The organism is Mycobacterium gastri (genome assembly GCF_002102175.1).
Lineage (GTDB): Bacteria > Actinomycetota > Actinomycetes > Mycobacteriales > Mycobacteriaceae > Mycobacterium > Mycobacterium gastri.
In genome coordinates, this window is record NZ_LQOX01000130.1 from 1 (window position 1) to 57671 (window position 57671).

Consider the following 57671-nt stretch of genomic DNA (forward strand, 5'->3'; position numbering starts at 1 on the left):
ACCGCCCTTGCCGGCGTCGCCGCCTTGACCGCCCGCCCCACCCTGGCCGCCGGCCTGACCCGCGATGGCCGGGTTGGCGCTATCGGTACCAGACCCACCGTGACCGCCGATACCGCCGACCCCGCCGGTACCCCCATGCCCACCGGCACCCTGGGCGGCGCCGGTTCCGCCGCCAACCCCTCCGGCACCGCCAGCACCGCCGGCAAACCCAGTACCGCCGATTGCGCCCGACCCCGGGGCTGCGTCGCCGCCAGCGGCGCCAGCCCCGCCATGGCCGCCGGCACCGCCCGCGCCGCCGATAGCGGCGCCGCCCGCCGCGCCACCGGAACTAAAGATGAGGCCAGCCGCGCCCCCGGCTCCGCCCTGACCGGGCGTGCCTCCTGTCCCGCCGACGCCGCCAGCACCGCCGACACCGGCGGCAGCGGCGTCGCCACCGCTGCCACCGGTGCCGCCGGTGCCGCCCTGGCCAGCCAGACCACCGTGTCCGCCTTGGCCGAAGACGAATGCACCTCGTCCGCCCACGCCGCCGTCGCCGCCGGCTCCTCCGGTGCCGCCAGCACCGCCGACAGCGCCACCATTCACACCTGTGCCGCCAGCCCCGCCGGCGCCACCGGCGCCGCCAGCACCGCCGCCGTAGAAGATCCCGCCGTTCCCGCCGGCACCGCCATGCCCTCCAGCCCCGCCGTTGCCGCCACCAGGACCGGCGTCGACACCTGCGCCGCCGGCACCCCCGGCACCAGCAGCGCCGAACAGCAGCGCGGCGCGACCGCCGGCCCCGCCGGCACCGCCGCCGGGGCCGCCAACGCCGCCGGCGCCGCCGCTACCCCACAACCAGGCGCCGTCACCGCCGGCACCGCCGTAGCCCCCACCCTCCCCGCCAACGCCGCCGGCGCCGCCGCCACCGATCAACAATTCGCCGGCGCCGCCGGCGCCGCCGGCGCCGCCGCCGATTCCGCCGGCGCCGCCGCCGCCGAACAAGAACCCGCCGTTGCCGCCCGCCCCACCGGCGCCGGCACCGGTCCCGCCGATGCCGCCTTGGCCGCCGAAGCCAAGCAGCCACCCTCCGTTGCCGCCGGCCCCGCCGTTGGCGCCAAAGCCACCGGCGCCACCCGTGCCGCCATTGCCCCACAGCCCCGCCGACCCACCGGCGCCACCGGCCTGCCCTGGTGCTCCAGCTGCACCATTACCGCCGCTGCCGAACAAGATGCCGCCGTCCCCGCCGGCGCCGCCGGGAACCGTCGCATCGGCACCGTTGCCGATCAGCGGTCGGCCCAGCAACAGCTGGGTCGGCGCGTTCAGGAGGTTGAGCACATCCTGCTCGAGGGTCTGCAACGGTGACGCGTTGGCGGCTTCCGCAAAGGCGTAAGCCCCCGCACCCGCATCCAAGGCCTGCAAAAACCGGGCGTGAAACGCCGCGGCCTGAGCACTGATCGCCTGGTATTCCCGGCCGTATGCGCCAAATAATTCCGCGATGCGCGCCGACACCTCATCGGTTGCCGCGGCAAGCACGTCCGTCGTCGACGTGGCCGCGGCTGCGTTGGCCGCACCGATAGTTGAACCCAGGTTGGTCAGATCGTCGGCGGCTGCGGCGATTATGTCCGGGGAGACGAGCACGTATGACATGACGGAGGCTCCAACCGTTTGGGGAAACGTCCGCAACGTCCGCCCCCCGCGCGGCGTAGCTAGGTCCGCATTTTATCTACCGAGCGTCCAGTATGTCCGCCGTTTTTCGTCTATTAGTATGATTACGATGGCCTCTAGCCGAGTATCAGTTTTCGGTGTATAAGCAGTCCGGTACTACACCCGTGATATTTCGGGAAATAGTGACGGTAAGAATCTGTCGCCGGGATCGAGATTCGCGCAGCCGGAGGCGGTCGAAGCCCGATCACGCCCCACGGGATCGCCGCGGGGGACAGCCCGCCGCCGCACGAAAACGTCGGCGGGGCGTCTACAGTTCGAAGCGCGATGACGATCGATGTGTGGATGCAGCACCCGACCCAGCGGTTCCTGCGCAGCGACATGTTGGCCTCGCTTCGGCGCTGGACCGGTGGGTCCATACCCGATACCGAAATCCCCATCGCGGCAACCCTTGCGGCGATGGACGCCGCCGGCGTCGATCTTGGCGTGCTCAGCGCGTGGCACGGGCCCAACGGCCAGGACCTGATCTCCAACGACGAGGTCGCCACTTGGGTCGCCGCGCACCCGGACAGGTTCGCCGGCCTGGCGACGGCCGATCTGGATCGTCCCATGGCGGCGGTTCGGGAACTGCGACGCCGAGTGCGCGACGACGGTTTCGTCGGTCTGCGAGTGGTGCCCTGGCTGTGGAACGCGCCGCCCACCGACCGTCGCTACTACCCGTTGTTCGCCGAGTGCGTCGAGTTGGCCGTGCCGTTCTGTACCCAGGTCGGTCACACCGGCCCGCTGCGGCCATCGGAAACCGGACGCCCGATTCCCTACATCGATCAGGTGGCGCTGGACTTTCCGGAGTTGGTGATCGTGTGCGGGCATGTCGGCTATCCGTGGACCGAGGAGATGGTCGCGGTGGCCCGCAAGCACGAAAACGTCTACATCGACACCTCCGCCTACACCATCAAGCGGCTGCCGCAGGAGTTGGTGAGCTTCATGAAAACCGGTACCGGACAACGCAAAGTCTTGTTCGGCACCAACTATCCGATGATCGCCCATTCGCACGCCCTGGCGGGCCTCGACGAACTCGGTCTCAGTGATGACGCGCGACGAGACTTCCTGCACTGCAACGCCGAACGCGTCTTCGGGGACCTGGCACGAGGAAAGGTGAATCCGTGAACGGTGCTCAAGCTCTGATCAGCACTCTGGTCGACGGCGGTGTCGAGGTGTGCTTCGCGAACCCCGGCACGTCGGAGATGCACTTCGTGGCCGCACTCGACACTGTTCCCCAAATGCGGGGCATACTAACGCTTTTCGAAGGTGTGGCCACCGGTGCGGCCGACGGCTATGCCCGCATCGCCGACCGGCCGGCGGCGGTGCTGCTGCACCTGGGTCCCGGACTGGGCAACGGTCTGGCAAACCTGCACAACGCGCGCCGCGCGCGGGTGCCTATGGTGGTCGTCGTCGGCGACCACGCGACCTATCACAAAAGGTACGACGCCCCATTGGAATCCGACATCGATGCGCTGGCCGGCACCGTGTCGGGATGGGTGCGCCGCACGCAGGCCGCCGCTGACGTCGGAACCGATACCGCCGACGCGGTCGCCGCAAGCCGGTTGGGTCCGCAGATCTCGACACTGATCCTGCCCGCCGATGCCTCCTGGTCGGAGGGCGCCGCGCCGGCTGCCCCGGTTCGAGAGCGGCCGGCGCCGACCGGTAAGGACCTGGGGTCGGTGGCCAACGTGTTGCGCTCCGGAGAACCGGTGATGTTGCTGATCGGCGGGGACGCCACCCGCGGCCCGGGACTGGCCGCGGCCGCGCGGATCGCCGAGGCCACCGGGGCGCGCTGGTTGTGCGAGACGTTTCCGACCCGGCTGGAGCGCGGCGCCGGCGTGCCCGCCGTGGAGCGCCTCGCGTACTTCGCGGAAGCCGCGACGGCACAGTTGAATGGGGCCAAGCATCTGGTGTTGGCCGGCGCCAAGTCGCCGGTGTCGTTTTTTGCCTACCCCGGCATGCCCAGCGATCTGGTGCCGGCCGGATGTGCGGTGCACGTGCTCGCCGAGCCCAGGGGAGCGGCGGACGCCTTGGTCGCGCTGGCCGACGAGTTGGCACCCGGCACCAGCGCGCCGGTGGCGGCCGCGTCGCGTCCGCAACTTCCGACGGGTGCGCTGACGTCGGCGTCGGCGGCCGAGGTGATCGGCGCGCTGATGCCCGATCGGGCGATCGTGGTCGACGAATCCACCACCTCGGGTCTGCTGCTGCCACAAGCCACCGCCGGGGCGCCGGCCCATGACTGGCTGACGCTGACCGGCGGGGCGATCGGCTACGGCATCCCGGCGGCGGTGGGCGCCGCGGTCGCCGCTCCCGATCGTCCGGTGCTGTGCCTGCAATCCGACGGGTCGGCGATGTACACGATTTCGGGATTGTGGACCCAGGCGCGGGAAAATCTCGACGTCACCACCGTCATCTACAACAACGGCGCCTACGACATCCTGCGGATCGAGTTGCAGCGCGTCGGCGCCGGATCCGCTCCCGGCCCCAAGGCGCTGAATCTACTCGACATATCGCCCCCCAGAATGGATTTCGTCAAGATGGCCGAGGGCATGGGTGTGCTGGCGCGGCGCGTCACCACCTGTGAGGAGTTCGCCGACGCCCTGCGCGCCGCCTTCGCCGAACCCGGACCGCACCTGATCGACGCGATGGTGCCGTCGTTGTTGGGATAACCCCCCGGGCGCGTCACTGCCCGGTCAGCTCGCGAAAATGGTTGACGAGCCAATCCGTCATCCGGTTGAGCACATCCACGCCGGTCTGGAACTTCGCTGTCTGGGCTGCCAACGCCACGCCCGCATACCCGGATTCGGTGGGGAAGAACCCGAATTGCCGAACCAGATAGTCGCCGGCATTGCCTGGGCCCCAACCGCCTTTTGCGGCAACACCTTTGGCGGCCAGCCCCCAACGATGATCGCTGCAGAGCTGGTGCATCAAATCGGTGACACCGACGGCGCCGGCGAGGCCCGGCAGGTGCGCCGCAAACCATGCTTGCCTGTCCAGGGGCCACCGTGTTTGCCCGAATGCCGTGAAACCCGGCCGAAGCCGCCGCGATTCGACCACGGTGTCCGCATCGCCGGCTTCTCGGAGCACGGTTTGCACCTGCCGCGCCGCGTCGGCGGGATCTCCCAGTTGCGACCACAGCACCTCCGCGGCGACATTGTCGGATTCGGTGATCGCATTGACCGCAAGGTCTTTGGCACGGCTGCGGTCGCGACGTAGCGCAGCGATCACCAACGGAACTTTGATGGTTGACCAAGCAACGCCGGTCGACCACCGGCCCAACGCAGATGCGTCGGTTCGACCCGGTGCGGCGACGGCAAGGCCGATGATCGCCGGCACCGTGGCCGAAAGTTCCTCGAAGCTCTGCTGCAGCGTCGGGTTCGGTTGGGTGCTCATGGCCACCTTGGCTGCAGCAGGCCCGAGAAAGCGCCTATCGCCGTATCGGCCATACCGGATCACCGCAGTCGATGCCGTCGGCCGAAAGTTGGCGCTTGAGCACCTTGAACGTCGGTGTCTTCGGCAAACCGGCGCTCACCCGGACGTACGACGGCCACTGCTTGGGCCCGAGGTCGGGTTGTTCGGCCAGAAAAGCCCGGAACGAGTCGGCGTCGAATTCGACGCCCGACGCCATCACCGTCGCCGCCATCACCTGGTCACCGACCACCGGATCGGGTACCGGATAGACCGCGACCTCGGCCACTCCGGGGTAGCGCAGCAGCACCCGTTCGATCGGTGCCGTGCCGAGATTCTCCCCGTCGACTCGCATCCAATCACCCAGCCGCCCAGCAAAATAGGCATAGCCTGCTTCGTCGCGGTAAGCCAGGTCACCGCTGTGGTAGACGCCACCGGCCATGCGCTCGGCGGAGGCGGCGTCGTCGTTGTAGTAGCCCTCGAAGCGACCCGGCCCGGCAATGTTGACCAACTCGCCGACGACGCCCGGTGGGCACTGGTCGCCGGTGTCGGGGTCGACGATCTGAATCCCGTCCGGCAACGGTCCCAGCGCCCCGGGCGGAGTGTCGGGTGTACGGCTGATCGCCACGCCGCCTTCGGTCGAACCGAACCCGTCGATGACCACACAGCCGAATCGGCGCGCGAAACGCTCGACGTCGCCGGGCACCCCTTCATTGCCGTACACCGCCCGCAGCGGGTTGTCGGCGTCAACGGGCTGCTCCGGGGTGGCAAGCACGTACGATAGCGGTTTGCCGACGTAGTTGGCGTAGGTCGCGCCGTAACGGCGCACGTCCGTCATGAATCCGGAGGCAGAAAACTTGCGCCGCAACGCCATTGAGCCCTGGCATGCCAGCGCCACCGCCCATCCGACCAGGACCGCGTTGGAATGGAACAACGGCATCGATACATAGCAGACGTCGTCGCGGCCCAGGCCGAAGCGCTGGGTCATGGTCACCCCGGCGATCGCGACCTTGCTGTGACTGCATTTGACCGCCTTCGGGTCACCGCTGGTGCCCGAGGTGTAGATCAACATGAACGTGTCTGCGGGTGAGGCGGATTGGAAACACACGTCGGCATCGTGTTGAGCGGCGACCTCGCCGGCCCATTCGGCGGAATCCACGTTGACGTGGTCGAGATCATCCAGCGGCGCAACCGATTCCGAGTCGGCGAGCACGAGCTGACAGTCGGCGTGCCGGATGTCGCGGGCCAGTGCCGCGCCGCGGCGCACCGGATTGAGGCCCACCGGAACGATGCCCGACATCCCGGCCGCGACCAGCATCGCCGAGAAGAACGGGGTGTTCTGCAGCAGCACCCCGACATGCGGCGGACACGCGGGGTCGAGCCGCTCACGCAGCGCTGCCGCGATGGCGGCGCCGTGCCGTAGGTGATCACGCCAACTGGTGAACGAGTCCTCGAAATAAACGCCCCGGTCGCCGATTTCGGCTAACGGCGCCAGCAGTTGGGTGACGGTCGGATCAGTGCTCACTGCGTCGGATTCCTTGTCTCGAGCGTGACGCCGCAGTCACATTCGCATCCGAGCGTGACGCTACTGTCACGCACGCCACTAGGCCCCCACTAGGCCGGGGTCTCCGCCAGTTCCCGGCCGATGCGGCGCAGCTGCCTGGTGGCGCCGCCCAGGGCGAACTCGGTCTCCTTGGCCGCCAGAAAGTATCGATGCACCGGGTGATCGGCGTCGACGCCGACACCGCCATGCACATGCACGATCGTGTGGGCCACCCGATGTCCGGCGTCGGCGGCCCAGAACGCGGCCGAGGCCACGTCGAGCTCGGCTGGCAGATCTTCGGCGACCTTCCAGGCCGCCTGGGTCAGCGTCAGCCGCAGTCCCTTGACGTCGATGTAGGCGTCGGCCAGCCGTTGCCCGACCGCCTGGAAACTCCCGATCGGGCGGTCGAATTGCTCTCGGGTACGCGCGTATTCGGCGGTCATCTGCAATCCGCGCTCCAGGACGCCAAGCTGGAATGCGCTGCGGCCCAAGGCATATATTGTGCGCAGCCAGGCGACCGTAGCACTGTCGCCCACCCGGCGCGAGCCGTCCACCGCAACACCATCGAGGGCCAGATGCCCGACGCTGCCCAGGCCGGTGGTCTGCAGGGTGGTCACGATCACCCCCGGGTCGTCGGCGGCGACCAGGAAAACCTCGGCGCCGGATTCGGTTTCGGCGGGAACCAGGAAGGCGTCCGCGACCGGGCCGTAGCCCACCTGGGTGCGCGTGCCGGTGAGCCGAAAGCCCTCGCCGGCGGCAACAGCCTGCACCGGACCCTCGCCCATCTCACCGTCGAGCGCGACGGTCAAGATCTTCGACCCGCGGACCGCCGGCGCCCCCCAGCCCTGCTGCAGTTCCTCCGAGCCGAACCGGGCCAACGCTCCGGCGGCCAGCACCACCGACTCGAGATAGGGCACCGCAGCCAGCTGGTGGCCCAGCGCGACCAGTATCGCAACCTGTTCGAGCACCCCGAATCCGTCGCCGCCCAGAGCCGACGGGGCAGCGCTGGTGAGGATGTCGGCGCCGGCCAGCTTGTCCCACAGCTCGCGGTCGAACCGTTGCTCCAGCCCATCCAGCTGCCGTTGATGCGCCGGGGTGCACACCGCGTCGACGATCGTGTCCACTAGACCGCCGAGATCGGCAGCGGCTTCGGTTGTCGAGAAATCCATTGCTGCTTCAGTCCTTTCAGCGGCTGGCCCGGGGCAGGCCCAAAGCCACCATGCCGATGATGTCGCGCTGCACTTCATTGGTGCCGCCACCGAAGGTCAGAATCAGGCAGGCCCGGTGCATCCGCTCCACCCGCCCGCGCAGCAGGGCGCCGGGCGAATCCTGGCGCAGCGTCGCCGCGGTACCGAGCACTTCCATCAGCAGCCGGTAGGCCTCGGTGGCCAGCTCGGTCCCGAACACCTTGGCAGCCGACGCATCGGCCGGGGACGGCGCCTCGGCCTGGGAAGACGCGAGCTCCCAGTTGATCAGCTTGAGCACCTCGGCTTTGGCGTGCACCCGGGCCAGGTTGAGCTGCACCCATTCCGAATCGATGAGCCGCGCTCCGCTGGAATCCTTGGTGTTCTGCGCCCATTCGCGAACCTCGCGCAGGCACAGGAAGATCGGAGCCGGCGACACCAGTGCCACCCGCTCGTGGTTGAGCTGGTTGGTCACCAGCTTCCAGCCGCCGTTCTCGTCGCCGACCCGATTGGTCACCGGCACCCGCACGTCGGTGTAGTAGGTGGCGCTGGTGTCCGGGCCGGCCATGGTGTGCACCGGCGTCCAGGAGAATCCCTCGGCGGTCGTCGGCACGATCAGCACCGAGATGCCCCGGTGCTTCTTGGCCCCAATAGACTCCGGGTTGGTGCGCACCGCCAGCCAGACGTAGTCGGCGTACTGGATCAGGCTGGTCCACATCTTCTGCCCGTTGATCACGTAGTCGTCGCCGTCGCGGACGGCGGTGGTGCGCAGGTTCGCCAGGTCGGTGCCGGCGCCCGGCTCGGAGTAGCCGATCGAGAAATGCAGGTCCCCCGCAGCGATGCGCGGCAGGAAGAATTTCTTCTGCTCGTCGGTGCCGTAGGCCATGATGGTCGGCGCGACGCTGTTGATCGTCAGGAACGGCACCGGCGCACCGGCCAGCGCCGCCTCGTCGGTGAAAATCAGCGAGTCCATCGGCGAGCGGTCCTGGCCGCCGTACTCCGTGGGCCAGTTCAGGGTGAGCCAGCCGTCCTTGCCCATCTGCGCGACCGTCTCCCGGTACACATTCCCAACGCCGTATTCGCCCTGGACTGAACTCAGCGCCGCGCGGCGCTCCGGGGTCATCAGCGTGGTGAAGTACGACCGCAGCTCGCGACGCAGCTCTTCCTGCTCAGGTGTGTAGCTGATGCGCATTCCTGCCGCCTCCGGTCAAACGTCCTGCAAATAGTGCCGTCACCGGCCGCCTCAACGAGCGCCCGAACGGGCGCCTGAATGGGCGCGAACGGCTACCCATCCGTTCTCCCGGTTGTAACACGTTCTAGTCTGGGAATCCAGCGACCGTTTCGCCGGAGGCGCCACAGTCCTATGGTGGTGCTACGGAGTGATCAGGTAAAGCGCCAGCTTCAGGGAGGATGCCGTGCGGGTAAAGGTGGACCGTGACCGGTGTGAAGGCAACGCGGTGTGCTTGGGAATTGCACCGGATATCTTCGACCTGGACGACGAGGACTATGCCGTCGTGAAGCTCGACCCCATTCCGCCGGACCGAGAGGCCCTGGCCGAGCAGGCGATCGCCGAATGTCCGCGGGCCGCCCTGCTCCGCGAGGACTAGGCGCCCAGAACCCCGAACTAGAGGTATTCATAAATTGACTAGGGCCAACGGCCCGGCTTCCGCTGCGACCCCCACGCGGTCAGCATCCTCGCCGGGCACCAGCACCAACGCAATCGATCTGTCCGGAAAGGTCGCGGTGGTCACCGGCGCGGCCGCGGGACTGGGCCGCGCCGAGGCGGTGGGGCTGGCCAGGCTCGGCGCGGTCGTCGTGGTCAACGACATCGGCGCCGCCCTGGACAACTCGGACGTCATCGACGAGATGAGCAGCGCCGGCGCCAAAGCGGTCGCGGTGGCCGGCGACATCAGCCAGCGCGCAACCGCCGACGAACTCGTCGCCACCGCCGACGGGCTGGGCGGGCTGGACATCGTGGTCAACAACGCCGGTATCACCCGCGACCGGATGTTGTTCAACATGTCCGACGAGGATTGGGACCAGGTCATCGCGGTGCACCTGCGCGGGCATTTCCTGCTCACCCGTAACGCGGCCACCTACTGGCGCGCGAAAGCCAAAGACACCCCGGACGGCTCGGTCTACGCCCGGCTGGTCAACACCTCCTCGGAGGCGGGGCTGGTCGGTCCCGCGGGGCAGGCCAACTACGGCGCGGCCAAGGCGGGCATCACCGCGCTCACCCTGTCCGCGGCGCGGGCGCTGGGCCGCTACGGCGTGCGCGCCAACGCGATCTGCCCGCGGGCCCGCACCGCAATGACCGCCGAGGTCTTCGGCGCCGAACCCGATATCGAAGGAGGCGGGATCGACCCGTTGTCGCCGGAGCACGTGGTCAGCCTGGTCCAGTTTCTGGCGTCGCCGGCGGCCGCGGAGGTCAACGGGCAACTGTTCATCGTCTACGGCCCGCAGGTGACGCTGGTGGCCGCGCCGACGGTGGAGCGGCGCTTCAGCGCGGACGGCTCGGCGTGGGAGCCCGCCCAGCTGAGTGACACATTGCGGGACTACTTTGCTGGCCGGGCTCCGGACCGCAGTTTTTCGGCTACCGGTCTGATGGCATAGTAGGGGCCCGACGACGGGCCGGGGGGCTTGTCGGGCCCCGCGGCCACAGCTAGAACCTGTGTCAGAATGACCGCTCGAGAAAGGGTTTAACCAGCCAAACTAACGCAGGTTATGCAAAGTGCTGTTCATTGACACGGCGAAGTCGTTCTGGGTTAATATGAGCCGGCTCACACGGAGTCGCGTCCGAACCCTGGTCGGGCTCAGGGGAACCACCGGCTTCGCCGCCTAGCAGACGGGGGGACCAGGTTGATTCAACAGCTTGCGGTTCCGGCCCGGGCCGTCGGCGGGTTCTTCGAAATGGCGATCGGTACCGCCCGCGCTGCTTTCCGGCGTCCGTTTCAGTTCCGCGAGTTCCTCGATCAGACCTGGATGATTGCCCGGGTATCACTGGTCCCCACCCTGCTGGTCTCCATCCCGTTCACGGTCCTGGTGGCCTTCACCCTCAACATCCTGCTGCGTGAGATCGGTGCGGCCGACCTCTCCGGCGCCGGAACGGCATTCGGCACCATCACCCAGCTGGGCCCGGTGGTGACGGTGCTGGTGGTCGCCGGCGCCGGCGCTACCGCAATCTGCGCCGACCTGGGCGCCCGCACCATCCGCGAGGAGATCGACGCGATGCGGGTGCTGGGCATCGACCCGATCCAACGCCTGGTCGTGCCAAGGGTTTTGGCGTCGACGCTGGTCGCGTTGCTGCTCAACGGACTGGTGTGCGCCATCGGTTTGTCCGGCGGCTACGTGTTCTCCGTCTTCCTGCAGGGGGTCAACCCCGGTGCTTTCATCAACGGGCTGACCGTGCTGACCGGTCTGCGCGAGTTGATCCTGGCCGAAGTCAAAGCGCTGCTGTTCGGCGTGATGGCCGGGCTGGTCGGCTGTTACCGTGGCCTGACCGTCAAGGGCGGGCCCAAGGGCGTCGGCAACGCGGTCAACGAAACCGTCGTCTACGCGTTCATCTGCCTGTTCGTGATCAACGTGGTGATGACGGCCATCGGCGTACGAATCTCGGCGAAGTAACACATGAAGGAAAGCAAGCGATGGTGATGAAGCGATGAGCTACGACGTCACTATCCGCTTCCGCCGATTAATGTCCCGGCTGCAGGAGCCGGTCGACAGTTTCGGCGAGCAGGCGCTGTTCTACGGCGAAACCGTGCGCTACATCCCCAACGCCATCACGCGATACCGCAAGGAGACCATTCGGCTGGTCGCCGAGATGACCCTGGGTGCCGGCGCGCTCGTCATGATCGGCGGCACGGTCGGGGTCGCGGCCTTCCTGACCCTGGCGTCCGGCGGCGTCATCGCGGTGCAGGGCTACTCGTCGCTGGGCGACATCGGGATCGAGGCGCTCACCGGATTCCTGTCGGCGTTTTTGAACGTGCGCGTCGTCGCGCCGGTGATCGCCGGCATCGCCCTGGCGGCCACCATCGGCGCCGGCGCCACCGCCCAGCTGGGCGCCATGCGGGTGTCCGAGGAGATTGACGCGGTCGAATGCATGGCCGTCCACTCGGTGTCGTACCTGGTGTCGACCCGGTTGATCGCCGGCCTGGTCGCCATCGTCCCGCTGTATTCCCTGTCGGTGCTGGCCGCGTTCTTCGCCGCCCGGTTCACCACGGTGTTCATCAACGGGCAGTCCAAAGGCCTCTACGACCACTACTTCAACACCTTCCTTATTCCGTCCGACCTGCTGTGGTCGTTCCTGCAGGCGATCGTGATGTCCATCGCGGTGATGCTGGTGCATACCTATTACGGCTACAACGCCAGCGGTGGATCGGTCGGCGTCGGCATTGCGGTCGGCCAGGCGGTGCGGACTTCACTGATCGTCGTCGTGGTGATTACCCTGTTCATCTCGCTCGCCGTCTACGGAGCGTCCGGCAACTTCAATCTCTCGGGATAACACCATGGCAGCAGACGGATCTCGACGCACCGCGGCGCGGGTCGCGGCGGCACTGCTGTCCGGCCTGCTGGTGGCGTCGGCCGTTGTGACCTACCTGTCCTACACCGCGGCCTTTACCTCGACAGACACCGTCACCGTCTCCGCGCCGCGGGCCGGGCTGGTGATGGAGGAGGGCGCCAAGGTCAAGTTCCGCGGGGTCCAGGTCGGCACCGTCGAGGACATCACCTACAGCGGCGACCAGGCCCGGCTGAAGCTGGCCATCAGAAGTGGCGAGATGCACTTCATCCCGTCCAACGCGACGGTGCACATCGCCGGCAACACCATCTTCGGCGCCAAGTCGGTGGAGTTCGAACCGCCCAAGACGGCGCCGTCGCCCACGCCGCTGCGGCCCAATGCGCATGTCGAGGCACCCCAGGTGCAGCTGGAGGTCAACACGCTGTTCCAGTCACTCATCGACCTGCTGCACAAGATCGACCCGGTCGAAACGAACGGAACGCTGAGCGCGCTGTCCGAAGGCCTGCGCGGCCACGGCGACGACCTGGGCGCGCTGCTGGCCGGGCTGAATACGCTGACGCGCCAAGCAAATCCGAAGCTTCTCGCGCTGCAGGAGGATTTCCGCAAGGCGGGCATCGTGACCAACGTCTACGCCGACGCCGCCCCCGACCTCAACACCGTGTTCGATAGCCTGCCGACGATCAATAAGACCCTCGTCGACCAGCAGAACAACCTCAACACCACGCTGCTGGCCACCATCGGCCTGGCCAACAACGCCTACGAGACGCTCGAGCCCGCCGAGCAGAACTTCATCGACGCCATCAACCGGTTGCGGGCCCCGCTGAAGGTGGCTGCCGACTACTCGCCGGAATTCGGCTGTCTGTTCAAGGGAATCGGCCGCGGTATCAAGGAGTTCGCCCCGCTGATCGGGGTCCGCAAGGCGGGCCTGTTCACCTCGTCGAACTTCGTGCTGGGCGCGCCGAGCTACACCTACCCGGAGAGCCTGCCGATCGTCAACGGCTCCGGCGGGCCGAACTGCCGCGCGTTGCCCGACATCCCGACCAAGCAGAACGGCGGGTCGTTCTACCGCGCGCCGTTCCTGGTCACCGACAACGCCTACATCCCGTACGAGCCGTTCACCGAGGTACAGGTTGACGCGCCGTCGACGTTACAGTTCTTGTTCCACGGCGCCTTCGCGGAACGGGACGACTTCTGATGGCGGGCGGGGGGATGCCGTCGCGTCGCTCGATGGTGATCAAAGTCAGCATCTTCGCACTGGCCATGTTGCTGGTGGCCGCGGCGCTGGTGGTGGTGTTCGGCGACTTCCGGTTCGGCCCCACCAACGTCTACCACGCCACCTTCACCAACGCGTCGCGGTTGAAGTCCGGCCAGAAGGTGCGCATCGCGGGGGTGCCGGTCGGCTCGGTCAAGGCAGTCAAGCTCAACCCGGATAACACCGCCGACGTGGCATTCGCGGTTGACCGGAGCTACACGCTGTACTCGTCCACGCGTGCGGTGATCCGGTACGAAAACCTGGTCGGCGACCGGTACCTGGAGATCACCTCCGGCCCCGGAGAACTGCGCAAGCTGCCGCCGGGCGGCACCATCAACGCCCAGCACACCCAACCGGCGCTGGACCTCGATGCGCTGCTGGGCGGGCTACGGCCAGTGCTCAAGGGCTTCGACGCGGACAAGGTCAACACGATCACCAGCGCGGTCATCGAGTTGCTGCAGGGCCAGGGCGGCGCATTGTCCGACGTGCTCGCCGAAACCAGCGCATTTTCGACGGCTCTGGGCCGACGCGACCAGCTGATCGGCGACGCGATCACCAACCTCAACGCGGTGCTGGCGACCGTCGACCAGAGGAGCGCGCAGTTCTCCGCCAGTGTCGACCAGCTGCAACAGCTGATCACCGGGCTGGCTAACAACAAGGACGCGGTTGCCGGCGCGATCCCGCCGCTGGCCTCGACGACGACCGATCTCACCGACCTGTTGAGAAATTCGCGTCGGCCGTTGCAGGGCATCCTGGAAAACACCCGGCCGCTGGCCACCGAGCTCGACGACCGCAAGGCCGAGATCAACAACGACATCGAGCAGCTGGGCGAGGACTACCTGCGGTTGGCCGCGCTCGGTTCCTACGGGGCGTTCTTCAACATCTACTTCTGCACCGTGACGATCAAGATCAACGGTCCGGCCGGCAGCGACATCCTGATCCCGATGGGCGGCCAGCCGGATCCCAGCAAGGGAAGGTGCGCCTTTGCAAAATAACGAGCCAAATAACGAGAAGCAAAATAACGAGCCAAATAACGAGAAGCCAAGCAGTAAACGCGATCGCGATCCGCTGCGCACCGGCATCTTCGGCGTGGTGCTGGTGGTCTGCGTCGTGCTGATCGCATTCGGCTACGCCGGGCTGCCCTTCATTCCCCAGGGCAAGACCTACGACGCCTACTTCACCGATGCGGGCGGCATTACGCCCGGTAACGCCGTCTACGTCTCGGGTTTCAAGGTGGGCAAGGTCTCGGAGGTGAGCCTGGCCGGTGACAGCGCCAAGATCACCTTCAGCGTGGACCGCAAGGTCGTCGTCGGCGACCAGTCGCTGGCCGCGATCCGGACCGACACCATCCTGGGCGAGCGGTCCATCTCGGTGACCCCGGCCGGCAGCGGGCAGGCCACCACGATTCCGCTGAGCCGCACCACCACGCCCTACACACTCAACGGCGCTCTCGAGGACCTGGGCCGCAACGCCAACAACCTGAACAAGCCCCAGTTCGAGCAGGCGTTGAAGGTGCTCACCGAGTCGCTGCATGACGCCACGCCGCAGCTGCGCGGTGCGCTGGACGGCGTGACGTCGCTGTCGCGCACCCTGAACAGTCGCGACGAAGCGCTGCAGGGCCTGCTGGCGCACGCCAAGACGGTGACCGGGGTGTTGTCGCAGCGGGCCGCGCAGGTCAAAAAGCTGATCGATGACGGCAACCAGCTGTTCGCCGCGCTCGACGAGCGCCGTGCCGCGCTGGGCGCGCTCATCTCCGGCATCGACGACGTCTCGGCGCAGATTTCCGGCTTCGTCGCCGACAACCGCCGAGAGTTCGGCCCGGCGCTGGGCAAGCTCAACCAGGTGCTGAGCAACCTCAACGAGCGCCGCGACTACATCACCGAAGCCCTCAAGCGGCTGCCCGCCTACGCGACCACGCTGGGCGAGGTCGTCGGATCCGGACCGGGATTCAACGTCAACGTCTTCAGTGCGATTCCGGCGCCGCTGATGGCCATGGTGTTCGATATGGTCTACCAGCCCGGCAAACTGCCGGACAGCTTCGCCGACTATCTGCGCGGGCTCATCCAGGAACGCTGGGTCATCAGGCCGAAGTCACCATGACGACCGCCATGCAGCGACGTTTCGGCCGCCGGGGAGTACGGACCGCAACCATCATCGCGTTGGTCGCGGTGCTGGTGGGCGGTGTCTACGTGCTGGCTTCGATGGGCGGCAACGGCCGCAAGATCGTCGCGTACTTCACCTCCGCCGTCGGGCTCTACCCCGGCGACGAGGTCCGCATCCTCGGAGTTCCGGTCGGGACCGTGGACACGATCGAGCCGCGGCCGTCCGACGTCAAGATCACCATGTCGGTGTCCGATGGCGTCAAGATTCCCCGCGACGCCCAGGCCGTCATCATGTCGCCAAACCTGGTGGCGGCGCGGTTCATTCAGCTCACTCCCGCATACACCGGCGGCGCGGTGCTGCCCGACGGCGCCAGCATCGAGCTGTCCCGCACCGCGGTCCCGGTGGAGTGGGACGAGGTCAAGGAAGCATTGACCCAACTGTCGGTCACGCTCAGTCCGGCGGCGGGCGAGCTGCAGGGGCCGCTGGGCGCGGCGATCGACCAGGCCGCAAGCACCCTCGACGGCAACGGGGACTCGTTTCACAAGGCGCTGCAAGAGCTTTCGCAAGTGGCCGGGCGCCTGGGGGATTCGCGCAGCGACATTTTCAGCACGGTCAAGAACCTGCAGGTGCTGGTCGACGCGCTGTCGCAGAGCAACGAACAGATCGTGCAGTTCGCCGGGCACGTGGCCTCGGTGTCACAGGTGCTCGCCGACAGCTCACGCAACCTCGACCACACCCTGGGCACGCTCAATCAGGCGCTCTCCGATATCCGGGGCTTTCTGCACGAGAACAACTCGACGCTGATCGAAACGGTCAGCCAGCTGGGCGACCTCACCCAGACCTTGAGTAACCAGAGCGACAACCTCGAGCAGGTGTTGCACGTGGCGGGTCCCGGTATCGCCAACTTCTACAACATCTACGACCCCGCGCAGGGCACCCTGAACGGTCTGCTGTCGATACCCAACTTCGCCAACCCCGTGCAATTCATCTGCGGCGGCTCCTTCGACACCCCTGCGGGAACTTCGGGACCCGACTACTACCGGCGCGCCGAATTGTGCCGGGAGCGCTTGGGCCCGGTGCTGCGCCGGCTAACGGCGAACTATCCGCCGATCATGTTCCACCCGCTCAACACGATCACGGCCTACAAAGGCCAGGTCATCTACGACACCCCGGCCACCCAGGCCAAGGCCGAGACGCCGGTTCCGGAGTTGACCTGGATTCCGGCCAAGCCGGTGACACAGCCCGCGCCGGGCAACAGCACGGACCTGCAGAGCCTGCTTGTTCCGCAAGCGCCGGGCCCCCCGCCCGGGTACGGCCCGCTGCCGGGGCCACCGCCTGCTCCGGCTGCCTCCCCGGCGCCCGCGGCACCGCTTCCTGCCGAGCAGGGGGCCGGCCAATGAGACGAATCATGTTGCGCGCCGGTGTGTTTGCAGCGGGCAGCACGCTGCTCGCCGGTTGTCAGTACGGCGGGCTGAACTCGCTTCCGTTGCCCGGGACCGCCGGTCACGGCGACGGCGCATACACGATCACCGCCGAGCTGCCCGACGTGGCCACGCTGCCGCAGAACTCACCGGTGATGGTCGACGACGTCACCGTCGGCAGTGTCGCCGGCATCGAAGCCATGCAGCGGCCCGACGGGTCCTTTTATGCCGCAGTGAAATTGGCGCTGGACAAGCAGGTAGTGCTGCCGTGCAACTCGACCGCCAAGGTCGCCCAGACGTCGCTGCTGGGTTCGATGCACATCGACCTGGCGCGTCCGGACGACCAACCGACCGGCAAGTTGAGCGACCCTGACTGCCCGCCCATTCCGGAGTCGCGCACCGGCCGCGCGCCCACCACCGAGGAGGTGTTCTCCGCGCTCGGGGTGGTGGTCAACAAGGGCAATGTCGGTGCGCTGGAGGAGATCACCGATGAGACCTTTCAAGCCGTGGCGGGACGGGCGGGCCAGTTCAAAGATCTGATCCCCGGGCTTGCGGAGTTGACGGCCGGACTCAACAAGCAGGTCAACGACATCATCAACGCGGTCGACGGGCTGAACCGATTCGCGGCCATCCTGGCGCGGGACAAGGACAACCTGGGCCGGGCGCTGGACACCCTGCCCGACGCGCTTCGGGTGCTCAACAAGAACCGCGCCAGCATCGTCGAGGCGTTCGCCGCGCTGAAAAAGCTGGCCATGGTCACCTCGCACGTGCTGTCCAAGACCAAGACCGACTTCGCCGCAGACCTGAAAGACCTGTACTCGGTCGTGAAGGCGATCAACGACAACCGTAAGGAGTTCGTCACTTCGCAGCAGCTGCTGCTGACCTTCCCGTTCCCCAACTTCGGCATCAAGCAGGCGGTGCGAGGCGACTATCTCAACGTGTTCACCACCTTCGACCTGACCCTGCGCCGAATCGGTGAGACGTTCTTCACCACGTCGTATGCCCTCGACCCGAACATGGCGCACCTGGACGAGGTCATCAACCCGCCCGACTTCTTGACCGGGGAAATGGCGAACCTGTCCGGACAGGCGGCCGACCCGTTCAAGATTCCGCCCGGCACGGCGGCAGGACAGTGAGGACGGGCAGATGATCGACCGGCTCACCAGGATCCAGCTGGCCGTCTTCGGGGTGATCACCGTCATCACCCTGGTGGTGATGGGTGTCTTCTACCTGCGGTTGCCGGCCACGTTCGGCCTCGGAACCTACGGTGTCAGCGCCGATTTCGTCGCCGGCGGCGGGTTGTACAAGAACGCCAACGTCACCTACCGCGGTGTGGAAGTGGGGCGGGTGGAGTCGGTCGAGCTGAATCCGTCCGGCGTCACCGCCGCAATGCGGCTGAACAGCGGCACGCCCGTTCCGTCGAACGTCACCGCCACCGTGAAGAGCGTGTCGGCCATCGGCGAGCAGTACGTCGACCTGGTGCCGCCCGCCAACCCGTCGCCGGCCACGCTGCGCAACGGGTCCAAGATCGAGCGCAAGAACACCAGGATCGGCCAAGACGTCGCCGATCTGCTGCACAAGGCCGAGGTGCTGGTCAACAGTCTCGGTGACACGCGGCTGCGGGAATTGCTGCACGAGGCGTTCACCGCGACCAACGGCACCGGTCCGGAGCTGGCCCGGCTGGTGGAATCGGCACGGTTGCTGGTGGACGAGGCCAACACCAACTACCCGCAGGTCTCGCAGCTGATCGATCAGGCCGGTCCGTTTCTGCAGGCTCAAGTCCGCGCCGGCGCTGACATCAAGTCGCTGGCCGACGGGCTGGCGCGGTTCACCGCTGAACTCCGTGCGGCCGACCCGCGGCTGCGTGACACCCTGGCCACCGCTCCGGACGCGATCGACGAGGCCAACACGGCGTTCTCCGGTATCCGGCCCTCCTTCCCTGCGCTGGCGGCCAGCCTGGCCAACCTGGGCCGGGTGGGTGTGATCTATCACAAGTCGATCGAGCAGCTTCTGGTGGTGCTGCCGGCGCTGTTCGCCGCGCTCACCACCGCCGCCGGTGGGGTGCCCCAGGACGAGGGCGCCAAGCTGGACTTCAAGATCGACCTGAACGACCCGCCGCCGTGCAGCGTCGGCTTCATCCCGCCGCCGTTGATCCGCTCGCCCGCCGACGAGGGGCTGCGGGAAATCCCGACAGACATGTACTGCAAGACCGCCCAGAACGACCCGAGCACGGTCCGCGGCGCCCGGAACTACCCGTGCCAGGAGTTTCCCGGCAAGCGGGCACCGACGATCCAGTTGTGCCGCGACCCGAAGGGCTACGTGCCGCTCGGCCGCAACCCGTGGCGCGGGCCGCCGGTCCCGTACGACACACCGGTGACCAATGGGCTGAACGTGTTGCCGCCCAACAAGTTTCCCTACATCCCGCCGGACGCTGATCCGGACCCGGGCACGCCGATCGCCGGGCCGCCGCCACCGGGCGTGGTTCCCGGTCCCGGACCGGCGCCGCACCAGCCGGCGCAGCCGGCGCCGCCGCCCAACGACAACGGCCCGCCGCCGCCCTTCACGTCGTGGATGCCCCCGGATTACCCGCCGCAACCACCGCTGCTTCCGTATCCGAAGACGCTGCCGCCGCCGCCCCCGCCGGTGGGCACCGGACCCGAACCGCAAGCCAGCGGGCAGGCTTACACCACCTATGACCAGAGCACCGGAGTCTTCAAGGACCCGGCGGGCGGCACCGGTATCTTCGCGCCCGGCATCAGCGGCGCATCCAGCGCGGAAAATTGGGTGGACCTCATGCTTGCTCCGAAGGCTATGTAGTGGCACCACAGCAGCCGGGGGCGCAGCGGGTGCGTCGGCGGGCGTCTCGCGCGGCGGGTCCGGCAAAGGCGGCATCGAGCGACGGTGAAGCAGCCGACGCCCCCGTCAAGGTCACGTCCACGGCGGAGCCGAAGCGGCCGGCCAAGCCGGTCAAGCCGGTCACGCCGGTCAAGGCCCGGTCGGCGGTCCGGCCGCCGCCCCGGCGTCGGGCCCGCGGCAGGCTGGTGGCCTGGATCTCGCTGGGCGCCGCGGTGGTGATCGTCGCCGCGCTGAGCTGGGGGGTGCTGGCCCTGGTCGGTCAGCATCGGGACGCCGACGCCGAGCAGGCCCGGCAGCGACGCTTCGTCGACACCGCCACGCAGCTGGTGGTCAACATGTTCAGCTACACGCCGAACACCATCGACGAGGCCGTCAACCGATTCGTCAACAGCACCAGCGGTCCGCTGCGCGGCATGCTCAGCGCCAACAACAACGTCGACAACCTCAAAGGCCTGTTCCGCGCCACCAACGCCACGTCCGAGGCCGTCATCAACGGTGCCGCCCTGGAAGGCATCGACACCGTCAGCGACAACGCTTCGGTGCTGGTTTCGGTGCGGGTCACGGTTGCCGACATCGACGGTGTCAACAAACCGTCCATGCCCTACCGGTTACGGGTCATCGTGCACGAGGACGAGACCGGACGGATGACCGGCTACGACCTGAAGTATCCCGACGGGGGCAACTGATGCGACTGCGGCGCGTGTGGCGTGCGCTGGGTGCCGTTGCCGGCGTCCTGCTGGTCGCCGCGATCGTGGGACTGGCCGCGGCCGGCGGGTGGCTCTACTGGGACCGGGTGGAGACCACCGGCGAGCGGACCGCGCGGGCGGAGTTGCCGAAGGTGGCCGCCGATCAGATACCGAAGGTGTTCGCCTACGACTACCAGACGGTCGAACGCAGCCTCAGCGACGCCTACCCGCTCTTGACGCCCGACTATCGCCAGGAGTTCAAGCGCAGCGCCAACGCGCAGATCATCCCGGAGGCCAAGAAGCGCGAGGTGGTGGTCCAGGCCAATGTCGTCGGCGTGGGAGTGATGTCGGTGCAACGAAGTTCGGCGTCGGTGATGGTGTACATGAACCGCACCGTGACCGACAAGTCACGCCAGCCGCTCTACGACGGCAGCCGGCTGCGGGTGGACTACAAGCGCATCGACGGCAAGTGGCTGATCGCCTACATCACGCCGATCTGAGCCCGGTCCCGAGGGATCGAGGCCGGAGCCGACGCAGCTGCGCGACCCGGGAAATTTTCTGTGACCTGGCGCACAATCTAGGCGTACCCTAGAAGCGTCTCTTGGAGAAGGGAGACGTCCATGAAGGGTGCATTTCACGATCCGGTGGAGCACTCCCGAACTACGCAACCGCATGCCGGTGAATCGTTTACCGACACATTGTGGCTGCCGGGGCTGTTCCTCATCGCACTCGGAGTGATCGGCATGGCCGGGATTGTGGCGGCCCTGGCCTACAACCACGGCGAGTTGCTACTGATGCTGGGATCGGCCGTGGCGGGTTTGCTGATGGCCGGCGGGTTGTTGATCATGGCCGAGCATCACCGGGTGCAACGCGTGGAGCGTCGGTGGCTGGCCGAACATCCGGACTACTGGCGTCAGCAACACCACACCGTGTAGTTGCGGGTAGGGCACTCGGGCGCCTGTCGTAAGGCGACGACGCGCCCGCAGCTATTGCTGCCCGTCGCCTGTCAGTAGCAGATGGCAATCTGGTTGCAGCGCAACGGGTACCGTTCGATCGGGCTGGGTGGTGGTCCCACCAGCTGGAGTGAGAACGGTTCCTTTTTCATGTCCGGCGCCAAACCGCAGACCGCGCCATGCAAGGTGGTGTGCGTGCCGCTCAAGTTCTCGTCGCTGAACGCATAGGTTTCGGTCGACGGCGCGGTGCTGCCGTCCGGGCACAACACACCCTCTGCCTGGCTCACCTGGAAGGTCCACAGCACACTGGTCAGCCGAGCCCGGGCGCTGAAGTTCTGCAGCTTGTCGGCGCGGGTGATCTGTTGGGGCGTCGTGCTCGCGATATTGAGCGCACACTGGAACGCCCACGTGACCGGGTCGGAGTAGTCGTTCATGTTGCGCGTTCCCGACGGCTGGTCACACAGCGCGGTGATGGTCCAGGTAACCCCGGACACGCCGGCCTGGCTGAAGGAGTAGGCACCGTCGGGCGGGGGCGCGACGGCGTGGGCCGCCTCGCCTGATTCCAGCGCGGTCGCCAGCGCGACGGCTGAGACGATGCCCGCGCCGGCGGCCAGTCCGTGACGGATGTTCACGTCGCTTCTCCTTGATCTTCTTCGATCTTGTTCTTGCCTACCACGCTGCGGCGCTGCATCGAGTATCACAGCGTTTCGGCGGGAACACCATGGCTTCTCAACGCCGGCCGGCGCTGGTAGCTCAGGCCTCGCTCATTCCTGCGTGCCGAGGACTTCATGGGCCAGCTCTCGAAGGGCACGGCGATCGTCGGCCAGCGCCGCGCGGCCGGCCGCGGTAGCCCGGTAGACGCGGCGCGCCCGGCCTGCGACCACCTGTTGCTCCGACACCAGCAGTCCGTCGGCCTCCAGCCGGTGCAGGGTCGGATACAGCGTGCCGGGGCTGACCTGGTATCCATGCCGGCTCAGTTCCCCGGTCAGCCACGCGCCATGGACTTCTCCCTCGGCGGCGTGATGCAGGATGTGCAGGCGCAGCGCGGCCCGCTGAAACTCCCGCATTGGCAACCCCTTTCGGGCAAGTGGTCAAGTGACAGGTTTACGAGCAGCGCAGCAGCACCATGAAACCGAAGTCCATGTGAATTTGCTGGTGGCAGTGCAACAGCGACAGCCCCGGTTGGTCGGCGGTGAAGTCCACCTCCATGATCTGATAACCGCCCAGCATCGCCACGTCTTTGTGGACACCGGCCGTCGGTGTGCCTGCGACATGGGTGATTTCGAAGGTATGCCGATGCAAATGCATCGGATGGATATCGTCGGTGGCGTTGCGAAACCGCAGCCGGTAGCGCTGCCCGGCAACGATGTCGAGGACCGGTCGGTTGGTGTCCATGGCGAACGCGGCGCCGTTGATGGTCCAGATGTTGAACCCGTTGGCGGCCGCGTTGCGCTTCTCGATGAGCAGGTCGATCACCCGATCCGCCGTCTGGGGAGTGCCGCCGCCGGCGAAAAGCCGGTAGTCCCAAGCGAACTCGGGCGGCGGCGCCCACTGCGGATCGCCGGTGCGGCCGGCGTATTCGACGACCATGCCCATGCCCGCCTGGCGATCCTCGTCGGTGAGGTCGCCGAGTATCCAGACGCCGGGGTGGTTCATTTCCACGGTCGCGGAGATGCGTTCGCCGGCGCCCAGCCACAACACCGGCACCGCAACGGGTTTGGGCACCGAGTTGCCGTCCAGGGCCACGACGGTGAAGACGTGTCCGGGCAGGGCAAGGCTGCGGTTCTCGGTGGCGCTGCCGTTGAGGACGTGCAGCAGGACCCGTTCACCGGTCTTGACCCGGATCGGTTCGCCGTGGCCGAGACTGCGGCCGTTGACGGTGAAAACCTGGTAGCCCACTTCGTAGCCATGCGGCAGGCCCGCGGCCAGTGCGGCGTTCATCGCTTGCTCGCCTTGCTCTTTGAGCTCGGCGACCACGTCGCCGGCCAAGAAGCCGCCGGGCATGTCACCGCCCTGGCTCAGGCTGGGCTCAAACTCCTTGAGCGTCAGGAACACTTCGCGGTCGTAGGCGCCCGGCTCGTTCTTCGGCTCGATGTAGACCGGCCCCACCAGGCCGCCGTATTGCCCGCCGGTCAAATCGGCACCCGGGTTGAGGTGGCTGTGGTAGAAGCGGAACCCCGACGGGCCGGGCACCAACGAGATCCGGCGCATGCCGTGGGCGGCGATGAACGGGGTGCCTTCCTCGGCCGAGCCGTCCACCTCCACCGGCAGGTGCTGGCCGTGCCAGTGCAGCTGTTGTGGGGTGCCGGTGTCATTGTGGACGTCGACGGTGATCTGCTTGCCCTCGGTGAACCTGAGCAGCGGCCCGGGGAACTGGCCGTTGTAGGTGGTGGTTGAGACGAGTTTGCCGGGAGCGACTTCCACCTGGCTCTGGCCGATGCGCAGCATGTGGTCGGCCTTGCCGGCCGGCGGATTGTGCGAGCAGGCGGTCACCAGGCCAGTGGCGGTCAGCAATCCCAGGCCGCTCCACTTGAGAAAGTCACGCCGATCAGCACATCCCGCTGCCAACTCGGACTCCGATATCGTGTTCCGATAGTCTTCGGGGCGAGCGTACCCCAGATTCCGGGCCCGCGACCGACCCCTACACACGAGAGCAGACCTAGCCGTGGCAGTGGATGACGTTTCGGTGTTCGAATTCGCCGACGTCGTCGTCGAACGCGACCGGTTGCGAGCCTTGGACGGGTTCACCGCCGCCATTCCGGGGCACGGGGTGACGGCGGTGTTCGGCCCGTCGGGATCGGGCAAGTCAACCCTGCTGCGGTTGTGCAACCGACTGGAGGTGCCGACGAGCGGGCGAGTGCTGTTCTGTGGCAAGGACATCTCCAGCATCGACCCGTTGTGGTTGCGACGCCGGGTGGGCATGTGTTTCCAGCGTCCGACGCCGTTTCCGGGCACAGTGGCCGACAACCTGCTGACCGCCGAGCCGACCGCGTCGCAACCGCAGCTGCGCGACACGCTGGCGCGGGTGGCGCTCACCGGGTCATGGTTGGATCGCGACGCGACCGCGTTGTCGGGCGGGGAGGCGCAGCGCATGTGCCTGGCCCGCACTCTGATGGCCCGCCCACAGGTGCTGCTGCTCGACGAACCCACCTCGGCCGTCGACGCCGAAGCAGCCCGCGTAATCGAGCGTGCGGTGCGCCGGCTGGCCGACGACGGCATTCCCGCCCTGTGGGTCACTCATGACCCCGCGCAAGCCGAGCGGGCCGCTGACCGGATATTGCACATCGAACGGGGCCGCTGCGTGGGACTCGTCGACGCTGTCTCCAAGCCGGCCTCCAAGCCGGCCCACGGTCAGGCCGACGATCAGGTGACGTCGTGACCGGCCAGGTCGGTTGGATCGGGCTGGCGACATCGCTGGCCCTGGTGGTGTTCGCGGCGGCGATCTCGCTGTGGCAGCGGCTGGGCCTGGAAAGGCAGGTGGTGTGGGCGGCCGCCCGCGCGCTGGTCCAGTTGCTGCTCGTCGGGGGCGCGCTGACGCTGCTCTTCGCGCCCGGCCGGTCGCTGTGGTGGTCGGTGGCCTGGACGGCCGGCATGATCGGCTACGCCGGCGACGTCGCCCGCCGGCGGGCACCCGAGGTGCCGCGGCTGGCGCCGCTGGCCATCGCCGCGTTCGCCGCGGCAGCCGCGGTCACCTTGGGGGTGATATTCGGACTGCGGGTCTTTCCGCTACAGGCCCGAACCCTGGTGCCGATTGCGGGGATGATGATCGGCAACTCGATGACCGCCATGGTGCTGGTAGCCCGGCGCCTGGTCGACGAGCTGCGCGACAAACGTGACGAGGTGGAAGCCAGACTGGCCCTGGGGCAGCCGTCGCGCCAGGCCGCGGCTCCCTATCTGCGGATCGCGCTGCGGTCGGCGATCTCGCCGCAGATCGAGACCACGAAAGCCACCGGGCTGGTGTTCCTGCCCGGCGCCATGACCGGACTCATCCTCGCCGGGGTGCCACCGGTGCAGGCCGTCCTGGTGCAGGCGGTGGTGATGTTCCTGGTCCTAGGCTCGGTCGCGGCCACCACCGTCGTCGTGGCCCTGGGGCTGGTCCGGCTGGTGTTCACCCGGGACCATCGGCTGCTGCCGCTGCGCTCCCGGCCCCGCAGTTAACCCGGGTTCTGCGGACGCGCCTCGGCAAGCGCGTCGAGGAACGACCGTGCCCAGCGGTCCACGTCATGGGCAAGCACCTGGCGGCGCAGCGCGCGCATCCGGCGCCGTCCCTCCTCGTCGGTCTGGTTGAGCGCCGCTTCGATCGCGTCCTTGAGCCCTTCGAGGTCATGCGGGTTGACCAGGTATGCCTGGCGCAGTTCGGCGGCGGCTCCGGTGAATTCACTGAGGACCAGGGCGCCGCCGAGATCGCTGCGGCACGCGACGTACTCCTTGGCCACCAGGTTCATCCCGTCCCGCAGCGGGGTGACCAGCATGACGTCGCTGGCCACGAAATAGGCGATCAGCTCGTCGCGGGGCACCGGACGGTGCAGGTAGTGCACGACCGGGTGACCGACCTCGGCGTACTCGCCGTTGATGTGGCCGACCTGGCGTTCGATGTCGTTACGCAGTATCTGGTAACTCTCGACCCGTTCGCGGCTGGGTGTTGCCAGCTGGATCAACACCGTGTCGTCGCGTTTGGCCCGCCCCTCGGCCAGTAGCTCGTAGAACGCCTTCAACCGCACGTCGATGCCCTTGGTGTAGTCGAGGCGGTCCACGCCGAGCAGGATCTTGCGGGGGTTACCGAGTTCGGCGCGGATCTCGCGAGCCCGGCGCTTGATGTCGCGATGGCGCGCGGTCTGGTCGAGCGCGCCGGAGTCGATGGAGATGGGAAAGGCGCCCACCCGAATCGTGCGTGACTCGAGCTGGACCGCGCCGAACCGCGACCGCACGCCCACAGCTCCGCGCGACGTTTCGGCGTCGAGCAGCTGCCTGGCCAGAAAGAGGAAATTCTGGGCGTCGCCGACCAGGTGGAACCCCACCAGGTCGGAGCCGAGCAGGCCCTCGATGATCTCGGTGCGCCACGGCAGCTGCATGAACAGCTCCACCGGCGGAAACGGGATGTGCAAGAAGAACCCGATGGTCAGGTCCGGCCGCATCGTGCGCAGCATCTTCGGGACCAGTTGCAGCTGGTAGTCCTGAACCCAGACGGTTCCGCCGCGACCGGCCGCGCGTGCGGTGGCTTCGGCGAAGCGGCGGTTGACGTCGACATACCGATCCCACCACTTGCGGTGGTAGAGCGGCTTGACGATGACGTCGTGGTAGAGGGGCCACAATGTGGCGTTGGAAAACCCCTCGTAATACTCGGCGATGTCGTCGGCGGACAGCCGTACCGGATGCAGCCGCAGCTCGTCCTGGAGGATGGGCTCGTCTACCACCTCGACATCGGCTTCGGCAACACCGGGCCAGCCGACCCAGGCCCCGCGCCGTCGCCGCAGTAGCGGCTCGAGCGCGGTGACCAGCCCGCCAGGGCTGCGCTTCCAGGTGGTGGTGCCGTCGGGAAGCCGCTCCTGGTCCACGGGCAGTCGGTTGGCGGCGACTACGAAGTCCGAGTCCCCGAAGACTTCCGTTGTTGTGGGCTCCGCGGATCCCCTGGAAGCCATTAGCTCTCGAGCTTCGCCGGCCCAATACCGAGCATGGACAAGAAAATGCGGCACTCGTCGGCGTCGTTGGCGTATGCGGCGACGACCCTCCTAGCCTGGCTCGCGGTGCTGTCGGCCACCGGTTCCACGTCGCCGATATCGCCATGGTCAGTTTTGGTAGGCATTACACAACTGTAAGCGAAGCAAAATCCGGCACGCAGCGGCGGCGACGAGCCGGGCTCAATTCGCGGCGAGCACCTCCCTGGCCGCCCGCTCGCCTCAATGCGCCGCACCGCGCGGCCGCCCGGCCCGTGACCTTCTTACAGAGTCACCGTAATCTGTAAAGGCGATATCAGCCCCATGACGACCCGCGAGACAAGGCAGGTGGGCGCAATGACACTCTCGGACAAAGCCGATGCCCAGGCCGACGGCGCCAAACCCGCCGAGCTGGTGGCCTACGAGACCCTCGACGACGGGCGGATCGCGCGGATCTGGCTCAACCGCCCGGAGGCCCACAACGCGCAGAATCGAACCCTGTTGGTTCAGCTCGACGAGGCGTTCTGCCAGGCCGAGGCCGACGACGCCGTGCGCGTGGTGATCCTGGCCGCGCGGGGAAAGAACTTCTCCGCCGGGCACGACCTCGGGTCGGAGGAGGCGATGCTGGAGCGCAAGCCCGGACCGGCGCAGCATCCGACCTTCCGCTCCCATGGCGCCACCCGCGACGCGGTCATGGAGAAGCTGTACCTGCAAGAGTGGCACTTCTATTTCCAGAACACCTGCCGCTGGCGCGATTTACGCAAGATCACCATCGCCCAGGTCCAGGGCAACGCGATCTCGGCGGGCCTGATGTTGATCTGGGCCTGCGATCTGATCGTCGCCGCCGACAATGCGAAGTTCAGCGACGTGGTGGCGGTGCGACTGGGTATGCCGGGCGTCGAATACTACGCTCACCCTTGGGAATTCGGTCCGCGCAAGGCTAAAGAGCTGCTGTTGACCGGTGATTCGCTGGATGCCGACGAGGCCTACCGGCTCGGCATGGTGTCCAAGGTCTTTCCGGCCGCCGAACTGGAGGAGAAGACCCTGGAGTTCGCGCGGCGCATCGCCGAGCGTCCTACCATGGCGGCGTTGCTGGTCAAGGACTCGGTGAACGCGGCTTCCGACGCCATGGGTTTCACCGAGGCGCTGCGGCATGCGTTTCACGTCCACGAGTTGGGACATGCCCATTGGGCTGCCCACAACGAAAGCAGGTACCCGGTTGGCCTGCCGCCGGACGTCGAAGACTGGCGTACGGCGAAGCCGACCAAGGTGGCGCGCCGCGATACGCCGTAGCGCCGCGAGTCTGGGTCACATCCGTCATATCCGTCACACCCGTAACCCGGAAGGGGAGAGAGTCCCTTCTGCCTACCACTGACTCGGAAATTCAGGGTGACCACGAGTGCTGCTGGTCAATGATGTCCTGTTGCGCAGCCTTGGCTGCCTAGCTCTGTTTTCGGCACACCGATACCGCACCTTCGCTCAAACCGCTTGTGATGGCAGGCGTTCGGGGGATGTTTCACGTGCTCACCGAATCGGCGGTCATGCCGCCGAATCGAGTGTGCAGTGACGGGTGTGACTGTGCAGGTAGGGCGGGAACATCCACGATCGGCCCGCCCTGACGGCACACTCGGCGCCGCCAGCGCACACTCGGCGCCGTCGGCGCACACTCGGCGCCGTCGGCGCACAGTCGGCGGCCCCATCTCCCCACACCGGAGCGCAGCCCCACGACCGCTAACAGCGACACCTCCGGTTGCAACCGGCCCGCGCAACCGATTTGTCGCTAGTAGCTGGGCACATTGCCGTCCACCTTCCCAGAAACCGGTGTGGCAGCTGTGACTAATGTGCTCGAGGACACCGGGGGCTGATATCCGAGCCGACGGCCGCATGGTTCGATGACGAGAACCTGTTTCAGCTTCACTGTGAGGGGCTCGAATGCAGCTTTCGTTTCAAGACCGGACGTATCTGGTAACCGGCGGCGGCAGCGGAATCGGCAAGGGGGTGGCGGCCGGTCTGGTGGCCGCCGGAGCCTCGGTCATGATCGTCGGCCGCAACCCCGACCGGCTGGCGGGCGCCGTGCAAGAACTCGAAGCGCTGAAGGCACGCGGCGGGTCCATCCGCTACGAGCCCGCGGACGTCACCAACGAGGAGGAGACCGCCCGCGTAGTCCACGCGGTAACGGCGTGGCACGGTCAGCTGCACGGTGTGGTGCACTGCGCGGGCGGGTCGGAGACCATCGGGCCGATCACCCAGATCGACTCGGCGGCCTGGCGTCGCACCGTTGACCTCAACGTCAACGGCACCATGTATGTGCTCAAACACGCTGCGCGCGAGATGGTCCGCGGCGGCGGCGGTTCCTTCGTCGGCATCTCCTCGATCGCGGCCAGCAATACGCATCGCTGGTTCGGCGCCTACGGGGTCACCAAGTCCGCAGTCGACCACTTGATGCAGCTGGCGGCCGACGAGCTCGGCCCGTCGTGGGTACGGGTCAACGGAATCCGCCCGGGATTGATCCGCACCGAACTCGTCGCGCCGGTCACCGAATCGCCGGAGCTGAGCCGCGACTACGCGGTCTGCACGCCGCTGCCGCGGGTCGGCGAGGTCGAGGACGTCGCGAACCTGGCGATGTTCCTGCTCAGCGACGCCGCCGGCTTCATCACCGGGCAGGTGATCAACGTCGACGGCGGCCAGATGTTGCGACGGGGCCCGGACTACTCGGCGATGCTGGAACCGGTGTTCGGCCGCGACGGGTTACGCGGAGTGGTCTGAGGCCATGCAGCGACTCGAAGGCCAGCGGATTCTGGTGACCGGCGCCGCCTCCGGGATCGGTCAGGCCACCGCACTGCGGCTGCTGGACGAGGGTGCCGCGGTGGTTGGCGCCGACATCGCGACCGACGGATTGGCCATGACAGCGGCCCGGGCAGATGAGGCCGGGACCGGCCACCGGTTCACCATCAGGGAGCTGAACGTCGCCGACGAGCGGTCGGTGATCGAGGGGATGCGACGCGCCGTCGACACCCTGGGTGGCCTGGACTCGCTGATCAACGCCGCCGGCATGCTGCGCGCCGCGCACACTCACCAGACCGGCACCGAGCAGTGGAATCAGATCATCGCGGTCAACCTGACCGGCACCTTTCTGGTGGTCCGGGAAGCCCTGCCCGCGCTGCTGGCCAACCAGCGCAGCACCATAGTCAACTTCAGCTCCACCTCGGCATCGTTCGCCCATCCGTACATGGCGGCCTACGCCGCGAGCAAGGGTGGCGTTCAGGCGTTCACCCATTCGCTGGCGGTCGAATACGCGAAGGCGGGTCTGCGTGCGGTGTGCGTGGCGCCCGGCAGCATCAAGTCCGGCATCACCGATGCCACCGGCGGTTACCTTCCGCAAGATGCCGACTGGTCGCTGTTTACCCGGCTGATGCCCGTCCTGCCCACCACCGAGACATCCAGCGGCGCCGGAATGGCCGACCCGTCGGTGGTCGCCGGCGTCATCGCCATGTTGGTGTCGGAGGACGGTGCGTTCATCACCGGCACCGAAATCCGCATCGACGGCGGAACCCACGCCTAGCTAATTCACGCTGCGCGCGTTGCGCGCCCTAATTCACACAGGGAACTCCGCCGCCATCGATCGGCTTTCCGTGATCGGGCGTCGGATATGTGCTGGTAGTACCGCCGCTGTAATAGGTGTTGTACTTGCTGCCGGTCGATGTGGTGGTCGTGCTGGTTTCTTGGGATTCGTCGAGGGCCGGCATCGCGAAGTCGGTATCCACGGTCAGCTGGATGTGTCCCGGTGCCAAGCTGGGGTCCGCTTTCAACGTGTCGACGCCGAGCAGGCTGGCCAGATTCTGCGCGTCGGTTTGAGCGCCGGTGCCGTATTTGATCGTGCTGGCCGACGGATCGCCGGCTTGGCGGTCCCGGACCTGGCCGGCGGTGTAGCCGCGCTTTCGCAGCGCGCTGGACACCTGGCTGGCCATCCCACTGATGCTGCCGGCATTGACCACTTCGACGACGGTGGACGGGTCCGGCTTCGCGGCGGGGGTCGTGGTTGTCGCCGCCGGGGCACCGGCACCGATCGCCGCGGCTACCTCGGCCTTGATCGCGGCCGGGTCGATGATGTTGACGTCCTGGCCGTCGATGTTGTCATAACGCACCACAGGCAGGGTCCGGAACTCGACATTCCCGCCCGCCAGTTCGCCCATGCGGCGGAACAGATCCTCATCCCAGCCGGCCGACAACACGACGTCTTTTCGGGCCACGGTCATCAGGCTGTCGAGGCGGTCCAGATTGGTGAAGGTGCCCGAATCCTGCAGATCGTGCATCACCGACGACAGGAATGCCTGCTGCCGGTGGGTCCGGTCGAGGTCCCCGTTATCCAGACCGTGACGCTGCCGCACGAACGCCAGTGCCTGGGCCGCGTCGAGTCGCTGGCGGCCGGCGGGAAAGTCGGCGCCGGAATACGAGTCGTAGACGGCGTGGTTTAAACACACCTCGACGCCGCCCAGCGTCTCGGCCAGATCGTAGAAACCGGCCAGATTGACCTCGGCGAAGTAGTCGATCGGAACGCCGGTCAGACTGCGCACGGCACGCAGGGTCGCGGCGCGGCCGGCCTCGCGGCCCCGGGTCTCCAGCTCTCGCTGGGAACTCACCCCTTGGTTGGCCAACTGCTGAGCAACGTACTGCTTGGTGAGCCCGTAGGCTTCCTTGATCTTGATGTGGTTGTAGCCCGGAACGCCGGTGAAGGGCACCCAGTCGTCACGGGGGATCGAGAAGGCGACGACCTTTCCGTCGGCGCCGACGTGCACGAGGATCAGGGTGTTGGTGTTGTAGCCCCCCTGGTCGGAATCACCGGCGTGCAGGTGTTTGAGGATCGACCACGGCAGATCGTTGCCCTCCTGGTCTTTGCGCGAGTCCAGCCCGATCAGCAGGATGTTCATGTTGTTGCCGGTGGACCGCGGGTCCTCGGCGGTCAGGGCCTGGGAAATGGTGATGCCACTCAGTGCGCCGTGAGCCACCCAATATCCGGCCCCGGTCATGCCCAGGGCCACCACGGAGACCAGGGTCATGAAGCTTCGCGACAGCCGTCGGCGCAGCGGAGACGGCTTACGGACAGCGCGACGGCGGTGACGTCCGCCCGAACGACCCATCACAAGCCTCGACCCGTCACCGGTTCACCGGCCGGCGCCGGGCCGGCGGTTTGCCGGGACGTCGTTTGCTGCATGCCGTCTAGTATGCGGCAGATTGCTGCACAGCCCCCACTCCAGATGCGCGGATGTGGGCAGATTCACCCGCTGAGCAGCGGCTACTCCGCGGCCGGTTCATTTCCCCTACCTGCACCTTCTGGCTACAATTCGCCAAGCTCGGAAGTACCGGGGAGGCGTCTGCCGCCCAACAGGGAGGGGTGTCGGGCACGAACATGGCATCGGGCGATATCGACCCTAACTGGCCCCCGCCGACCTACGAGCCGGCCTACGAGCCGTCCGACGATGTCGATACGACTCCACCGTCGGGGCCGGCCTGGTCCGGGCGCGTCATCTGGCTGGTGGCGGTGCTCCTAGCCGTCCTAACCGTCATCGTCGTGGCGGTCGTGGTGTTCTCGGGCAGGCCGCAGTCCGGCGCCGGTCCGGCGCCCACGACCGCCCCGCCGAACCCGCCGACTACGGTGTCCACCACGCCCGCGGGCCAGTGCGGGCCGGATGAGGCAACCGCGGTATCCGCGGCGCTCGCCCAGCTCCCCCCGGACAAGAAGACCGGCAAACCATGGAATCCCACCCCGCAGTTCAGCGACTACGATCCGTGCGCGGACTTATCGGCGGTGGTGGTGACGGTGGTGGATGCCACCCGCAGCTCACCGGACCAGGCGCTGATGTTTCACCGCGGGGCGTTCGTCGGCACTGCCACCCCGGTGGCATATCCGTTCACCGAATTGGAGGTTCCGGCCTCCACCGACGACCTGGTCGTCCTCACCTACCGGAGCAGACAAAGCTGTGACGCCTGCGATGACGGCACCCTGACCACCGTGGGGTTCCAGTGGCAAGGCGACCACGTCCAAATGCTCGATCCGCCCCCGGAGTCGTTGGATTCGCCGCCGTGATCGGGCGCGCCCGGCCGAGCCCTCACCGACCCCGACGTTGAATGGAGCGTGACCGTGCCGACTTCACCGCCGGCAGGATGGTATTTCAATCCCGACGGTTCGGGCGGACAGCGATATTGGGACGGTCAGCACTGGACCAAGCACTGCCGGGCGGACCGCTCGACGGCACGCTCACCGTTACGGGCCGTCGCCAACGGGGTGCGCGGGGGCTGGTCGGGGATGCCGGCGGCACTGCGGCTGCTACTTCCCATCGTCTTGGTGCTGATGTCGGTCGGAATCGGGTTTGCGTTCTGGGTGAAATCGCCCCGCGACGACTGGGCACGCCTGCCGAAGCGGCTTAACTGCCAGCTGCAAGACGGACCGAAGCCGCCCGACAACCTCACCGTGGCGTCGGTAGACGTCAGCCGTCCCCGAAGCGGCGTGTTGCAGCTGGTGGTTCGATTCGCGCAGCCGTTGCCGCAGTCGCCGACGGGCAATCACTCGTCCGGCTTTGTCGGTTACATCCTGACGTACAGTGTCGCCAACAACGGCAAGAAGTTCGTCGAGCTCGGCCCGGAACAGGACACCGACGACCTTGCCATCGTCCGCACCCAAGGGCCTGCCAGCACCGATGCGTCGATGCGGCCGGACCGCGACACCAATGCCCGCAGAATCGCGCCCGACACCATGCAGATCAACCTCGAACTGAAGCGGCTCGGCGTCGAAAATCAGCCGGTGATTCCCGAGCTCACCGTCGACTCTCAGTTCAACACGCCGTCTACCACAACCGTGCAGTATGCGCCGCAAGTCTGCCGGGGTTAGCTAAACCCGTTGTGCGCCTTAGGATCACGAGATTTCCTCGCCCGACGTGTAATACCAGCGGATGTTAGTGCCGGTGATCATTTCCAGGAGGAATACCCCCAGTGGTTCAATCTCGTAGTAGTAGTGAACGTTGCCGTTTGCGTCCATCGTGCTGGCGCAGCTGCGGCTCGGTGTCCCGCACCGTTGCTTGATCGGCATGGCTAGCGCGGCGATCAGTAGCACTACCGAAAACCACACCCCAAGCGGGACTTTTCTCAATGCGAACCTCGTCTGCGAAGAAAGCATTACTGCAGGCAGTGTATGCGGCTCGCGGAACGTCTTGGCCCGTATCGGGCAACCGAAATCCGGACCAACCGGCTAGTGCGCGGCTAGTTTGAGCACCCGGTTGTTGTTGCTGTCGGTCACGTAGAGGTTTCCGGCTGCGTCTACCGCGACGCCTTCGGGATGGTTGAGCCCGCTGAGCGGTAGCACTGTTTGGGAGCCGGCTCCCGCCGGCAATTTCAGGATCTGGTTCTTAGGAGAGTCACTGACGTAGACGGCACCGGTCTGGTCTACCGCGACTTGTTGAGGAGGGACACCGTAGGCCTCGCGGCGGAACCGTTCCCGGTATCCCGGCTCGGTGGCCAGCTCCGGCGCCAGCACCTTGATGGCAACCTCGCGACGCATCTTGGTGCGTCGCAGCTGCGGTAGCTCGGTGAGGCGCGTCAGCGATATGCCGGCGGCTTTTCCAGCGGGTGGCATAGGGCGGGTCGGCCTGGCCGGGTCATCTTCGAGGCTGCCGCGTCGGTAGTGTTGCTCAGCTATGGCCACCGCAAGCTCGGCGGATGCTTCGTCGCCGTCCACGCGGGTGGAAGTGCTCGGCAATATCGGGCCCAACTGGTTCGCCTCGGTCATGGGCACCGGAATCGTGGCTATTGCCGGGGCCACCCTGCCGGTCCACGTGCCTGGGTTGCGCGCCTTTGCCGAAGCGGTCTGGGTGATCGCGACGGTCCTGCTGGTCGTGCTGATCGTCCTGGTCGGCGGGCACTGGTTGCGCCATCCCACCGTGGCCCGCACGCACGCCCGCAATCCGCAGATGGCCCACTTCTACGGCGCCGCACCCATGGCGCTGATGACCGTCGGCTCCGGCACACTGCTGGCTGGTGCACACCTCATCGGCGACCGCATTGCCGTCGACCTGGACTGGGTGCTGTGGAGCGCGGGAACGCTCGGTGGCCTGTTCACCGCCGTCAGCATTCCGTTCCTGATGTTCACCCAGCTTCGCGTGGAGCCGGACGCGGCATTCGGCGGCTGGCTCATGCCGGTGGTCCCGCCGATGGTGTCGGCCGCGACCGGGGCGCAACTGCTCCAGCACATGCCGGCGGGCACCGGCCGCGAAACCATGCTCTACGGCTGCTACGCGATGTTCGGACTGTCGTTAGTGGCGTCGCTGAACATCATCGCGATGATCTGGAGCCGGCTGGCCTTGTACGGCACTTCCGGCTCGGCGCGGGTGCCGACGCTGTGGATCGTGCTGGGGCCGCTCGGCCAATCCATCACCGCCGCAGGACTTTTGGCGGCCGGTGCGATGACCGGCGCGGTGCCGCACGAGCTGGCCGAGGACATGGCCGCGTTCGCGATCATCTTCGGGATTCCGGTGTGGGGTTTCGCGGTGCTCTGGATTGCCTTGGCCACCTCGCTGACGGTGCGAACCCTGCTGCGCGGCATGCCGTTTGCCCTGACATGGTGGAGCCTCACCTTCCCGGTAGGCACCTTCGTCACCGGTACGTCGCAGCTGGCCGTGCACACGCAGCTGCCAGCGTTCAAGGTGGCCGCCGTCATCGCTTACGCCGGTCTACTCGCCACCTGGGTTCTGGTGACCCTCCGCACCGCCAAGGGCAGTCTGCGTGGCACGCTGCTCGTGCCGCCCAGCTGGGCGCCCGTCACGGTCGGCAAGAACCCGCAGTCCTGACCGGCGCAGGCCGGTCCGGCGTCCCGCCCGGATGGCCGGGCACCGGCCGTCGTCAATGTGCCGGTTGCCGGACTCGTCCGTACCTGGCCATGGCCCAGGTGAGCAACACGAATGCTGTTGCGCCACATGCCGCGTACAACAGCCCCAGCGGTGTCTGGGTGCTTTCATGGAATGCGCCGACAGCGGCCATGGCGGCGCTGACCACGAGATAGCCGATGCCGCTCACCAGACCGCCGATCAAGCCGAGATTGCGGGCGAAAAGGCCCATCGCCAGGCCGTACATCTGCGGGCAGAGCACCCCGCAACCGGCCAAGGCCAGACTGGAGCCGATGGTGAGTGCCCATGCGTCGTTTCCGATCAGCAGTCCCGATCCGACCAGTATCGAACTGCCGATGCCGAAGACCGTCAGCGCGCCCATGGCCAGCCGGCGCGCCGAGAGGCGAACCGCCAGAATGCCGCAGGCCAGTTCGCCGCACAGATTGGCCACCCCGACGATCAGGGCCATCAACCCGTATGCCGCCGGCGAGAAACCCAGGTTCTGCTGGTAAAGGAAGGGTCCGGCCACCCCGAAGGCAAGCTGCGCCGAGGCCATCAGGCCGAAAACCAGCACGAAGCTGGTGAACACCCGCTGCCGCAGCGCGGTGGCCATTACCCGGACGGTCGCCCTCGGGTGGATCGGTGAACGCTTCTGCCGCGCAAGCGTTTCGGGCAAAAATAGCACCACGACCACCGCGGCGAGCGCGGCCAACGCCGCGATCGAGGCGAACACCAGCCGCCAGTCGAGAAACTCGACCAGCACCCCGCCCGCCGCGGGCGCCAGCACCGGCGCCAACCCCCACGCGACGCCGAGCAGTCCCGACACCGACGTCAAGCGCCGGCCGCGGAAGCAATCCGCGGCAATGGCGTAGGGCACCACCATGCAGGCGGACGCGGCCGCGCCCTCGACGAAGCGCGCCGCGAGAAGCACCGGCACGCTGCCGGCGACCGCGCACAGCACGCTGGTGGCGACAACGATGCCCAGGCAGGTCAGCAGGACCGGTTTGCGGCCCCGGGCGTCCGCGATGACTCCGACGGGGACGAGCGCCAAGCTCATCCCCAAGAGGTAGGCCGCCACGGTGTGTTGCATCACCGTCGGCGAGGCACGCAGATCGACGGCCATCTGTGGCAGCGCGGGGGTGTACAGGTCCAGCGGTATCTGGCTCATCGGCACGACGAACATCAGGATCGCAACGAGATACCGTGGCGGCGACGCGGGCCCATGTTCGGGATACGCGTCCCTCACAACGCCGGATCATAGACCGGGTCATCGCTCGTCAAGGCGAATCGCTTGGAGATCGAACCCCCCGGGGTGCGTTGGGGTGGCCGGTCGATGCGAAGATTTCAGCCCGTGACAGCAAATTGGGGTGCGGTGCTGGCCAGTCTGGTTCCGCTCGCGCTTGTGATCGCGGTTTCGCCGTTGACGGTCATCCCGGCGGTCCTGGTGCTACACGCGCCGCGGCCGCGTCCGACGGGCCTGGCATTCCTGGTCGGCTGGCTGCTGGGGCTGGCGGCGGTGACCGCGATCTTCATCGCGGGTTCCGGCCTGCTCGGCGGCCTGCACCGGACGCCGCCGGCCTGGGCGTCCTGGGTGCGGGTGGTTCTTGGTTCGGCGCTGGTCCTGTTCGGCGGCTACCGTTGGCTGACCCGCCATGGGCACGCCGAATCGCCGCGCTGGATGCGGTCGTTCTCGACGATTACTCCGCGGCGCGCCGGCATTACCGCGGCGGTGCTGGTGGTGCTGCGACCCGAGGTGCTGATCATTTGCCTGGCGGGCGGATTGGCTATCGGCACCAGTGCGCTCGGCGTTGCCGGTAAGTGGATATGCGCCGCGATCTTCGTCGCCCTCGCCGGGAGTACGGTCGCCTTCCCGATAGTGGGTTACCTGAGTGCCGGTGATCGCCTCGACGAGCCGCTGACCCGACTCAAAGATTGGATGGCGAAGAACCACGCCGCAATGCTTGCGGTGGTGCTGGTTTTGATCGGAGTGATGGTGCTCTACAACGGGATCCGTGCGCTATGACGTGCTTTCACCGGCGTCCGGGCTTGGCGGCCGCGATGACCGTGATGCCCAGCGCGACCGCGCCCACGGCGATCAGGGGCCGCCACCACTGTTCGCCGAGCCAGTAGATATTGGCGCCCAGCAGGCCGGGATGGTCCGCGTCGCCGAACAGCCAGCTGCGTGCGACGGGCGTTGCCAGCGAAAGCACCGCGCCGGCCAGCGTGACCGAGAGCAGCGCAAAAAGCGACCTGCTGGAGAACTGCCATGTTCCCAGGACGATCAGATAACTACCGGTTCCGGCCATGATCAGGCCGGTAACGCCGAGCACCGTTGCCGATTGAATCGCGGTGGCAACACCGAGGATCAGCAGCATCACGCCGACCATGATCGTGGTCCGAGCAATGCCTTTGGTCAACGATACGACCCGGTATCCACCGAGCGCCAGGGTTCGCAGGGTAACCACGGATGGTTTTAAAGCACTGGGAAGCAACCGAATTGAGCCTGCCGCCGCAGATGCGATCGCGACGGCCTTCGCGAGGGTTTGCGCCATCAGCGGTGATCGCTTGTCGCTGGCAAACGTTTCACCCGCGACCGGGTTCTCGTTCAAGAGAGCGTATTTGGCGTCTCCCGGAGCTGCGGCCAACACTTTCTTGGCCCAGGTCCGCGACGTTGTCGGGCTCCAATCCGGCCGCTGTCCAGGCTGCGGGTCGATCACCGTGGTGGCCAGTGTGTCCAACTCCTCGTCGAGGATTCGCTGGTGCCACGCCTGCGCCAGCCACAGCGCGGTCAGCGGAATGCTCGTCGGCAACGGCATCGTCGGGTCGTCCAGAAATGCCAGCTCGTCGAGCACCATGGTTTCGGTCAGCAGCTCCTCAGGACCACCAAAGGTCGGCAGCCGGTAGCCGGAACGCGGAAACTCCGGTGCTCCAAGGGCTTTGAGTTGGCGCAGAAACCACTGCGCCCGGCTCTCGCGTCCTGGCGTGCCGACCCGGGTCTGCGCGATCCAGTGCACACGTCGTGGGTTCAGCAGCACATGGACGAGCCAGCCGGCTCCGTCGAGCCGTCCCCACATCCAGTCACTGGCTCGCCATGACCGCTTGTAGAAGGCCCCGAACTGATGAAACTGCATACCGGTGAGCTTCTGCTGGGCACTCCGGCAGTCTGGTGCGAGCAGACTGCGGGTGTCGGCACTGACCTGCACGAGCTCCACCGGCTGCTCGATCCCGGAATCTGCCGGGAGCATGGCCCGCTGTGTCGCGGCCAGCTCGAACAGTTTCGTCGCTATCGCCGTGGGGTCGTCCCCGGTCCCCAGGTAGGCCAGGTAGGTATTGAGCGCACCGGGACCAACGCGATCATGTGACAGCAACGCGCCTCGCTCGGCGCCGACGGCCGCTGCGGCGTTGGCGCACAACCGCTTCAGCGTGTCATAACCGTTGACCAACGCGTCGCCGAGCCGGTCCCAGGCGTCCTGTTGCACCGCCAACTGCTGGAGATAGCCGTCGGCGATCAAGGCGGCCGCATCCTTGAGCGACCCTTCGCGGATGGACGTGTTCTCGCATACCGCGCGAACAAGATCACCCAGATCGACTGCGGTGGGCGACGGGCCGGCGGCATGGATGGCACCGGTCAGTGCTGCCAATTCGGCGATATCGGCGTCCGACTTCGCCAGGTGGTATGCCGCCTGGGCGACGGCGAGCGCACTGCCTTTCGCAAGCTCGTATGCCGGCTGGCCATACCGGGCAAGGTCGGCGGTGGTCTCGGGCAGCGGCTGGTGTGGCGGTTGCGACCAACATCTCAGCAGTGCGTCGGTGATGTGTTGGCGGCACGCCTTCTCGGTGTCGACTGCCGCCAGTTCGGGTTCCCAGTTCTTGGGAACCCGTTCGGTTGCGGTGCTCGATGCCGGTAGCCAGCTGCCGAGCTGGCGCAACAGCGCATCGGCCAGCTCGCGTGCATGTTTTTGTGCCTCGCGTGCCTGGTAGTCGGTCAGGAGCGTCGGTGTCAGTAGCCGAGAGCCTTGCGGCAGCGTCGCGGCCAGCTCCGCCAGGCGCAACTTGGCGTCGATCCGGGCCGCCGTGCGGTCCTGATGCCCGCGAATCGCTCGCAGGTCGGTCGCGATGGACTGAGTGGTGATCGCCCCCAGATCCCGCAGCAGACTCGCGAGCAGCCCGAGCCGCTCGTCGGCGCTGTCCGGTGCCGCCTGCTCCATCAGGTTCGGTGGGGGTCCGGACGACGGCACGACGAACAGCAGCACCCGGCGCACCGGACGCCGGGCGGGGCGGTCGCAGATGCGTTTGAGCAACACGTCAATGGGCCGGTTGTCGAGCAGGCTGCCGTCGGCGACCCAGTGCGGACGGGTGATATTGGCGTACGGCGCCATCGGTGGTCGGGCCGGGACAGCGCCCCGCGCGGGGGTCCCCGTCATGAAGGGCACGAACGAGGGCTCGAACGCGAGGGGAAACGAGGCCGAGCTGCGCGCGGCTAGCGCCAGAGCCGAGGCGATGCCCTTGTTCGTCAGGTCTGCCTCGGTGAAGGTGAACAGGCCACGCCGGTTGACGTATTGGACGCGAGTGCCGAACGAGTCGGTGAAGCTGCTCGCCTCTCCGGACAGCAGGGTTGTCGTCACGTACAGGGTGGTGGACGGGATGCGGATACCGCCGGGAAACTCCGTCGGCGGGAACGGACCGGTCTCGAGTCTGGGCAGCTGCGTCGCCAGGGTGGCGAACAGCTTCTCGTCGCCGTACAGCAGGGACGGCGTGAACTCGTCGCGCGGGTCTCGCAACAGGTCGGTCAGCGACCCGAGATCGAGCCACAGGTCCCGCAGCCCGCCGAGATCAGCGCCCGAGATGCGCGACGACGCAAGCAACGCCGCGTTGATGGCGCCCCCGCTTGTCCCGGACAGGATGTCGACGTCGACGATCATGTCGAGCAGGTCGATGAGCTGGGCGTAAAGCCGCAGAGATGCCGTCGACTCGGTGGTGAGCCGGCTGTTCGTCGGGAAGCTCCCGCCCGCCCGGCGCCATTGTGAGGCTTGCGCCAGCAGGTTGAGCTCGCGCGCGACGCCGGCCATCCAGACCGTGAGACTGACCCCGCCCGTCATCATCGTGGCGAGCCGGAGTTCCAGCGTCAGCTGGGTCACCGGTGTCGGCTGTTCGAATCCCATCGCGCACCCTTCAATTCAATGTCGGGGAGTCGGCTGGCCGAGCCGAGTCCCGGGGCTTAGATTAGCCAGCCGGGGCTTCGTCGGGCTCAGTCAGAGCGTCTTAACATCAGGTGATGACGACTGCGCCGGAATCGTTCTCGATCCAGGGGCCGGGCGGTGTCCGCATCGTCGCCGACCGATTGGGTGATCCGCGGGCGCGCGCCGTGGTGTTCTTGCACGGCGGCGGGCAGACCCGTCGCTCCTGGGGCCGGGCGGCTGCCGCGGTGGCCGAACGGGGTTGGCAAGCCGTCACCGTCGACTTGCGGGGCCATGGCGAATCGGACTGGTCCAGCGAAGGCGACTATCGCGTCGTGAGCTTCGCCCGCGACGTCCAGGAGCTGCTGCGCGGCCTACCCCCGCGCCCGGTCCTGGTGGGCGCTTCCCTGGGCGGGTTCACCGCGATGCTGCTGGCCGGGGAACTCGCACCGGGCATCGCCAGCGCGGTGGTGCTGGTGGACATCGTGCCGAACATGGACCCGTCAGGGGCGAATCGGGTGCACGCGTTCATGGCCAACCGGGTGGAATCGGGGTTCGGTTCACTCGACGAAGTCGCTGACATAATCGCCGAGTACAACCCGCATCGCCCACGACCGTCCGATCTGGAAGGTCTGACCACCAACCTGCGCCGTCGCGGCGATCGCTGGTATTGGCACTGGGATCCGCAATTCATCAGTGGCACCGCGGCGTTTCCCCCGATCGAGGTCACCGAGGCCGACCGTCTGTACGCCGCCGTCGCGGCGATCCTGCGCGGTGGCGTGCCCATGCTGCTCATTCGTGGCCAGATGAGCGACCTGGTCAGTCAGGAGCGCGCGGACGAATTTCTGTCCCGCTTCCCCCAGGTGGAGTTCACCGACGTGCGTGGCGCGGGGCACATGGTGGCCGGTGACCGCAACGACATTTTCGCCAGCGCTGTCCTGGACTTCCTGGCCCGCCGGCTCGACAACGCGTGACATCAGCGCGCGGCTGACGGGTCAGCGCTCGAGCGCGGCCGGGTCGCCGGTAACCGGGACCCGCAGCCGGCGGCGCAGGTGTCAGGAGGCCATTCCGGCCTCGACCAGGCTTTGCACTCCGCTGGCGCAGCCACGCAGGAAGTCGGCGCCGTTGACCCCGGCGACGGTCTGCACGGAGGCCAGTTCCCTGGCGCAGACCTTGTGCACCTGGTTCGAGATGACGATCGCGTCGTCCGGAAAGCCCATCGCGCGCATTCTGCTGACCGTGAAACGGCCATCCTGGACCGCCTTGGTGTAGCCGAGCTGGTAGGACGGGCCGGTTTCGGCGACGTCGGCGACGTCGGCAACGGCGGGCGCGGAGGCCAGCAGGGCTGCTCCGGCTGTGATGACGATGACCCAACGAGACAGCCGCCCGGCGATGCGGCGCCGCTGTGACGGCAAGGGGTGGCTTTTCTTGGTCGCTGCGTCGTCCATGGCGTTAACCCCGATCTGGTCCGGTGAGGATCTCGTTTCGTGTGACGGGCCTCCGTGCCGCCTCACCACCTCACGGACAGTACGATACGTCATATGTTTCAAAAATGGAATAGCCTCCCAAAAAAGATCGCAGAGCTCGCTTACTCGGCTTAGGTTCCAATAGCGCGTCAGTGTTGACGACTTCCGGAACCGGCACTACGTTGATGGGATGCCAAGACTTAACCGAGCAGGTAAGGATCTTGGCCGCGTGCTGGAGTGGCTACTCAACCGCGACGTTCCGGACAGCGAGATCGGTTCCGCGCTCAAACTGCCCAAAGCCACCTACTCCCGGCGCAAGGAGGCCGACGACTTCCCCGACTTTGCCGAGCTCATCGCGGTCGGCGAGTACTTCGATCTGTCGCCGCGGGTGCTGCAGATCGCGTTCGGCTGGCGCGGCGAGGACGAGCTGATCCTGCTCGACATCGACGAGATGCGCCAATATATGGAGCAGGCCGGTGTCGCGCTGTTCGGCAACGAGCGGGTTCGCCGCTATATCGAGCAACGCGAAGGCGCCGACTACCCGTTGGCCGCGGCAATCCTGAAGATGGGCGCCAAGGATGCGAGCCCGGCTACCGAAGGCAACTGACCCGATACCGCCGGCGGGTGCTACGAATCCGCCTTCATCAGCCGCACTCGAGGTGTGGCCCGTTTCGGCAGAAACGACGCCGGAATAGCGATCATCGCGGTCAGGACCATGGCGACCCCGAACACCCCGGTGTAGGAGAGCGCCAAGTCGTCGGCGAGGTGCGCGGGGAAGTCGGGCGCGCGCACCTGTGACGGCAGCCCGGACAGGTCGGCCGACAAGCCCCGCCGGGCCGCCTGTTCCCGGATCGAGTCCGCTTGTCTGGCCGCGGCGATGGCGGCGCTGCCGTTGAAGCTGCTGGTGAGGATCACCGACATCAAGGCCGTTCCGACGGACGCGGCGACGTTGTGGTTGACGTTGAACAGCGTCGAGCCATGGGCTACTTCGCTGGAATTGAGCGTGTGCACGGCCGCCCAGGTCACCGGGACCATCAAACAGGCGGTGCCCAGGCCGAAAAGGCCGAGCCCCCCCAGCAGCATGGTGAGGTCGACGAGCTGGTGGCGGATGGCGTACACAAACATGCCCATGCCGGCGACGGTCACCGCAATGCCGACCAGCACCACGCTGCGCGGTCCCCGGGTTTCCATCAGCCGTCCGACGATCGGCATCACCGTGGCGGCGGCCACGGTCTGCGGGATGAGCAGCAGCCCCGACTGCATCGGGGTCTTGCCGAGCACCTGCTGGAAGTACGCCGGAAACAGCAGACAACTGCCGAAAAAGGTGACGGCGAACAGGAACCGGGTCGCGTTGGCGGCCGCGACCGACCGATTCTTGAGCAGCCGCAGATCGATCAGCGCGCAGTCGGTCCGGCGCAGCGCGTGGCGGGCGAAAGCGCCGATCAGCAGCACACCGATGGTGGCCGGTGCATAGACATACGGGTCGGCGAAGGTGCCGCGCCCGGGCAGCTGTGACACCCCGTAGAGCAGCAGCACCAGCCCCGGTGACAGCAGCGCCATGCCGACGACGTCCAGCGACTCCGCCGGCAGCGAATCATCTTGGGGCAACGTCAATCCCGCCAGAACCAGGGTTACTACTCCGATCGGCAGGTTGATCAGGAAGATCCACTGCCAGCCGAACGAGCCGATTAGCCAGCCGCCGAGAATGGGTCCGACGATGGGGGCCAGCAAGACGGTGATCATGCTGATCGTCATCACCCGGCCCAGCCGGGCCGGACCCGCCGCGCGCGCCAGGATGATCAGCTGCAGCGGCAACAGCATCCCGCCGCCGAAACCCTGCAGGGCCCGAAAGGCCACCAGTAGTGCGATATTCGACGCCAGCGCGCACAGCAATGATCCCGCGGTGAACATCAGCACCGAGGCCATCAGCAGCCGCTTGGTACCCAGCCGATTGGCCAACCAGCCGGTCAGCGGGATCACCGCCGCAAGCGCCAAGGTGTAGCCGGTCGATGCCCAGGCCACCACGGCCTGGGTCGACGAGAACGCGTCGACGAACGTCCGCTGTGCCACATTGATGACCGTGGTGTCCAGCGTGACCATCAGCGGCAGCATCATGCACGTCACGGTGATCAGCAACAGCCTGGAATCCAGTCGGCAGTCCGCACTGGGATCCGGCGCGGCGGGGCGGCCGGCTGTCCGGGCATCATCGTCCAGACGCTGTTGGCTTCCGGCATGAGTGCTGGCTACGGTCGTCGGAGCCCGCGGTGGCCGACCCGCCTGGCGGCGCATCGTGTCACTGTAGCTCCTGAGGCGGCCGCGTATGGCCATGTCTTTCCAAGGATCTGTCAAGGATTCGACCAGGGCGCGCGCCGACGCTGTACGCATGTTCGTCAGCAACGCCAGATACGCCGAGCCGTTTACCGCCGCGGACCTCTCTGAGGTCCGGCTGCTGGTCGACCGGGTGAACGTGGGCATTGCTTCGGTCAGCCTGGCGCACGCGACGGTGGCGGTCGGCGCCGAAACCGTATGGCACTGCCTGGAAAACACCGACGAGATCTACTTCGTCCTCTCCGGCAGCGGCCTGGTGTTCGTCGGATCGGAAACCCGGGCGGTGGGCAGCGGCGACACCGTCTGGATCCCGGCCGGGGTGCCGCAGAAGATCCGCAATCTCGGTCGCGACCCGCTGGTGTTCCTGTGTGCCTGCGGTCCGGCCTACGCGCCCGAATGCGACAAGCGCAAGGTCCGGCCGTGACGACGGTCGGCGACCACCTGGTCAACCGGATGCGCGAGGCCGGGATATCCCTGCTGTGCGGGCTGCCGACCTCGCGGCTCGACACGTTGCTGGCCCGGCTCGCCCGCGACGACGACTTCGACATCGTGCTGACCCGGCACGAAGGCGGCGCCGGCTACCTCGCCGACGGCTATGCCCGGGCTTCCGGCCGGCCGGCTGCGGTCTTCGCGGCCGGACCCGGGGCGACCAACGTCGTGACCGCCGTGGCCAATGCCTCGGTAAACCACGTACCCATACTCGTTCTCACCGGGGAGGTGCCGGTTGCCGAATTCGGTCTGCATTCGCAGCAGGACACCAGCGAGGACGGGCTCGGCCTGGGTGCGGTCTTCCGTCGCCTCTGCCGCAGCTCGGTATCGATCGAATCGGTGGCCAATGCTCGCACCAAGATCGACCGGGCGTTTCGGGCCCTGGCGAGCACCCCCGGCGGACCGGTGCACATCAGCCTGCCGCGCGACCTGGTGGATGAGGTGCTGCCCGACGACCCGGTCGCGATGACCGCCACCGGCCGCGCCGCCACCGCGATCCTCGCCCCGAGCGGTCCGCAGATCGCCGCCGAGGTGATCGGCCGGCTGCAGCGATCCGCTGCGCCAATGCTGTTGCTGGGCAACGGTGCTCGCCGGGACGGCATCGGCGCCGGAATCCTCGCGCTGTGTGAGAAAGCCGGGCTGCCGTTTGCGACGACTCCCAACGGGCGCGGAGTTGTCCCGGAAACGCATCCGCTTTCGCTCGGCGTGCTCGGCTTGTTCGGTGACGGCAGGGCCGAAGACTATCTTTTCGGCGCGCCGTGCGATCTGCTGATCGCGGTCGGCGTCTCGTTCGACGGCTTGGTCACCCGCTCCTTTTCGCCGCGCTGGAGCGCTCTGCAAGCCGAGGTCATCCACGTCGACCCCGATCCCTCGGCGTTCGGCCGTTTGGTCCCGACCTCGCTAGGCGTCATTGCCACCGCGCGGGGCCTGGTGGAATCGCTGAGCGCCCGGACGGCGCGATCCGCGCGAGCGGTTACGGTACCGGCGCGGGTTTCGTTGCCGGTCCCGCCAACCCGAGGCGACGCCATCCATCCGCTGGCGGTCATGCGGGAGCTGGACTCCCTGTTGGCGTCGAACAGCACGCTCTGCACGGATTCCGGGACATGTATCTACTGGGCCTTTCGCGGGATACCGGTGCGAGCGCCCGGAACGTTCTTTGCCACGGTCGATTTCGCCCCCATGGGCTGCGGTGTCGTCGGCGCCATCGGCATGGCGCTGGCCCGGCCCGGCCAACGCGTCGTCTGCATCGCCGGTGACGGCGCGTTCCTGATGCATGGCACCGAGGTCTCCACCGCGGTCGCCCAGGGCCTCCCGGTCACCTGGATTGTCTTGAACGACGGACAGTTGAGTGCCACCACCGCGGTGATCCGCGGCCGGATGGACCCCTCGCCGCTTGCTGCGACCGGCGCCAACGACTTGGCTGCGATGGCCAATGCCCTTGGTGCGCAAGGAATTCGTGTCGACAAGGCCGCCGATGTGCGTGCCGCATTGGAAAAAGCCCTGATTGCGACCGGCCCGTGCGTGGTTGACGTCGTAATCGACCCGGAACTCAACAAACCCGAGATAGGAGTCGGAAAATGACACGCGAACCGGTCATCCTCGACACAACCATTCGCGACGGCAGCTACGCGGTCAACTTCGGCTACCGCGACGACGATCTGCGCACTATCATCGGCGATCTCGACGAGGCGGGCATTCCCTACATCGAAATCGGGCACGGTGTCACCATCGGCGCCTCGGCGGCGCAGGGCCGGGCGGCTCAGACCGACGAAGAGTATTTCCGCACCGGCCGGGACGCAGTTTGCAAGGCGAAACTGGGCGCCGTTATCGTCCCGGCCCTGGCGCCCATCGCGACGGTGGACCTGGCCGGCGAATACCTCGACTTTCTGCGGATGTGCGTGATCGCCACCGAACTGGAGAGCTTCGCGCCGTTCGTCGAGCGCGCGAAATCCCGCGGACTCGAGGTTTCGATTCAGCTGGTCAAGTCTCATCTGTTCGAACCGCAGGTGCTCGCCGGTGCCGCGACGCGGGCGCGCGATATGGGCGTCGGAATCGTCTATGTGGTGGACACCACGGGCACGTTCCTGCCCGAAGATGTGCGACGTTACGTCGAGGCCATCCGCGACGCGACCGATGTCACGGTCGGCTACCACGGGCACAACAACCTGGGCCTGGCCGTCGCGAACACGCTGGAGGCGTTCGAGGCGGGGGCCGATTTCCTGGACGCGACGCTGATGGGCTTCGGGCGCGGAGCCGGGAACTGCCAGACCGAGTGCTTGGTCGCCGCGCTGCAGCGCCGGGGGCATCTGTCGGGCATCGATGTGGACCGGCTGTTCGACGCCGCTCGATCGGACATGCTGGGGCGCGCGCCGCAAAGCTACGGCATCGATCCGTGGGAGGTCTGCTTCGGATTCCACGGCCTGGACTCGTCGCAACTCGAGCAGCTGCGGACCTCGGCGCAACACGCCGGCCTCGCGGTGTCCCGTGTGATCCGCCGAATCGCGAAAGAAGCTGCCGGGCCATGGCTTTCACCCGAAGACATCGATCGTGCGGTCGCCGGAATGCGCGGCTGAGGTCGGTGCTTGAAGAATCCGTCAGTACCAGGTAAGGGGACACAGATGCTCGTCACTCCAACCGGAGCCCACCCGGCCGCCATGAGAATTCACCCGACCACGCGAACCACGCAACTGTTCTCGCACACCGGCCGTGCGGTGCGCACGCTGGTCACCGGCAGTTCCGGTCATCTCGGTGAGGCCCTGGTGCGGACGCTGCGCACCCACGGCGCCCACGTCATGGGCCTCGACTCCCGCCCCTCGGAATACACGAATGTCGTTGGCTCGGTGACAGATTCGGACTTGCTGCGCGAGGTGATGGCCGGGGTGGACGTGGTGTACCACGCGGCGGCCCTGCACAAGCCGCAGCTGGCGTTCGTCGCAGGCCAGGAATTTCTGGACACCAACATCGGCGGCACGCACACCATGCTGGAAGCCGCGGTTGCCGCGAAGGTGCGCGCCTTCGTCATGACCTCCTCGACGACGGTGTACGGGGACGCGCTGACCCCGCCCGAGGACCAGCCGGCCGCGTGGATCGACGAGTCGGTGCTGCCGGTGCCCAAGAACATCTATGGCGTATCGAAGGTCGGGGCCGAGGACCTTTGTCAGCTCGCGCATCGCAACCACGGCCTGCCCTGTGTCGTGCTGCGCGCATCCCGTTTCTTCGCCGACGGCGACGACATGCCGCAGCTGTACGACGGCCGCAGCGACGACAACATCAAAGCCAACGAATATGCGTTTCGCCGAGTCGCGCTCGAAGACGTCGTCGACGCGCACCTGCGAGCCGCCGCGCGCGCCCCGCACCTCGGGTTCGGCAGGTATGTCGTCTCGGCCACCACGCCGTTCACCCCTGATGACCTGGCGCTGTTGCGCACCGACGCGGCAACGGTTTTCGCCCGGCGGGCACCGCTGGCCGCGCGGGTGTGGCAGCGGCGCGGCTGGCGCTTCCCGGACCGCCTGGACCGCGTGTACGTCAACGCTCGGGCCCGGCACCACCTGGGCTGGCGCCCCCGGTTCGATCTCGACTCCATTGCCGCCCGGTTGGCGAGCGGCGAGCCGGTCCAGACGCCGCTGTCGCAACTGGTGGGCGCCAAGGAGTACGCCGGCAGTTCCTACCACCTCGGCGTGTTCCAGCCGATGGCTGTTCCGATTTAGGAAGGGGCATGCTGTAGTTGCGGTGGCATCCGGCCGTGCCGCGAGGAGGTGTGCCGTGGGTGACCGCGTCGATGCTTCCGGCCTGGTCGTCGGCCACGAGCGCGAGGTGCGGCATCGGCTGCAGCGCTGCGTCGAAGCGTTGCGCCGCATGGTCGACGACGGCTGGTTCACCGACCACCAGGACTCCATCGGCATGGAGGTCGAACTCGACCTGGTCGACCCGCTGGGCCGGCCGCGGCTGGTCAACGACGCGGTCCTGGCCTGCCTCGGCCGCGCGGACATGCAGCATGAGCTCGGCCAGTTCAACGTCGAGCTGAACCTGGCGCCCCGCGGGCTACACGGCAGCGTGCTGCGGGACAGCGAACGCGATCTCGCCGAGGTGCTCGACGGGTGCCGGGCCCGCATCGAGCGGCTGGGCACTCGACTTCTCGCGGTGGGCATGTTGCCGACGCTGAGTGCCGAGCAGCTCACCGTCGAGCGCATCTCCCGCAACCCGCGTTACGAGCTGCTGTCCAGCCGGATGTCCGCCGCCCGCCACCGGCCGTTTGTGGTGCGCATTGTCGACGGCTGCGAGCCGGTGGAGTTCACCACCGATTCGGTGGCACCCGATGCGGCCACCACCAGCCTGCAACTGCATCTGCGGGTAGCGCCGGACCGCTTCGCCGCCTATTACAACGCCGCCCAGGCCATCGCGGGGGCGCAGGTGGCGGTGGCGGCCAACTCGCCGTACCTGCTCAGCCGCCAGGCGTGGCAGGAGACCCGCATCACGCTGCTCGAACAGCTGCTCGACACCCGTCGCCGCGAAGAGGTCCGCGCCGGCGTACCGGCTCGGGTGCGGCTCGGTGACCGGTGGATCGAGGACCCCGTGGAACTGTTCGACGACCTCGTCCGGTTGTTTCCGCCGTTGTTTCCGATGCTGGAGGCCCAGGACCCCGATGCCGCCCTGGAGGCCGGGTACGCGCCCACCCTGCGGGAGCTTCGGCTGCATAACGGCACGGTGTGGCGCTGGAACCGTCCGGTCTACGACGTCCAGGCCGGGCAACCGCAACTGCGCATCGAAAACCGGGTGCTGCCAAGCGGTCCGACCGCTGTCGACATGGTCGCCAATGCCGCCTTCTACTACGGGCTGGTCCGGTCGATCGCCGAGAGCGACGCTGCGCCGTGGCGGCAGCTGCCGTTCGCGGCGGCCGAGCAGAACCTGCATCGCGGGGCCCGCGACGGGCTGACGGCGCGGCTGCACTGGCAAGGTGGCGAGCAGCCGGTCGAACGGCTCGCCGGGGAGTGCCTGCTACCGGCCGCCGCTGCCGGGCTGGATGCCTGGGGCGTCGATGCGACCGACCGCGACCGCTACCTCGGTGTCATCGAAGCGCGGGTGCGGACCGGGCAGACCGGCGCGGCCTGGCAGACCGGGGTGGTGCGCCGCCTCGAGGACGGCGGGATGCAGCGCATCACGGCGCTGCACGAGATGACCCGGCTCTATGCCGAGAACGCCCACACCGGCGCTCCGGTGCACGAATGGGCGTGAGCGAGAAGCTAACTCACCGCGGGCGCCGGATGCCGCTGCGCCCAGGGGCGGGCTTCTTCGAGCTGCGCGGCTAGCTGTAACAGGTCACCGTCGGCGCCCAGTCGTCCGACGAACTGCACCCCCAAAGGCAAACCGTCGTCGGTCCAGTGCAACGGCACACTGATGGCGGGCCGTCCGGTCAGATTGGCCAGTTGCGTGTACGGCACCCAGCCCAGGCTCTCCTGAATCAGCTGATCCAGAATTCCGCTGAGCGCCAACAGTTTTCCCGCACGCAGCTTGCTCAGCAGCCGGGACGCCGTCTGCAGCCGGGGTGATGTCGCGGTGGCGCCGACCGCAAGCGGAGGCGTGGCCAGGGTGGGAGTCAGGAAGTAGTCGTAGCTCTCGTGGAACGTCGTCAGGGACTGGATGTAGTTGTTGATGTTCTCCAGCGCCTGCATCGGTGCCAGCACACCGGCGGACCTGGCGAGTTCACACATGCCCAGGGTGTCGGCCTCGAAGTCGCTGTCGCGGGCGCCGATTCGCGCTTTGATGTCGGCGACCTGGCGGTAGAGCTGAGCGAACCAGATGGTCAGAAAATCACGCGCCAGGGCGGCGTCGTCGTAGGGCGGCTTGACTTCCTCGACCCGGTGACCGAGGTCCTGCAGCAGCGTGGCCGTGCCGTCGACCGCGGCGACGGCCTCCCGGTGGGGGCGGGGGTTGATCGCCGACGACGTCGAGTAGCCGACCCTGAGGATGCCCGGCCGTCGCCGGATGTGTTCGGCGAACGGGGCGTCGGGGAGCCGAACCTGGTAGCCGGCACGGGGATTGGGTCCGATGATCGCGTCGTAGAGCCCGGCGCTGTCGCGCACGGTGCGGGACACGACGCCCTGGACCGCCATACCGAACATCGGCTCGCCGGTCTGCGGACCGTAGGGCGCCAGCCCCCGGCTGGGTTTGAGGCCGACGAGCCCGTTGCAGGCCGCGGGGATGCGGATCGACCCGCCCCCGTCGTTGGCCCCGGCGGCCGGGGCAATGCCCGCGGCGACGGCCGCTGCCGATCCGCCCGAGGAACCGCCCGGCGTGCGCTCTGGATTCCAGGGGTTGCGGGCCGGACCCCAGTACTCGGGCTCGGTCACCCCCTTGGCCCCGAACTCCGGGGTGTTGGTCTTGCCGAAGATCACCAGGCCGGCGTCCAGGAACCGCTGCGTGATCAAGGCGTGCCGGTCGGCCACGTCATGGGCCAGCGACCGGGACCCGGACGAGGTGGGAAAGCCCTGATATTCCTGGTCGAGATCCTTGATCAGAAACGGCACACCGGCGAATGCGCCGTGCAACTGCGGGTCGGCGGCTTGCCGGTCGGCGACCTCGTCGAGGCGCCGAACGATCGCGTTCAACCGTGGATTGACCGCATCGGCGCGTTGGCGCGCCACGGCGAGAAGTTGGGCCGGGGTGACCTGTTTGCGTTCGACGAGCTCGGCCAGAGCCGTCGCATCCAGTGACAGGTACTCGTCGAGCTGCATTGCCCGATCCTACGAGCCGGGCCGCTGCCGCGCGGGGGCCCGTCCGCTCTCACGGCCCGAAGACATGCATCGCGCTGACGCGGCGCCAACCCTCTGCCGAAGCACCCCTCTGCCGAAGCACCGCAGCATTTTCGACGTGGCAGGTTTACGCACCGCCAGAAGGGGTACACCCGGCGGGTCGAGTATGCCCGGAATCGGTAGCCGACAGCGGCGGCGCGGTCGGTAGATAGCTGATACCCGCGGCGAGTCAAGGGAGACCGGCGAGTCAAGGGAGACCATTGTGGAACGACTGAGCGGCCTTGACGCCAGTTTTCTGTACCTGGAAACCTTCACACAGCCGTTGCATGTGTGTTCTCTGCTGGAACTGGACACTTCGACAATGCCGGGCGGTTACACGTTTGACCGGCTGCGCGACGCATTGGGGATGCGGATCAAGGCGATACCCCAGTTCCGCGAAAAGCTGGCCGACTCCCGGCTGAACCTGGATCACCCGGTATGGGTGGAGGACAGCGCCTTCGATCTCGACCACCATCTGCAGCGCGTCGGTGTGCCGGCCCCGGGCGGGCGGGCGGAAGTGGCCGAGACCTGCGCGCAAATCGCCGAGGTGCCGTTGGACCGCGACCGCCCGCTGTGGGAGATGTGGGTCATTGAGGGTCTCGCCGGCACGCCCGCATGCGCCGGTGGCCGAGTGGCGGTGCTGACCAAGGTCCATCACGCCGCGGTGGACGGTGTCATGGGCGCCGACCTGCTGGCGCAGCTGTGCAGCACCGAACCGGACGCGCCACCGCCAGATGCGGTGCCCGGCCCCGGTGGTGCCAACTGGCTGCAGATTGCCGCGAGCGGGCTGGTGGGCTTTGCCGCCCGATCGTGGCGCCTTGTCAACGTGTTGTCGCTGACGAGTGCGTCGCTCGTCGAGACGGCCCGCCGAGCACGTAGCGGCCGAAGCATGGCACGTCCGTTCGCCGCGCCGCCGACGGCGTTCAATGCCGCCGTTACCGCCCAGCGCAACATCGCGTATACGCAGCTTGAGCTATCCGACATCAAGAAGGTCAAGAATCGCTTCGGCGTCAAGGTCAACGACGTGGTCATGGCGCTGTGCGCGGGGGCGTTGCGGCGCTGGCTGTTCGACCGCGGCGAACTGCCCAGCAAGCCACTGGTGGCGATGGTGCCGGTGTCGGTGCGGCAGACCTCTCCGCGGCCCGGTCATAACCAGGTCTCGGGCATGTTCTCCCGGTTGGAAACCCACATCGCCGACCCGGGCCGGCGGTTGCAGGCCATCGCGCAAGCGAACTCGCGCGCCAAGGACCACAGCTCGGCGATCGGAGCCACGCTGCTGCAGGACTGGGCGCAGTTCGCCGACCGGGCAGTGTTCGGTACCGCGATGCGGCTTTACGCCAAGATCCCGCTCGCTCATTCACCGGTGCATAACCTGATCGTCTCCAATGTGCCCGGCCCTCAGGGCACGCTGTATTTCCTGGGCGCACGGCTGACGGCGATATATCCACTTGGGCCGATCTTTCACGGCTGCGGGCTCAACATCACCGTCATCTCGCTCGACGACAAACTCGATCTCGGCATCATTTCCTGCCCGAAGCTGCTGCCCGATCTGGCGGACCTCGCCGACGACTTCACCGCCGCGCTTCAGGAACTGCTCGCCGCTACGCCGCCCGGTTGACGCCGCCGCGACGACCACGCGAGCGGCGAATAAGGCTGCGGCACAGTCGATCCTACGATACCGTCCGCCGCTGTGCGCCGGTCGACAGCTGGATGCGCGCTCCGATGTGTGTGCCGATGCGGTAGAGCACTTCGGCGGTGAGTCGAGGGTCGCGGCTGGTGTCGCTGGCGGTGTGGTCAGCGAGAGTGGCACCGGAAACGAGGTCCATCAGGCCTGCCTCCAGGCGATCGACGTCGCTGGCACTCGCCCCCTTCTGCCGAGCGAAAAGCGCGGCGGCACCGTCGCAGGCTGCCTTTGAACTTGTCAGGTGCGACGAGTGCCCGCATGGTGCATTCCGCTTGCGACGACCAGTGGTGTGACAGGTTCAGCGTCCCGGCTCAGCGGACGAATACGGCTGCCGGCGAGCACCTTTCGAGCCTGTTCAACGTCGAGCTCGCGGTTCCACCTGGCCACGAACAGGGTGGCCACCGCGTTACCGATGAAGTTGACCAGGGCTCGGCACTCGGCCATGAACTTGTCGATCCCGAAGATCAGCATGATCCCGGAGGCCGGGATGTGGCCGACGGTGCTCAGTGTCGCGGTCAGCGCGATGAACCCGCCCCCGGCCGTGCCGGCCGCACCCTTGGACGTCAGCAACATGACTGCGAGCAAACCGATTTGCGCACCGATGCTCAGACGGGTGTTGGTCGCCTGGGCGATGTAGACCGTGGCCAGGGAGAGATAGATCGCCGCGCCGTCGAGGTTGAACGCGTAACCGGTCGGCACGATCAGCCGCACGGTGGCCGCACTGACCCCGGCGTGTTCGAGCTTGCGCATCAATCCGGGCAATGCGGGCTCGGGGCTGGAGGTGCCCAGGACCAGCAACAACTCCGCACGCAGGTAGCCCAGCAGGTGAAAGATGTTGAGCCGCAAATACGCCATCACCGAACCGAGCGCGACCAGCACGAACAGTGCCGATGTGACGTAGAACAGCAGGATCAGGCCGGCCAGGCTGGTCAGCATGTGGACGCCGTATCCGCCGGTTGCAACGGCCATTGCCCCGAATGCCCCGAGCGGCGCCAGCTTCATGAGGTAGGACAACACCTTGAAGACGACCGCGGTCAGTCGGTTGACCGCGTCGAGCACCGGGCCGCCGATCTGGCCGACCGCGTTGAGCGCCACCCCGAAAAGCACAGCGAGGAAGATGATTTGCAGGACGTCGCCGTCGACGAACGGGCCCACCACGCTGCTGGGAACGAGGTGGGTCAGCAGCTCCCACCCGTGCTTGTCTGCGGTGGTCGGTTTTGGCCCCGGGTAGATGGCGGGAATCTTGCCCGGGTCGGCGTTGACGCCGTCGCCGAGCCGGAACGCGTTGATCGCCACCAGCCCGGTGACCATCGCGACGATCGTCCCGGCCTGGAAGTAGGCCAGCGCTTTCACGCCGGTCAAGCCGACCTTACGAAGGTCCGCAACGCTGGCGATGCCGCCGACGATGGTGAGGAACACGATGGGCCCGATCAGCATTTTCATCGCGGCGACGAACGTGGTGCCGACCGGTTCCATCGCCACACCGGCGGCCGGTGCCAGCCAGCCCAGCACGATGCCGGCCACGATGGCGACCAGCACCCAGAAATACAGCTGTCGGTACCACGGCGTCTTCCCGTGTGCCGTCATGACGTGACTTCCCGTGTCCGTGGCGGCGCGGGTCAGGCCGCGCTGAGAACCGGTGCCAGCGCGGCGATCACCGCGTCGGTCATCTCGTCGGTGCTGGCCGTGCCGCCGATGTCGCGGGTCAATACGCCACGGCTAGTAGCGATTTCGATCGCTGATTCGACGCGGCGAGCCTCGTGGTGCAGGCCGAAGTGGTCGAGCATCAGCGCGGCACTGGCGATCGCGCCGATGGGGTTGCTGATCCCGCGCCCGGCGATGTCGGGTGCCGAACCGTGCACGGGTTCGAACATGCTGGGGAAGCGCCGTTCGGGGTTGAGGTTGGCGCTGGCGGCCACGCCCAGGCTGCCGGCCAGCGCCGAGCCCAGATCCGACAGGATGTCGGCGTTGAGGTTGGACGCCACGACAACCGACAGGTCTTCGGGGTGCAGAACGAACTTGGCGCTCATCGCGTCCACGAGCACGCTCTCGTGCGCCACGTCGGGATAGTCCTTGGCGACCCGCGCAAAGACCTCGTCCCACAACACCATTCCGTATTGCTGGGCGTTGGATTTGGTGACGCTGGAGACCTTCTTCACTCGCCGGGTGCGGGCCAGATCGAACGCGAACCGGATGATGCGTTCGCAGCCCTTGTCGGTGAACAAGGCGGTTTGCAGGGCCACCTCGTTGCCGGGGCCACGACCGCTGAGGTTGCGCCCACCCAGTCCCGCGTACTCGCCTTCGCTGTTTTCCCGCACGACTACCCAGTCCAGGTCGTGGTCGTCGGCGTTGCGCAGCGGTGAAACCACGCCGGGCAGGAACTTGACTGGGCGGACGTTGGCCCACTGGTCGAAATTCTGGGTGATGTTCAGCCGCAGTCCCCACAGGCTGATGTGGTCGGGCACGTCGGGCCAGCCCACCGCGCCGAAATAGATGGCGTCGAACGCCCGCAGGGTTTCCAGCCCGTCGGCGGCCATCATCTGCCCGGTCCACTCGTAGTGCTCGCAGCCCCAGGGGAACTCGGTCCACTCGAAGGTATACCGGCCTGACCGGGCCGCCAGGGTGTCCAGGACCCGTCGGCCCGCGGCGACGACTTCCTTGCCGACGCCGTCGCCGGGAATCGCGGCGATCTTGAAAACCTGTCCTGTCTGCCCTGTCATGGGAAGCCTCCGTTGCTGACTCTGTGGTTGCTACACAGTCCATTAGCGGTACGCCGGCAGGTGTGCGTCCAAGACCAAGTTGCGATCGGTGGTATAGGCTTCGCCTATCGAAGCTGATCAGAGGAATGACCATGGATGTCAGGCAGCTCAAGTTCTTCCTGGCGGTCGTCGACTACGGCGGCTTTGGCAGGGCGGCCGAACAGCTGATGATCGCCCAACCGTCGCTGTCGCAGGCCATCGCCGGCTTCGAACGTGAACTGGGCATGCCGCTGTTTCACCGGGTCGGGCGCGGGGTGGTGCTCTCCGACGCCGGTAGGGCGTTGGTAGGTCCGGCCCGGGTGGTACTCCGCGATATCGACGAGGCAACAGCCGTCATGCGGGAGCTGAAGGGCCTGCGTGGTGGTCGGGTCGATCTGATCACCATGCCGTCGCCGGGAATGGAACCGCTGACAACGATTCTGGCCGCTTTTGCCGGTGACCATCCGGAAGTCGCCGTCAACGTCGAGGCCGGCTTTACTCCGCAAGAGATTCTGGACAGCGTGCGCAGCGGCGCAACCGAGATCGGGGTGCTGGGATCAGCCGAACCCACGCGCGCTTCCGATCTCGACGTCGTTGCGCTGGAAAGTCAAGCGCTGGTGCTGATTTCGTGTCTCGATGATGACGGCCCGACGGGCCCGACCGTGCGGCGTGAAGACTTGTCCGGGTGCCGACTGATCGTGTCCCAGCGCGGCTCGTTGATGCGTGCGCTCGTCGATGATGTCCTGGCCGAAGGCATCCCGGCCACCATCGTCGCCGAGGTTGCCCACCGCACCTCCATGCTGCCGATGGTGCTCAACGGGATAGGCCGGGCGGTAATGCCGTCGTCGTGGACCCGGGTGGCGCAGCGCGCC

At 67.2% G+C, this 57671-nt stretch carries 53 protein-coding genes and 1 pseudogene (1 of these 54 running past the window's edge); 33 read left to right on the forward strand and 21 right to left on the reverse strand.

Annotated features, from left to right (window positions below; genetic code table 11):
* A partial coding sequence (locus tag AWC07_RS20975) for a PE family protein (protein ID WP_139829810.1) occupies nt 1-1623 on the reverse strand: 1623 nt, incomplete at its 3' end.
* Nucleotides 1624-1965: 342 nt separating this feature from the next.
* On the opposite strand from AWC07_RS20975, the gene AWC07_RS20980 reads away from it, so the two are divergent.
* Entirely contained in the window at nt 1966-2805 is an 840-nt protein-coding gene (locus AWC07_RS20980) for an amidohydrolase family protein (RefSeq protein ID WP_036417717.1), read from the forward strand.
* Nucleotides 2802-4349: an acetolactate synthase large subunit gene (locus AWC07_RS20985; RefSeq protein ID WP_036417720.1), complete on the forward strand. Its 1548-nt coding sequence runs from the start codon at nt 2802-2804 to the stop codon at nt 4347-4349. Before AWC07_RS20980 ends, AWC07_RS20985 begins: the two co-directional genes overlap by 4 nt.
* A gap of 13 nt (nt 4350-4362) precedes the next feature.
* Here the strand turns inward: AWC07_RS20985 and AWC07_RS20990 are convergent, their stop codons facing one another.
* The 4 genes from AWC07_RS20990 to AWC07_RS21005 form a co-directional block, all read right to left on the reverse strand.
* Complete coding sequence (locus AWC07_RS20990) at nt 4363-5073, reverse strand: serine hydrolase (protein ID WP_036417728.1); 711 nt, start codon at nt 5071-5073, stop codon at nt 4363-4365.
* Between the two features lie 34 nt (nt 5074-5107).
* Complete coding sequence (gene fadD17, locus AWC07_RS20995; RefSeq protein WP_036417722.1) at nt 5108-6613, reverse strand: long-chain-fatty-acid--CoA ligase FadD17; 1506 nt, start codon at nt 6611-6613, stop codon at nt 5108-5110.
* Nucleotides 6614-6702: 89 nt separating this feature from the next.
* Nucleotides 6703-7800, reverse strand: coding sequence for an acyl-CoA dehydrogenase family protein (locus AWC07_RS21000; protein ID WP_036417724.1), 1098 nt, complete (start codon nt 7798-7800; stop codon nt 6703-6705).
* 16 nt (nt 7801-7816) lie between these two features.
* Nucleotides 7817-9007, reverse strand: a complete 1191-nt coding sequence (locus AWC07_RS21005) for an acyl-CoA dehydrogenase (RefSeq protein WP_036417726.1) — start codon at nt 9005-9007, stop codon at nt 7817-7819.
* A gap of 223 nt (nt 9008-9230) precedes the next feature.
* On the opposite strand from AWC07_RS21005, the gene AWC07_RS21010 reads away from it, so the two are divergent.
* The 13 genes from AWC07_RS21010 (at nt 9231) to usfY (ending at nt 21584) form a co-directional block, all read left to right on the forward strand.
* A complete protein-coding gene (locus AWC07_RS21010; protein WP_036395462.1) occupies nt 9231-9422 on the forward strand; it encodes a ferredoxin in 192 nt (63 codons plus the stop codon).
* Between the two features lie 34 nt (nt 9423-9456).
* Nucleotides 9457-10428: a 3-oxoacyl-ACP reductase gene (locus AWC07_RS21015; protein ID WP_139829811.1), complete on the forward strand. Its 972-nt coding sequence runs from the start codon at nt 9457-9459 to the stop codon at nt 10426-10428.
* A 246-nt stretch (nt 10429-10674) separates the two neighbouring features.
* On the forward strand, nt 10675-11439 hold the full coding sequence (locus AWC07_RS21020) for an MlaE family ABC transporter permease (RefSeq protein ID WP_036416730.1): 765 nt from the start codon (nt 10675-10677) through the stop codon (nt 11437-11439).
* A 34-nt stretch (nt 11440-11473) separates the two neighbouring features.
* Nucleotides 11474-12316, forward strand: coding sequence for an MlaE family ABC transporter permease (locus tag AWC07_RS21025; RefSeq protein WP_036416732.1), 843 nt, complete (start codon nt 11474-11476; stop codon nt 12314-12316).
* 4 nt (nt 12317-12320) lie between these two features.
* Nucleotides 12321-13526 (forward strand): virulence factor Mce family protein, encoded by a 1206-nt coding sequence (locus AWC07_RS21030; RefSeq protein ID WP_036416734.1) that lies wholly within the window; start codon nt 12321-12323, stop codon nt 13524-13526.
* Nucleotides 13526-14578, forward strand: coding sequence for an MCE family protein (locus AWC07_RS21035; protein ID WP_036416737.1), 1053 nt, complete (start codon nt 13526-13528; stop codon nt 14576-14578). Before AWC07_RS21030 ends, AWC07_RS21035 begins: the two co-directional genes overlap by 1 nt.
* The gene (locus AWC07_RS21040; RefSeq protein WP_139829812.1) at nt 14568-15683 is read left to right on the forward strand and encodes a virulence factor Mce family protein; all 1116 of its coding nucleotides are present in this window, start codon (nt 14568-14570) and stop codon (nt 15681-15683) included. Before AWC07_RS21035 ends, AWC07_RS21040 begins: the two co-directional genes overlap by 11 nt.
* Nucleotides 15680-17086, forward strand: coding sequence for a virulence factor Mce family protein (locus tag AWC07_RS21045; protein WP_036415663.1), 1407 nt, complete (start codon nt 15680-15682; stop codon nt 17084-17086). The genes AWC07_RS21040 and AWC07_RS21045 overlap by 4 nt, the downstream gene beginning before the upstream one ends.
* Nucleotides 17083-18243 carry a virulence factor Mce family protein gene (locus AWC07_RS21050; RefSeq protein ID WP_036415665.1) on the forward strand — a complete coding sequence of 387 codons (1161 nt, stop codon included), beginning with the start codon at nt 17083-17085 and terminating at the stop codon, nt 18241-18243. The genes AWC07_RS21045 and AWC07_RS21050 overlap by 4 nt, the downstream gene beginning before the upstream one ends.
* A 10-nt stretch (nt 18244-18253) precedes the next feature.
* Nucleotides 18254-19924: a virulence factor Mce family protein gene (locus AWC07_RS21055; RefSeq protein WP_036415668.1), complete on the forward strand. Its 1671-nt coding sequence runs from the start codon at nt 18254-18256 to the stop codon at nt 19922-19924.
* A complete protein-coding gene (locus AWC07_RS21060; protein ID WP_036415670.1) occupies nt 19924-20649 on the forward strand; it encodes a hypothetical protein in 726 nt (241 codons plus the stop codon). The genes AWC07_RS21055 and AWC07_RS21060 overlap by 1 nt, the downstream gene beginning before the upstream one ends.
* The gene (locus AWC07_RS21065) at nt 20649-21149 is read left to right on the forward strand and encodes a mammalian cell entry protein (RefSeq protein ID WP_036415672.1); all 501 of its coding nucleotides are present in this window, start codon (nt 20649-20651) and stop codon (nt 21147-21149) included. Before AWC07_RS21060 ends, AWC07_RS21065 begins: the two co-directional genes overlap by 1 nt.
* A gap of 120 nt (nt 21150-21269) precedes the next feature.
* Nucleotides 21270-21584 (forward strand): protein UsfY, encoded by a 315-nt coding sequence (gene usfY / locus AWC07_RS21070; RefSeq protein ID WP_036415674.1) that lies wholly within the window; start codon nt 21270-21272, stop codon nt 21582-21584.
* Nucleotides 21585-21655: 71 nt separating this feature from the next.
* Here usfY and AWC07_RS21075 read toward each other — a convergent pair whose 3' ends face one another.
* The 3 genes from AWC07_RS21075 to AWC07_RS21085 all read right to left on the reverse strand — a co-directional run bounded on the left by AWC07_RS21075 (nt 21656) and on the right by AWC07_RS21085 (nt 24170).
* Entirely contained in the window at nt 21656-22234 is a 579-nt protein-coding gene (locus tag AWC07_RS21075; protein ID WP_036415676.1) for a hypothetical protein, read from the reverse strand.
* 132 nt (nt 22235-22366) lie between these two features.
* Complete coding sequence (locus AWC07_RS21080) at nt 22367-22669, reverse strand: Rv3488 family transcriptional regulator (protein WP_036415678.1); 303 nt, start codon at nt 22667-22669, stop codon at nt 22367-22369.
* Between the two features lie 37 nt (nt 22670-22706).
* A complete protein-coding gene (locus AWC07_RS21085; RefSeq protein ID WP_036415681.1) occupies nt 22707-24170 on the reverse strand; it encodes a multicopper oxidase family protein in 1464 nt (487 codons plus the stop codon).
* Nucleotides 24171-24273: 103 nt separating this feature from the next.
* Here AWC07_RS21085 and AWC07_RS21090 point away from each other — a divergent pair, with 103 nt between their 5' ends.
* Complete coding sequence (locus AWC07_RS21090; protein WP_051508089.1) at nt 24274-24981, forward strand: ABC transporter ATP-binding protein; 708 nt, start codon at nt 24274-24276, stop codon at nt 24979-24981.
* A complete protein-coding gene (locus AWC07_RS21095) occupies nt 24978-25760 on the forward strand; it encodes an ABC transporter permease (protein ID WP_036415683.1) in 783 nt (260 codons plus the stop codon). The genes AWC07_RS21090 and AWC07_RS21095 overlap by 4 nt, the downstream gene beginning before the upstream one ends.
* Here AWC07_RS21095 and AWC07_RS21100 read toward each other — a convergent pair.
* Both AWC07_RS21100 and AWC07_RS27135 read right to left on the reverse strand, forming a co-directional pair.
* The gene (locus AWC07_RS21100; protein WP_036415685.1) at nt 25757-27241 is read right to left on the reverse strand and encodes an alpha,alpha-trehalose-phosphate synthase (UDP-forming); all 1485 of its coding nucleotides are present in this window, start codon (nt 27239-27241) and stop codon (nt 25757-25759) included. The two genes, AWC07_RS21095 and AWC07_RS21100, sit on opposite strands and share 4 nt — an antisense overlap.
* Nucleotides 27241-27405, reverse strand: a complete 165-nt coding sequence (locus AWC07_RS27135) for a hypothetical protein (protein WP_023368290.1) — start codon at nt 27403-27405, stop codon at nt 27241-27243. Before AWC07_RS27135 ends, AWC07_RS21100 begins: the two co-directional genes overlap by 1 nt.
* A 208-nt stretch (nt 27406-27613) precedes the next feature.
* Here AWC07_RS27135 and AWC07_RS21105 point away from each other — a divergent pair, with 208 nt between their 5' ends.
* The 3 genes from AWC07_RS21105 (at nt 27614) to AWC07_RS21115 (ending at nt 30818) form a co-directional block, all read left to right on the forward strand.
* The gene (locus AWC07_RS21105; protein ID WP_036415698.1) at nt 27614-28549 is read left to right on the forward strand and encodes an enoyl-CoA hydratase; all 936 of its coding nucleotides are present in this window, start codon (nt 27614-27616) and stop codon (nt 28547-28549) included.
* A gap of 639 nt (nt 28550-29188) precedes the next feature.
* Nucleotides 29189-30022, forward strand: a complete 834-nt coding sequence (locus AWC07_RS21110; RefSeq protein WP_036415688.1) for an SDR family oxidoreductase — start codon at nt 29189-29191, stop codon at nt 30020-30022.
* A gap of 4 nt (nt 30023-30026) precedes the next feature.
* Nucleotides 30027-30818 (forward strand): SDR family NAD(P)-dependent oxidoreductase, encoded by a 792-nt coding sequence (locus AWC07_RS21115; protein ID WP_036415691.1) that lies wholly within the window; start codon nt 30027-30029, stop codon nt 30816-30818.
* 28 nt (nt 30819-30846) lie between these two features.
* Here the strand turns inward: AWC07_RS21115 and AWC07_RS21120 are convergent, their stop codons facing one another.
* Entirely contained in the window at nt 30847-32394 is a 1548-nt protein-coding gene (locus AWC07_RS21120) for an LCP family protein (protein WP_036415693.1), read from the reverse strand.
* Between the two features lie 269 nt (nt 32395-32663).
* On the opposite strand from AWC07_RS21120, the gene AWC07_RS21125 reads away from it, so the two are divergent.
* The gene (locus AWC07_RS21125; RefSeq protein ID WP_085105223.1) at nt 32664-33341 is read left to right on the forward strand and encodes an LppP/LprE family lipoprotein; all 678 of its coding nucleotides are present in this window, start codon (nt 32664-32666) and stop codon (nt 33339-33341) included.
* Between the two features lie 54 nt (nt 33342-33395).
* On the forward strand, nt 33396-34142 hold the full coding sequence (locus AWC07_RS21130; protein ID WP_036413242.1) for a DUF2510 domain-containing protein: 747 nt from the start codon (nt 33396-33398) through the stop codon (nt 34140-34142).
* Between the two features lie 24 nt (nt 34143-34166).
* Here the strand turns inward: AWC07_RS21130 and AWC07_RS21135 are convergent, their stop codons facing one another.
* Nucleotides 34167-34427 carry a hypothetical protein gene (locus AWC07_RS21135; RefSeq protein ID WP_208622451.1) on the reverse strand — a complete coding sequence of 87 codons (261 nt, stop codon included), beginning with the start codon at nt 34425-34427 and terminating at the stop codon, nt 34167-34169.
* 78 nt (nt 34428-34505) lie between these two features.
* A pseudogene (locus AWC07_RS28965) lies at nt 34506-34712 on the reverse strand (serine/threonine protein kinase); the annotation flags it as partial.
* A gap of 232 nt (nt 34713-34944) precedes the next feature.
* Here AWC07_RS28965 and AWC07_RS21145 point away from each other — a divergent pair.
* A complete protein-coding gene (locus AWC07_RS21145) occupies nt 34945-36093 on the forward strand; it encodes a TDT family transporter (RefSeq protein ID WP_036413232.1) in 1149 nt (382 codons plus the stop codon).
* Nucleotides 36094-36145: 52 nt separating this feature from the next.
* On the opposite strand, the gene AWC07_RS21150 is transcribed toward AWC07_RS21145, so the two are convergent.
* Entirely contained in the window at nt 36146-37375 is a 1230-nt protein-coding gene (locus AWC07_RS21150; RefSeq protein ID WP_244187653.1) for a multidrug effflux MFS transporter, read from the reverse strand.
* Between the two features lie 87 nt (nt 37376-37462).
* Here AWC07_RS21150 and AWC07_RS21155 point away from each other — a divergent pair, with 87 nt between their 5' ends.
* The gene (locus AWC07_RS21155; RefSeq protein WP_036413234.1) at nt 37463-38152 is read left to right on the forward strand and encodes a GAP family protein; all 690 of its coding nucleotides are present in this window, start codon (nt 37463-37465) and stop codon (nt 38150-38152) included.
* A 7-nt stretch (nt 38153-38159) separates the two neighbouring features.
* On the opposite strand, the gene AWC07_RS21160 is transcribed toward AWC07_RS21155, so the two are convergent.
* The gene (locus AWC07_RS21160; RefSeq protein WP_084293515.1) at nt 38160-41291 is read right to left on the reverse strand and encodes a patatin-like protein; all 3132 of its coding nucleotides are present in this window, start codon (nt 41289-41291) and stop codon (nt 38160-38162) included.
* A gap of 113 nt (nt 41292-41404) precedes the next feature.
* Here AWC07_RS21160 and AWC07_RS21165 point away from each other — a divergent pair, with 113 nt between their 5' ends.
* The gene (locus AWC07_RS21165) at nt 41405-42280 is read left to right on the forward strand and encodes an alpha/beta fold hydrolase (protein ID WP_208622452.1); all 876 of its coding nucleotides are present in this window, start codon (nt 41405-41407) and stop codon (nt 42278-42280) included.
* 81 nt (nt 42281-42361) lie between these two features.
* Here the strand turns inward: AWC07_RS21165 and AWC07_RS21170 are convergent, their stop codons facing one another.
* Entirely contained in the window at nt 42362-42754 is a 393-nt protein-coding gene (locus tag AWC07_RS21170; RefSeq protein ID WP_036413236.1) for a hypothetical protein, read from the reverse strand.
* 208 nt (nt 42755-42962) lie between these two features.
* On the opposite strand from AWC07_RS21170, the gene AWC07_RS21175 reads away from it, so the two are divergent.
* Nucleotides 42963-43379 (forward strand): hypothetical protein, encoded by a 417-nt coding sequence (locus AWC07_RS21175; RefSeq protein WP_233428362.1) that lies wholly within the window; start codon nt 42963-42965, stop codon nt 43377-43379.
* Nucleotides 43380-43399: 20 nt separating this feature from the next.
* On the opposite strand, the gene AWC07_RS21180 is transcribed toward AWC07_RS21175, so the two are convergent.
* Entirely contained in the window at nt 43400-45061 is a 1662-nt protein-coding gene (locus tag AWC07_RS21180; protein WP_085105222.1) for a DHA2 family efflux MFS transporter permease subunit, read from the reverse strand.
* 94 nt (nt 45062-45155) lie between these two features.
* Between AWC07_RS21180 and AWC07_RS21185 the strand changes: the two genes are divergently transcribed.
* The 5 genes from AWC07_RS21185 (at nt 45156) to AWC07_RS21205 (ending at nt 50821) form a co-directional block, all read left to right on the forward strand.
* Entirely contained in the window at nt 45156-45524 is a 369-nt protein-coding gene (locus AWC07_RS21185; RefSeq protein ID WP_036410261.1) for a cupin domain-containing protein, read from the forward strand.
* Nucleotides 45521-47170 carry a thiamine pyrophosphate-binding protein gene (locus AWC07_RS21190; RefSeq protein ID WP_244187655.1) on the forward strand — a complete coding sequence of 550 codons (1650 nt, stop codon included), beginning with the start codon at nt 45521-45523 and terminating at the stop codon, nt 47168-47170. The genes AWC07_RS21185 and AWC07_RS21190 overlap by 4 nt, the downstream gene beginning before the upstream one ends.
* The gene (locus tag AWC07_RS21195) at nt 47167-48162 is read left to right on the forward strand and encodes a 4-hyroxy-2-oxovalerate aldolase (protein WP_036410264.1); all 996 of its coding nucleotides are present in this window, start codon (nt 47167-47169) and stop codon (nt 48160-48162) included. The genes AWC07_RS21190 and AWC07_RS21195 overlap by 4 nt, the downstream gene beginning before the upstream one ends.
* An 81-nt stretch (nt 48163-48243) precedes the next feature.
* The gene (locus AWC07_RS21200) at nt 48244-49296 is read left to right on the forward strand and encodes an NAD-dependent epimerase/dehydratase family protein (RefSeq protein WP_051507819.1); all 1053 of its coding nucleotides are present in this window, start codon (nt 48244-48246) and stop codon (nt 49294-49296) included.
* Between the two features lie 55 nt (nt 49297-49351).
* The gene (locus tag AWC07_RS21205; protein ID WP_036410266.1) at nt 49352-50821 is read left to right on the forward strand and encodes a glutamate-cysteine ligase family protein; all 1470 of its coding nucleotides are present in this window, start codon (nt 49352-49354) and stop codon (nt 50819-50821) included.
* Between the two features lie 8 nt (nt 50822-50829).
* Here AWC07_RS21205 and AWC07_RS21210 read toward each other — a convergent pair whose 3' ends face one another.
* Entirely contained in the window at nt 50830-52320 is a 1491-nt protein-coding gene (locus AWC07_RS21210; RefSeq protein WP_036410268.1) for an amidase, read from the reverse strand.
* A 280-nt stretch (nt 52321-52600) separates the two neighbouring features.
* Between AWC07_RS21210 and AWC07_RS21215 the strand changes: the two genes are divergently transcribed.
* Nucleotides 52601-53995 carry a WS/DGAT/MGAT family O-acyltransferase gene (locus AWC07_RS21215; RefSeq protein ID WP_036410270.1) on the forward strand — a complete coding sequence of 465 codons (1395 nt, stop codon included), beginning with the start codon at nt 52601-52603 and terminating at the stop codon, nt 53993-53995.
* Between the two features lie 52 nt (nt 53996-54047).
* On the opposite strand, the gene AWC07_RS27760 is transcribed toward AWC07_RS21215, so the two are convergent.
* The 3 genes from AWC07_RS27760 to AWC07_RS21225 all read right to left on the reverse strand — a co-directional run bounded on the left by AWC07_RS27760 (nt 54048) and on the right by AWC07_RS21225 (nt 56781).
* Nucleotides 54048-54203: a hypothetical protein gene (locus tag AWC07_RS27760; protein ID WP_167380115.1), complete on the reverse strand. Its 156-nt coding sequence runs from the start codon at nt 54201-54203 to the stop codon at nt 54048-54050.
* 95 nt (nt 54204-54298) lie between these two features.
* On the reverse strand, nt 54299-55648 hold the full coding sequence (locus tag AWC07_RS21220) for a cation:dicarboxylate symporter family transporter (protein ID WP_051507818.1): 1350 nt from the start codon (nt 55646-55648) through the stop codon (nt 54299-54301).
* Between the two features lie 32 nt (nt 55649-55680).
* Nucleotides 55681-56781, reverse strand: coding sequence for a tartrate dehydrogenase (locus AWC07_RS21225; protein ID WP_036410272.1), 1101 nt, complete (start codon nt 56779-56781; stop codon nt 55681-55683).
* A 131-nt stretch (nt 56782-56912) separates the two neighbouring features.
* On the opposite strand from AWC07_RS21225, the gene AWC07_RS21230 reads away from it, so the two are divergent.
* Nucleotides 56913-57671: the 5' portion of a LysR family transcriptional regulator gene (locus tag AWC07_RS21230; RefSeq protein WP_036410277.1), read on the forward strand. Its footprint extends 147 nt past the window's final position; the window shows 759 of its 906 coding nt (coding positions 1-759); it begins with the start codon at nt 56913-56915; its stop codon lies beyond the right edge, outside the window.

Coding starts and splice junctions, on each gene's coding strand:
- AWC07_RS21200 (WP_051507819.1), top strand. CDS start 48,244: ATGAGAATTCACCCGACCACGCGAACCACGCAACTGTTCTCGCACACC.
- AWC07_RS21225 (WP_036410272.1), bottom strand. CDS start 56,781: ATGACAGGGCAGACAGGACAGGTTTTCAAGATCGCCGCGATTCCCGGC.
- AWC07_RS21210 (WP_036410268.1), bottom strand. CDS start 52,320: ATGCAGCTCGACGAGTACCTGTCACTGGATGCGACGGCTCTGGCCGAG.
- AWC07_RS21100 (WP_036415685.1), bottom strand. CDS start 27,241: ATGGCTTCCAGGGGATCCGCGGAGCCCACAACAACGGAAGTCTTCGGG.
- AWC07_RS21110 (WP_036415688.1), top strand. CDS start 29,189: ATGCAGCTTTCGTTTCAAGACCGGACGTATCTGGTAACCGGCGGCGGC.
- AWC07_RS21170 (WP_036413236.1), bottom strand. CDS start 42,754: ATGGACGACGCAGCGACCAAGAAAAGCCACCCCTTGCCGTCACAGCGG.
- AWC07_RS21105 (WP_036415698.1), top strand. CDS start 27,614: ATGACACTCTCGGACAAAGCCGATGCCCAGGCCGACGGCGCCAAACCC.
- AWC07_RS20990 (WP_036417728.1), bottom strand. CDS start 5,073: ATGAGCACCCAACCGAACCCGACGCTGCAGCAGAGCTTCGAGGAACTT.
- AWC07_RS27135 (WP_023368290.1), bottom strand. CDS start 27,405: ATGCCTACCAAAACTGACCATGGCGATATCGGCGACGTGGAACCGGTG.
- AWC07_RS21155 (WP_036413234.1), top strand. CDS start 37,463: ATGCGAAGATTTCAGCCCGTGACAGCAAATTGGGGTGCGGTGCTGGCC.
- AWC07_RS21180 (WP_085105222.1), bottom strand. CDS start 45,061: ATGCGCCGCCAGGCGGGTCGGCCACCGCGGGCTCCGACGACCGTAGCC.
- AWC07_RS21025 (WP_036416732.1), top strand. CDS start 11,474: ATGAGCTACGACGTCACTATCCGCTTCCGCCGATTAATGTCCCGGCTG.
- AWC07_RS21135 (WP_208622451.1), bottom strand. CDS start 34,427: ATGCTTTCTTCGCAGACGAGGTTCGCATTGAGAAAAGTCCCGCTTGGG.
- AWC07_RS21065 (WP_036415672.1), top strand. CDS start 20,649: ATGCGACTGCGGCGCGTGTGGCGTGCGCTGGGTGCCGTTGCCGGCGTC.
- AWC07_RS21080 (WP_036415678.1), bottom strand. CDS start 22,669: ATGCGGGAGTTTCAGCGGGCCGCGCTGCGCCTGCACATCCTGCATCAC.
- AWC07_RS21000 (WP_036417724.1), bottom strand. CDS start 7,800: ATGGATTTCTCGACAACCGAAGCCGCTGCCGATCTCGGCGGTCTAGTG.
- AWC07_RS21175 (WP_233428362.1), top strand. CDS start 42,963: ATGCCAAGACTTAACCGAGCAGGTAAGGATCTTGGCCGCGTGCTGGAG.
- AWC07_RS21055 (WP_036415668.1), top strand. CDS start 18,254: ATGATCGACCGGCTCACCAGGATCCAGCTGGCCGTCTTCGGGGTGATC.
- usfY (WP_036415674.1), top strand. CDS start 21,270: ATGAAGGGTGCATTTCACGATCCGGTGGAGCACTCCCGAACTACGCAA.
- AWC07_RS21030 (WP_036416734.1), top strand. CDS start 12,321: ATGGCAGCAGACGGATCTCGACGCACCGCGGCGCGGGTCGCGGCGGCA.
- AWC07_RS21035 (WP_036416737.1), top strand. CDS start 13,526: ATGGCGGGCGGGGGGATGCCGTCGCGTCGCTCGATGGTGATCAAAGTC.
- AWC07_RS21165 (WP_208622452.1), top strand. CDS start 41,405: ATGACGACTGCGCCGGAATCGTTCTCGATCCAGGGGCCGGGCGGTGTC.
- AWC07_RS21195 (WP_036410264.1), top strand. CDS start 47,167: ATGACACGCGAACCGGTCATCCTCGACACAACCATTCGCGACGGCAGC.
- AWC07_RS21005 (WP_036417726.1), bottom strand. CDS start 9,007: ATGCGCATCAGCTACACACCTGAGCAGGAAGAGCTGCGTCGCGAGCTG.
- AWC07_RS21050 (WP_036415665.1), top strand. CDS start 17,083: ATGAGACGAATCATGTTGCGCGCCGGTGTGTTTGCAGCGGGCAGCACG.
- AWC07_RS21120 (WP_036415693.1), bottom strand. CDS start 32,394: ATGGGTCGTTCGGGCGGACGTCACCGCCGTCGCGCTGTCCGTAAGCCG.
- AWC07_RS21145 (WP_036413232.1), top strand. CDS start 34,945: ATGGCCACCGCAAGCTCGGCGGATGCTTCGTCGCCGTCCACGCGGGTG.
- AWC07_RS27760 (WP_167380115.1), bottom strand. CDS start 54,203: ATGGACCTCGTTTCCGGTGCCACTCTCGCTGACCACACCGCCAGCGAC.
- AWC07_RS21220 (WP_051507818.1), bottom strand. CDS start 55,648: ATGACGGCACACGGGAAGACGCCGTGGTACCGACAGCTGTATTTCTGG.
- AWC07_RS21115 (WP_036415691.1), top strand. CDS start 30,027: ATGCAGCGACTCGAAGGCCAGCGGATTCTGGTGACCGGCGCCGCCTCC.
- AWC07_RS20980 (WP_036417717.1), top strand. CDS start 1,966: ATGACGATCGATGTGTGGATGCAGCACCCGACCCAGCGGTTCCTGCGC.
- AWC07_RS21125 (WP_085105223.1), top strand. CDS start 32,664: ATGGCATCGGGCGATATCGACCCTAACTGGCCCCCGCCGACCTACGAG.
- AWC07_RS21185 (WP_036410261.1), top strand. CDS start 45,156: ATGTTCGTCAGCAACGCCAGATACGCCGAGCCGTTTACCGCCGCGGAC.
- AWC07_RS21045 (WP_036415663.1), top strand. CDS start 15,680: ATGACGACCGCCATGCAGCGACGTTTCGGCCGCCGGGGAGTACGGACC.
- AWC07_RS21160 (WP_084293515.1), bottom strand. CDS start 41,291: ATGGGATTCGAACAGCCGACACCGGTGACCCAGCTGACGCTGGAACTC.